Here is a 55634-nt window from a genome sequence, read left to right on the forward strand (position 1 = left end):
GGTCTGGGGGTGCTTGTCAAGGCATCTTTCCCGCCTTGACAAGCACCCCCAGACCGTCAGCACAATCAACCTTCGGGGTGCCCCACGCAACCAACGCCTGCAATGTCGCCGCCAGGCGACGAGCAGTCACCCCAACTCGACAAGCCGATCCAAAAACCCCCGCTGCCCCTTGACCAACTTCTCCCGAGCCACCTCGAGAGAAAACCACTCCACCCGATCCACCTCAGGAAACTCCCGCATCCGCCCAGACCGAGGCGGCCACTCCATCTCAAAAACCCCCGGCACCACCTGAGCCGGATCAAGCTCCCCCTCCACCGCCCAGGCAGTCACGACCTTCCCGGACTGCCGAACCTCCCCCAACTCAACCCAAGCCCCCTCGGGAACCGGAACCCCCAGTTCCTCAGCGAACTCCCGCCGAGCAGCCACCTCGACCGACTCCCCGTCCTCAACCTCCCCCTTAGGCAACGACCAAGCAGCCAGATCCTTCTTAGCCCAGAACGGCCCGCCCATATGCGCGAGCAACACCTCGATCCCCGCCGCGCCCCGCCGAAAAACCAACACCCCAGCACTACGCCTGACAACCATCCCCCCACCCTGCCAGCCCCCACCTGACCAGCCCAAACACCCCCGCAGAAAAAACTTCCCGGCACTGTGTCGATCCAAGCCAACCCAGTTCGACGCAGAGGCAGAAGGCGCCCAACAGCCACCTGGGAAGGACCCCACGATGACCACCACCACCGCCCCGAAGACCACCAAGGCCGCCGAGACCGCCCCCGCCGCCGAAGGCAAGCAGTCCCTGGCAGACCGAGCCCGCCCCACCGTCCTGGCCCTCTTCCGCGCCGTGGTGTCGTTCCTCTTCCTCTGCCACGGCCTGATGGGCTTCGGCCTCTTCGGCGGCATCGACAACGCAGGCGGCGCGCTCCCGTTGGGCCAGTGGCCGGGATGGTGGGCCAGCCTGATCGAGGTAGTCGGCGCGATCCTGGTCTTCGCCGGCCTTTTCACCCGAATCTCCGCAACGGTGCTCTCCGGCGTAATGGCCTACGCCTACTTCACCGTGCACGCCCCGGAAGGCCTTCTCCCCCTGCACAACATGGGCGAACCCGCCGCCCTGTTCGCCTGGATCTTCCTCACCATCGCCGTGGTGGGGCCGGGGGCGGCCACACTGGACAATCTGCGCCGTCGCTGAAACCCGCGACAGAGCGGCAATCCCGGTTCTAACCGGGGTTGCCGCTCACGAGCATTGCCCGCCCCAGCACATGCTCCATCAACACAGTCAGCACCTGCTTGGTCGAGTCCCGCTCCCGCGCGTCGCACAACAACAACGGCACCTGCGGATCAAGATCCAACGCCCCGCGGACTTCCTCAGTCCCATACCGGTAGGCGTCGTCGAAGCAGTTCACCCCGACCACGAACGGCAACCCGCGCTGCTCGAAGAAATCCACTGCGGGAAAGCAGGATTCAAGCCGACGCGTATCCGCCAGCACCACCGCGCCCAACGCACCGTCGGCCAGTTCGTCCCACATGAACCAGAACCGGTCCTGCCCCGGCGTGCCGAACAAGTACAGGATCAGCTCGGGATTGATGGTGATCCGGCCGAAGTCGAGCGCGACCGTCGTGGTGGTCTTGCCCTCGACGCCGGACAGGTCGTCCACGCCCTCGGACGCGGCGGTGATCACCTCTTCGGTGCGCAGCGGCGGCACCTCGCTGACCGAGCCGACCAGGGTCGTCTTGCCGACCCCGAAGCCGCCGGCGACGAGCACCTTCACCGCTTGCGCGGTGAGGGACCGGCGGGGCTCAGAGTTTCCGGATGCCATCGAGAACCGCCTGGAGTACGTGGGGGCTGGGGGCGTCGGTCACCGGCGTCGCGGTGCGGAAGAGCACGAGGTTGCGTTCTATCAAATCGCTCAGCAGCACCTTCACCACGGGCAGCGGCAGGTCGACGCGAGCCGCCACCTCGGCGACCGAAACCGGGCGCTGGCACAGGGAAAGAATGCGCGAGTACTCCGGTTCGAGGCCGGGCGTCTCGTTCGCGGTGCGCAGCGCGACGACGAGCGTGATGAGGTCGAGCCCGCGCGTGTCGGACCGGGTCCGCCCGCCGGTGACGGCGTAGGACCGCACCAGCGGACCGGCCTCGTCCTCATACCAGGACTCGCGGTCCCGCGCCATCATGGCGAGGTCCGCTGGACCGCTCCGGCCCGCGGCGCCGCGGTGAGCACCGCGCCGACCCGCTTGATCATCAGGTTCATCTCGTAGGCGACGAGCCCCATGTCCGCGTCAACCCCGGCCAACAGCGCGAGGCAGGCGCCCCGGCCCGCTGCGGTGACGAACAGGAACGCGTGGTCCATCTCGACCATCGTCTGCCGCACGTTGCCGCCGCCGAAGTGCCGTCCGGTGCCGCGGGCAAGGCTCTGGAACGCCGACGCGACCGCGGACAGGTGCTCCGCGTCCGCCTCGGACAGTGTGCCCGACCGGCCGATCAGCAGCCCGTCCGCGGACAGCACCACCGCGCGGTCCGCGCCGGCGACCCGCTGCACGAGGTCGTCGAGCAGCCAGTCGAGCTCGTTGACTCCGTTGTTCGCCATCAGTCGCGATCTCCGTACCTGTTGTCGTGCCCGGGATCGGCCTCGCGGGCCCGCCGGGTGCCCTGCTGGAACGCGCTGAGCCGGGAGCGGGCCTGCTCCGGCGAATCCTCGCGGACGTCGTCGGATTCCGGGGCCGGCCGGTCACTGCGCAACTGCGGAACCAGGTTCTGCTGCCGCCGCCGCTGCGGAAGCGGCGGACGACCAGGCGGACGCGGCGGCGCGGCGCGGCCGTTTTCGACCGCCGGACGCGGCGCCCGGCCGTTGTCCGCGGGCGGACGCTGCTCGTGCTGCGGGCGGGTTTGCGGCGGACGGACCGGCGGTGCCTCGGCGACCGGACGCATGGCGCGACGCGTAGGCAACTCCGGCCGCTGCTGTTCCGGTGCCACCCGAGGCTCAGGTGCGACCCGAGGTTCCGGCGCGACCCGCGACGGCTGCGGCTGTTCTGCTTGCACTGGTTCCGGGCGAGACGCTTTCCGTTGCGGCAGTTCCGGTCGCTGCGGCTCAGCGCGCTGCGGTTCCAGTGCGGGCCGCGACGGCTCCACCGCGAGCCGGGAAAGCTCCGGCGTCCCATCCTCTTCCGAAGACGCGTCAGCCTCGGTGTCCGAAGGCTCCGTCTCGCTGATCGGCGCGAGCAAATCCTTGCGCACCAACACGATCGCCCGGGTCCCGCCGTACGCGGATTCGCGCAGGTGCACCGAGATCCCGTGCCGCGACGCCAGCCGCGCGACCACGAACAGGCCCAGCCGCGGCTCGTCGGACAGCGCCATGATCCCGAAGTCCGGCGGGTCGGCGAGCATCGCGTTGAACTCGTCGGCCTGGTCCTGCTCGATGCCGAGGCCCTGGTCCTCGACCTCGATCACGACGCCCTTGCCGACGACGTTGCCGCGCAGTTCGACGCGCGATTCCGGCGGCGAGAACGACGTCGCGTTGTCGATCAGCTCGGCGAGCAGGTGCACGAGGTCGCCGACGACCGGTCCGCGCACCGCGACGTCGGGCAGCTTCGCCGTCTTCACCCGCGCGAAGTGCTCGGTCTCCGCCGCCGCGCCGCGGACGAGTTCCACCAGCGACACCGGATTGCGCCACTGCCGTCCGGGCTGGCCGCCGCCGAGGATGATCAGGTTCTCCGCGTTGCGCCGCGCGCGGGTGGAGAGGTGGTCGAGCCGGAACAGCGTGTCCAGCTGGTCCGGGTCCTCCTGCTTGCGCTCGGCGGCGTCCAGCACCTTCAGCTGCCGGTGCACGATGACCTGGCTGCGGTGCGCGATGTTGAGGAACACCGCCTTGGTGCCCTGCCGGGTCTTGGCCTCCTCGACCGCGGCGGCGAGCGCGGACTGCTGCGCCAGGTTGAACGCCTCGGCCACCTCGCCGATCTCGTCCGTGCCGTGGTCGAGCAGATGCCCGCCCTCGTCGAGGTCGACCGGCTCGCCCGCCCGGACGCGGTCGATGAGTTCCGGCAGCCGCACCTCGGCCGCGTCGAGGGTGTCCTCGCGCAGCCGGGCGAGCCGGGAGATGAAGCGGTTCGACAGCCGAAGCGCGATCAGCACCACGACGAGCGCGAAGAGCACCGCCGCCGCGCCCGCGATGATCGAGTTCCGCAGCGTGTCGTCCGCGTCGGTGATCGCCGCGTTGGTCGCGTGCGCGCTCTGCGCGGCGAACATCGTCATCAGCGTGGTGGCGACCTGCTTGGCGTCGGTCCGCCACTGCTCCAGCGGCACCGGAAGCTGTTTCGCGCCGGACAGCAAGGCGTTCTCGGCCTGGGTCACGGTCGTCCACGCGGGACTCGAGACGAGCTTGTCGTAGTTCGCCCGCACCTCGGGCACCATCTGCGGCACCGACTGTTCGAGCTGCGCGTGGTACGCGCCGATCTGGCCGAGGTACGCGCGCTGCTCGTCGCCGGACAACCCGCCCGCGGCGAGCCCGGCCGACGCCAGCGCGTCGCTGCGCTGCATTTCCTCGGCGGCGTTGAAAATCGGGATCGCGGACAGCCGGGCGTACGCGTTGTCCGCGCCGCGCGCGGCCTGCGCGAGTCCGGCGACGCCCTGGGTGAACTGGTCGATGATCTGGTTGTAGAAGGAGAAAACCTCGAGCCGCGGCACCTGGCCGGAGTCGACCTGCTGACGCAGCTGCGGCAGTTTCGCTTCCAGCGCGGCGAACGTGGCGATGTTCTGCTTGACGCTCGCGGGCACGTTCGAGTCGCTCGCGAAGTTGCCCTGCAGCACCGAGGTGATCTGCGCGGCCGACGCGTCCGTCTTCGGCCGGGTGGCCAGCAGCGCGGCGCGCGCGGCGTCCTGTCCGGCCAGCACGCTCATCGACAGCTGGCGTTCCTGTTCCGCGGCGAGCAGGAACGGAATGCCCGGGCCTTCCGAACCGCGAATCTTCTGCGCGTAACTACGCGCCTGCGTCGCGTCGAAAATCAGGTATCCGGCGAGCGCGATACCGACGACCAGCAACGCCACGCTAGGAATCAACGCGATCGCGAGCACGCGAGAGCGAATCGAGGAGCCGCGGCCCTTTCGCCCGGAATTCTGCTTCACCGTGATCCGTTTTCCTTCCGGCACTGCTGTGGTATTCGGGTCCGCGGTGTTTTCGTTGCACCGGTCCGACCAGCCGGATCACAGTTCACCGTGGTCTGCGTTGCCCGCGACGACGGTAAGCAACCCGGACGGGCGAGTCAAGTCCGGACCCGCGTTGCCGTCATCCTCTTGTTACCTGCTAGTAACCCACTGCGGTGCTTGGAAAACTGATCACCACCGGACGTGACCTTGGTCGCACCGGCCACGCCGCTGCCCGCCGGGCGCCCGCGCGTGAGGTCGATCACGGCCCGGCATCCGCGAAAACTAACCGGAAACTTATGCGCATTTCCGCATCAACGGCGGAATCGAACGGAAACCCGAGATCAATTTCCGGAATTCAGCGCCGGACACCATTCGGCGGCCGGTGCGCGGAAAGCCGCGGCCCGGGAGCCGGTTCCGTTTCCGGCGCGACCGGACGGTCGCGCCGGAGCAGATCGTGCAACATCTCCCGGCATGCCCACGCCAGCACCGCCACGGACGCGATCAGCACCGCTACCAGCGTCGATTCGACCGGATAGCGCCCGATGAAGTCGCCGAAACGCGCGAGCACGAAGCCGAGGGCCACGCCGACGAGCAGGGTCACGACGTACGAGAGCGGCACTTCCCGACCGCGGGTCTCGATCATTTCGGCCCCTTCCGCCCCGGATTCGCCCGGCGGCGCCGCTCCCCGATCGGCTCCGGCCCGCGAAAAAACAGGGGCTGAGCATACCCGCCGGGCAGCACGCGGCGCGCCCGTCGATCACCCGAAGGGGCGAGCCGGACACCGATTGTTCACCCAGGACGCGCAAATCCGGCCGGATCCACGCGAATCCGCGCGGATATTGCGCGAATTCTTTTCAGCGCACCTCGCGCAGCACGGTCACCGCCCGCAGCACCTCGGCGTAAGTCGTGTACAGCGGGGCCAGCCCGAACCGCAGCACGTCCGGCGGCCGGAAATCGCCCAGCACGCCGCGTTCGTGGAGTGCGTCCATCGTCTGCTGCCCGCCCGCGTCGCGCACCGAAACCTGGTGTCCCCGAACGTGTTCGCGCGGCGTCGGAATGTCGGCTCCCGGCAGCAGTTCGTCCGCACACCGGAAGAAGAAATCGCCCAGTGCCAAGCCTTTCGCGCGCAGCACGGAAAGGTCGACGCCGTCCCACACGTCCAGTGCCGCGTCGAGCGCCAGCATCGACAGGATGTCCGGCGTGCCGGCGCGGGCGCGCGCGATCCCCGCGCTGCCGCGATATCCCGCTTCCATTCCGAACGGATCCGCGTGCCCGGCCCATCCGGCGAGCGGCTGATCGAATTCCGCCTGATGCCGCTGCGCCACATAGATGAACGCGGGCGAACCCGGTCCGCCGTTGAGGAATTTGTACGTACAGCCCACCGCGAAATCAACCTCGCACGCGTCGAGCCGAACCGGAATCGCGCCGACGCTGTGGCAAAGATCCCACACCGCGAGCGCGCCCGCCGCGTGCACGGCCTCGGTGACCGACGGCATGTCGTGCAGCCGCCCGCTGACGTAATCGACGTGATTCACGAGCACCGCGGCTGTCCGCTCACTCACCGCGCCGGGCAGTTCCGCCACCGGCACGCGCCGCACGGTGTGCCCGGTGAGCCGGGCCGCCTGGTCGGCCACGTAGCCGTCGGTCGGGAAAGTCGCCGCGTCGACCAGCACCTCGTCGCGGCCGGGGTTCGCCCGCACCGCCGCGACGAGCGTCTTGAACAGGTCCACGCTCGTCGAATCCGCCACCACGACCTGTCCGGCGGCGGCCCCGACCAACGGCGCGATCCGCTCGCCGACCCGCTGCGGGGCCTCCCACCAGCCCTCGGTCCACGACCGGATCAGCCGCCGCCCCCACTGGTGCCGGACGACCTCGGTCAACCGCTCCGCGACGTGTTTCGGCGGCGCGCCAAGAGAATTCCCGTCGAAGTACGCGACTTCCGGGTCAAGGTCGAACTCCGCGCGTTTCGCGGCGAGCGGGTCGGCGGCATCGAGCGCGGCCGCCTCGTCGGCAAGGCTCTGGCCGCGCACAGCGGATTCGGTCATCGACGCTCCTCGGGGTCCCGGTTCGCCCTCTTTCTAACAGGAGGCGGGCCCGCCTATCGAGCGCCGAGGCTGGCCGGGATTCTCTATCGGCCGCCGCTTCGACGACCTACAGTGACCTGACCAGGCACCACCGGAGGAGGTCAGCGTTGACCCAGTCGATCGCCGAACAAGCCGAGGGCCGCACCATCCCGTCGCTGCTGCGGCGCAATGCCGTCGAGTACGGGGACCGGCCCGCGCTCACCTCGCTCGATCTCGAAGGCCGTCCGACGCTCACCTGGAGCGAGTTCCGGACCGCGATCGCCGAGGTGTCGCGCGGGCTCGCCGGGCTCGGCCTGGCCGCGGGCGACCGGATGCTGATCATGGCCCCGAGTTCGCCGGACCACCTGGTCGCCGACCTCGCCGCGGTGCACCTGGCGGCCATCCCTTGCACGGCGTACGCGACGCTCAGCCCAGACCAGATCCGCTACGTCGCCCGGCACAGCGCCGCCCCGGTCGTCGTCCTCGCCGGCGCCGACGAGCTGTCCCGCTGGCTGCCGGTCCTCGACGATCTGCCCGCGCTGCGCCGCGTGGTCGTCATCGACGAATCCGCGATCCCGGACGGCGACGACCGGTTCGTCGCGTACTCCGCCGTGCGCGAAGCCGGCCGCGCCGCGCTCGCCGCCGACCCCGAGGCGTTCGAGCAAGCCTGGCAGGCGATCCGCCCGGACGACCCGCTCGCGATGATCTACACCTCCGGCACCACCGGCGACCCCAAGGGCGTCGTGCTGTCGCACCGCAACGCGATCCACGAGGGCATTGCCGTGCACACGCTGCACAAAGCTCCGATGCACCCGACGAACATCGCGTACCTGCCGCTCGCGCACATCGCCGAACGAGAGCTGTCGATTTATCTGCCGATCGTCGCGGCGGGCCACGTGCACACCGTCGGCGATCCGTCCGGCGTGGTCGCGGCGCTCGGCCAGGTGCACCCGCAGAGCTTCTTCGGCGTACCGCGGGTGTGGGAAAAGATGGTGGCGGGCCTGAAGAACATGCTCGCCGGCGTGCCCGAGGACCGGCGCGAGGCGCTCATTTCGGCGAACGAACTCCTGCAAGAGGGCTACAAACTCCGCAGCGCGGGCGAGGAACTGCCCGCCGATCTCGCCGAGCGCATCGCGAAGACCGACGAGACCGTGCTCGCGCCGGTGCGCGGGCTGCTCGGGCTCGACCAGCTGCACATCGCGTCCAGCGGCGCGGCCGCGCTGCCGCTGGAGGTGCTGTACTTCCTCGCCGGGCTGGGTGTCGAGATCCGCGAGGTCTGGGGCCTGTCCGAGACCACCGGCGCGGCGACCGCGAACAGCGCCGACGCGTTCCGCGCGGGCACCGTCGGCCGTCCGATCGACGGTGTCGAGGTGAAGACCGGCGAGGACGGCGAACTGCTCGTCCGCGGCCCGATCGTCTTCCTCGGCTACCTGCAGCCGGACGGCACGATCGAACCGGCCACCGACGCCGACGGCTGGTTCGCCACCGGCGACATCGGCACGATCGACGACGACGGGTACGTCACGATCACCGACCGCAAGAAGGAACTGATCATCACCTCGAGCGGCAAGAACATCGCGCCGACCCGGATCGAGGGCCTGCTGAAGGAGCACCCGCTGATCGGCCAGGCGGTCGCGATCGGCGACGCGCGGCCGTACGTGACCGCGTTGATCGTGCTCGACGACGAGATCGCCCCTGGCTGGGCGGCGGCCAACGGCGTCGAAGCGGCCGGGATCGACGCGCTCGCCGCGCACGAGGCGGTCCAAGCGGAGATCGCGCGGGCCGTCGAATCGGCGAACAGCAGGCTCGCGCGGGCCGAGCAGATCAAGAAGTACCACGTCATCACCACGGCGTGGACGCCCGAAACCGGCGAACTGACCCCGACGCTCAAGCTCAAGCGCCGGGTGATCAACGACCGCTACGGCTCCGACATCGCTTCGCTCTACTCCTCGTGAGTGGCTGTGCCGGTTAGAACAGCCGGCTAGAACCGGCAACGCCACTCACGAGGCCTGCCGGGACCACTTGCGCAGCCGCGGCGGCACGCGCTTTTCCAGCCCGTAGTTCTCCAGATGGGCGGAGAACACCTCGTCGAACGCCTGCTGCACGGTCTCGGTGTCCCAGTCCGGGCGCTCCAGGATCGGCTGCTTCAGATACGGCTGCCCCATCACGTGCAGCTGCGGGCCGTTGCACCGGATCATCTGCCCGGTGATGCCGTGCGAGCCCTCGCCGAGCAGGAACAGCACGAGCGGCGCGATCTTCGCCGGCGTCCGTTCCGGCGGGCACGCGCGCAGCGCCCGCTCGGATTTCCAGACCATCCGGGTGTGCGCCACCGGGCACACCGCGTTCACCCGGATCCCGGAATCGTCGAGGTCCAGCGCCCAGGAATAGGTCAGCGACGCGACCGCGCCCTTGCTCGCCGAGTACACGCCGAGCTTGCGCTGCCCGAGCGACGCGCCGGAGGAGATGTTCACGATCGACCCGCCGCCCGCGCCGACCATCGCGCGGATCGCGGCGAGCCCGGTGTACATCACGCCGAGCACGTTGACCTCGACCAGCTGGCGGGCCTGTTCCGCGTCGTCCTCCCACGGCAGCGCCTCGTAGTTGAGGCCAGCGTTGTTGACCAGCCCGTCGATCCGGCCGAACTCGGCGACGCACTGGTCGACGATCGCCTGCGCCTGCGCCGGATCGGCCACGCTGTGCCCGTTCGCGACCGCGCGGCCGCCGTGGTCGCGGATCGTCGCCGCGGTGCGCTCGGCCAGTTCGGCGTCCACGTCGTTGACCACCACGGCCCCGCCCGCGCGCGCGACATGTACGGCGAACGCCTCCCCGAGCCCGCGCCCGGCCCCGGTCACCACCACGGCCTTGTCCTGCAACAGTCTGTCCACGCTCACTCCCCGCTGGTGCGCCCGACGCGAGGACGTTCGCTCCGCCGGGTCTCTCCCAGTGTTGGGCCGTTCGGCCCAGTCGCACCGGACGATCGCGACGAACGGTGGTCGCGCTGCGCCGAACGAGGAAAGCTGATCAGTTCTACGGGTACCCCGCGGCAGGTCAGTCCGAACGGCTCCGCGTTCCGGCCACCGGATTCTTCCCGACTGTTCACCCTGGTGTGATCGGCGGCATACTGAGGGTGCATGCCCCGGCCGGAGCAGTGACACTCCTGGCCAGGAGCGAAACAGGCGAAGGCAGAATGCGGGGCACTCGCATTCACTCGATCGGGGAGGGGGCAGGGGTCATCTCGTGACGACCGAAGCGACCTCTCGGCTGACGGCACCGCTGCGGAATGTCGAGTATCGCGTGCTCTGGGCAGCGGAGGCCATCTCGAGCGCGGGCGACCAGCTGGCGAAGGTGGCGCTGTCCATCCTCGTCTACCACCGCACCGGTTCCGCGCTGTGGGCCGCGGTCGTCTACGCGCTGACCTTCCTGCCCGCGCTCGCCGGCGGGCTCGGGCTGTCCTTCCTCGCCGACCGTCATCCGCGGCGGGCCGTGCTGAGCGTGAGTGCCGCCGCGCAGGCCGTGCTCGTGGGGTTGATGAGCCTGCCCGGAATGCCGCTGGTCGCTCTGTGCCTGCTGCTCGTCGCGGTGCAGCTCGCCGCGTCGCCCGCGAACGCGGCGCAGAACGCGATCACCCGCGAGGTGTTCACCGACGACCATCTGTACCTGCGCAGCCAAGACCTGCGCGGGATCACCACCAACACGGTGCAGCTGCTCGGCCTGGCCGGCGGCGGTGTGCTGGTGACGGCCGTGGGCACGTCGTGGGCGCTGGCGATCGACGCGGTGAGTTTCGCGGTGGCCGCGGTGATCGTGCGGGTGTGGGTGCACAACCGGCCCGCTGCCGGAGGCGACCACAGCACGTGGTTCTCCGCGACGCGCTGGGTGTTCGGGCAGCGCAAACTGCGGGTGCTGATCGCTTTGTCCTGGCTCGTGGGGCTGGCCGTGGTGCCCGAAGGGCTGGCCGCGCCGCTGGCCCAGCAGCTGAACGCGCCGTCCGCGGCGGTCGGCTGGCTGCTCGCCGCCGACCCGCTCGGCTTCGTCGCCGGGGCCTACCTGCTGTCGAAATTCGCGTCCGCCGAGGTCCGGCAGCGGCTGCTCGGAGTGCTGGCGACGACGTCGCTGGCCTTGCTCGCGCTGTTCCTGCTGCAGCCGAATCTGGTGGTCGCGCTGGTGCTGCTCGCGCTCGCCGGTGCGATGGGCGCCTACATCATCACCGTGACCGCGACGTTCTCCACCTGGGTGCCGAACGAACTGCGCGGCGGGGCCGGCGGGCTGTACCGCACGGGGCTGCGCGTGGCGCAAGGCATCGGGGTGGCTCTCGGCGGGGTGGTCGCACAGGCGACCGGCTCTGCCGTTACCGCCATCGCGCTGGCCGGGCTCGCCGGCGTGGCTCTGGCGATCCCCACCGCGTTCTCGTGGACCCGGGTGCGGCACGCGGTCGCGGCCGGGGCCTGAATCGTGGATCGCTGGACGAATCTGTGGCCGGGGTCGAGGCACCGGCCGAATGGGTCCGGGTACGCCGGACGGGAAGTCGTTTCACGCTTCACGGTCACGCACGGAACACACCTCCGTTCGCATTGTCACGAATCCGTCGTGGATCGGTCACGGAACTCACGCTTCACGGTCACGCACAGCTGCTCACCTCCGCTCGCTGACAATTCACCGGAAAATGACAACAGCTCGATTCACGCTTCGCGGTCGCGCATGGGAAAACACCTCACTCGGGGGGACGGCGGGGACGCTCCTCCGCAATTTACTTCATGGATGCAGCAGTTGTCGCGGAAGGCGTCTCCGGGTTCGGAGACTACGACCGAATACAGCGTTCGAAGTCGGTGAGTGAGATGATACCGGCAACTGATAACGGCGCAGAACCGGGAACCGTCCGGGAACCGCATCCGACACCTGAGGAGGCACGGCCCGATGCCCGGAACCGAACCGGCGCGCGGTGAAGGCCGCGGCCCCGGGGAGGAACCGCCCGCCGCCAACGGCGGCGCGGGAAGGCTGCGCGCATTGATCGCCGGGAACCCCGTTCACTCCTGGGATCTCTGGACGAAACCGCGCCGGATGATCGCTTTCCTGCTCGCCTGGGACGCGATCGCGGTGGCGCTGCTGACCTTCGGCGTCGTCACGTCGCCGAGCCCGGATCTCGTGGACTGGGGCCGGTTCGCGATCCTCGCGGGCTGCGCGACAGTGCACATCCAACTCACCCGCAGGCAAGAGGAACGGCGGCGCAACCGGGTCACCGCCGTCCACATCGACCTGACCGGCATCTGGGTGTTCCCGGCCGCGCTGCTGCTGCCGATCCCGCTGACGCTGCTGCTGATCGCGCTCCTGCGCGTCCAGCGGTGGTTCAACTCCCGGCGGCCGCCGCACAAGTTCGTGTTCACCTCGTTCACGCATGCGGTGTCGGCACTGCTGGCGCACCACCTGTACCAGACTTTCGCGTCCGCCGAACTGGCCCGGCTCTCGCCCGCGAACTCGTTGCAGGTCTTCGGGATCCTGATGCTCGTCGGGTTCAGTTACGCGGCGCTGCAGGCGATCGTGATCGGCGGCCTGCTCGCGCTCGGCGGCACGTCCGCGCCCACGCTGCGCAACGTATTGGGCACCAAGGACGACAACCTGCTGGAGCTGTCGACGATCAGCCTCGGCACCATCGCGACGATCCTGCTCGTGAACATCCCGCCCGCGATCGTGATCCTCGTGCTCATCACAGTGCTGGGCAACCGGCTGGCGGAAATCAACCAACTGCAGTCCGAGGCGCGCACCGATCCGAAAACCGGGATCTTCAACGTGCGCGGGTGGTCGGAGTCCGCGGAGCGCGCGCTGGCGCGGGCCGCGCGCGGCGGGGAAACCCTTGCGCTGCTGATGATCGACCTCGACCATTTCAAGTGGATCAACGACACGTACGGCCATCCGGCGGGCGACGACGTGCTCCGCACGGTGGCGCAAACTCTCGACGAGATAACGCGTCCCAAGGACATCATCGGCCGCTTCGGCGGCGAGGAGTTCCTGATCCTGCTGCCCGATGCGGACACCACGGCGGCGAAGGTGACCGCGGAACGGATCCGTACCGCAATCGCCGATCAGCGCATCGTGACGACCGACAAACGCGGCGGTTCGGCATTGATCACCGGCCGCACCGGGTCGATCGGCGTCGCATTGCTCGGGGTGAACGGAACAACACTGGAACAGTTGCTGCAAGCCGCCGACGCGGCCGTCTACACCGCGAAGGAAGGCGGCCGGAACCAGGTGCGCTTCGCGGATGCGAATCCGCCTTCGGAGTGATCAACAATTCCGATCACCGGCACTGTTTTCGATTAATCGCGAAACCGATTCAGCAACTGTGCGCAACGGCGCGCACCCCGTTCCGCCGCCGGATTGGGCCGCCGGGTTAATTGCCCGCCGGACCGCTAACCGCGACACCCGGTTTTCGGGAAGGAACGAAAGCCGCCGGGGTCGGGCGAACCCGGTTGGCCGAGGACCGAAAATCCCTCGCGGCCGCATCGGACTCAACCGCGCTCCGGCAACCCCCGACTCGCACCCCGCCCAGCCGCTGCTGGCGTCCATCCCGGACCGAACCTCCCGAGCGCACCCCGCGCCCCACGCGCCTCATCCCGGTCGCGGACCGCCCCGATGCGGCATTGGGGTTCTCTCAGCAGTGCAGTGTGCGGCTGCGCACCCGCGACGGTCCGTGAGGGGAACCCTGACGGACTCTGATTCCCCCAGGGTTCCCCTCACGGACCTCGGCACCGCGGGCCTCGTGTGCCGAGCCCGTCGACACGGGGCGAGACCTCCCGCCGCTACTGAGAAAGCGCGTCGCATGCACCCGATGAGGCATTGGGCTTCTCTCAGCAGCCCCGCTGCGGCGCACTGGCTGGGCCGCGTAGCTCCCGCCTCCCCGCGGAGGTCCGTGAAGGACTCCTTGAGGGAATCTGATTCCTTCGAGGAGTCCTTCGAGGAGTCCTTCACGGACCTCCGCGGGAGCCGCGCACCCACCTCACGAAGCTTCTCGCCCGCACCCACCGTGGCATCCGGTGCGCCCAGCGCAATCCGCCGCACCCCGGGGGTTACCCCCCGCGCGGGTGAGGGGGACAGCCGCCTCCCGCGTCGCGGGCCGGGCTGGCACCCTGGAGCGCATGCCAGCCACCGACGACCGTGCCCCGGCCGCCGTTCGCGTTCGCCGACCCTGGTCGACGTCCGGCTGGCTGCTGCTCGTCCTGCTCGTGGTGTTCGGGTTCGGCCTGATCGCCTCGCGGCCCGCGTCCCCGCCCGACCAGGGCCCGCCGACCGGCGGCGTGCTCGCGGCGCGGAACGCGGTCGACGCGCTCGCCCACCCCGACGGCCAGGCCACCGCGCTGGCGCTCCTGCCCAAGGACTTCACCGCGGTCACCGGCGTGAAGCCCGGCCCGCTGCCCGCTCGCGACGGCACCGTCCGCGCCGCGCACCTCGACGGCGGCTGCTCGGCCCCGTGGGGCGACGACAACACCAAGTGGGACTTCTCCGTCCCGTGCAAGGCGCACGACCTCGGCTACGACCTGCTCCGCTACGCCAACGACAAGGGCCACCCGCTCGACCAGTCCGCCCGGGCGTCGCTCGACGACCGGCTGGAGCAGGACATGCACCGCACCTGCGAGCTGAACCCGATGAACTCCGAGCGCACCTGCCAGCTGGTCGCGTCGGTGTTCACCGGCGGGCTGGTGGTCAACTCGTGGCACCAGCGCTGGGGCCCGCCGGTCGGCGACCCGATCGGCCCGATGGTCGCCGGCGTCCTGGTGATCGGCTGCCTGCTCGTGATGCGCCTGCGCGGCTGGCACACCGCCCGCCGCACGACCCCGCGTCCGCGCCTGCCCCGCGGCGTCCCCCGGCCATGGGCGGTGCTCGGAATCGCCGGCGCCGTGCTGCTGATGGTCGGCGAATCGGCGACCGCGCTCGCTGATTGGGCGGGCGCGCCGGAGGCGACCTGGTGGCCGCTGACCTGGCTCGCGCAGCTCACCCCGCTGCTCTTCTTCGCGGGCGGGCTCGCCAACGCGGCGGGCTGGCGGGCCGAGCGCGACCGCGGCTACCGGCATTACCTGGCCGAGCGGTCCAGCCCGCTGCTGCGCCCGGCGTTGATCTTCGCCGTGGTCGCCCTGATCGTGCCGCTGGCGCTGGAACTGCTGGGCATCCCGGCCGGGACCAACGCCACGGTCATGCGGATCGCCCTGCACCCGCTATGGCTCCTCGGTGTCTACCTGCTGACCGTCGTCGGCGCGCCGATGCTGCTCGCGCTCTACCGCCGTACGCGGCTGTGGTCGGTCGCGGCGCTGACCGCTGTCGTCATAGCCGGAGAACTCGCCGCGAGCTGGACGGACGTCTCCTGGCCGCGCTACGCCGCCACGCTCGCCTTAGCGCTCCTCGCGCAACAAGTGGCGTTCGCGTACGCAGAGGGCGTCCGGCTTCGCCGCCCAGTGCTCGGCGTCGCGGCCGTAAGCGGCGTCGCAGCCCTCGCGGTCGCAGTGTTCGCCTTCGACGCTTCGCCGGTGCTGCTCGGCAACCCGGGCGCGCCTGCCGCGTTGTCCGCGAGGCCGTGGACCGTGCTGCTGCTGGGCGTGTCGCAACTCGGCCTCATCGGGCTCCTCGCGACACCGCTGCGGCGCTGGGCCGCACGCGACCGCGTCACCCGCACCGCCGCGCTCATGCTGCGTGCCCCGATGAGCCTGTACCTGGCATTCCTCGCCGCGATGCTGCTGCTCGTCGCCGTGGTCTATCTGCCAGGACCGATCGCGAACGGCCTGAGCTGGCTGCTGCGTCCGCGCATGCTCGCCGCGGTGGCGCTGCTGCTCGTGCCCGCGGCGCTGGTCTTCTGGTGGTTCGAGCGACACCCGGGCAAGCCCAGCACCGAGGCACCGGCCGCGCCACTTCCGTACACCCCGACCGGCCGTCGTCCAGTGCTGCTCACTCGCGCCGCCGCCACGCTGGGCATCGGATACGCGACGCTCGGCGTGTTTGGTCTCGCGCTGGCCCGGTTCGGCGCTGAGGCCGCGGACGCCGACGTGCTCGGCCTGCGTCTCGACCCGGTCCAAAGCCTCGTGCATCTGCTCCTCGGCGTCCTGCTCCTGCACGCGGTCCGGACCGGCGGAGCGGCGACCTCGCCCGCGACCTGGTTCGCCGCCGCACTGACCTGTGTGCCGTCCCTCGTGGCCGCCGCCGGCGGCGAGACGCACGGTTCGGCGGTCGTCGTCCTGCACATCCTCACCGCGGTATTCGCGCTGGTCGGAGCGGGTTCGTGCATGGTTCCGACAAGAAGGACGGCCGCCGCCGCGCCCTGACCCGCGACACGCGTACCGCCGACCGGGCGAAAATGCTTCGGATACCGGACGATGGGTGGTGCGCGCCACACCGTCCGGGGGAGGTGCGAATCCTTCGCAACCCCCGCCGGGCACCATGCGTCTTCAGAAGCGGACGACCAGAACGACGAGAAGGAGCCGACCGCGTGGACTACCCGCCTCGGAACGGGCAAGGCGATCGCCGCCCCGCCCGCTCGTGGCAGGACCAGCCCGGCCGGGAACCGGCGCGGCGGCCCGGGCCACCGCCCCGCTCGCGACGCGACCCGCAGGGTCCGGCTCGTCGTCCCGGACCGCCGCCGCGCCGCAGCACCGGACGGTCCCGCCGCGGCGGGATGCGCGGCGCGAAAATCGCTCTCGCGGTGGTGTCGCTGCTGGTCATGGGGCTCACCGGATACGCGTGGGCGTCGCTGCAGGGCCTGGTCAACGGGCTGAGCTACTCCGACGTGATCGGCGACGGCGCGGGCGGCGACAAGCCAGCCGACGGCGCCCGTGACATCCTCCTGGTCGGCCTCGACAGCCGCACCGACGCGCAGGGCAACCCGCTGCCCGCGGACCTGCTGGCCCAGCTCAACGCGGGCGAGTCGGACGGCGAGCTGAACACCGACACGCTGATCATGGTGCACATCCCGAACGACGGCAGCAAAGCCGTCGCGATGTCGCTGCCGCGCGACTCGTACGTGGACATCCCCGGCTACGGCAAGCACAAGATCAACTCGGCGTACGCGCGGGCGATGCTGCAGGCGCGCAAGGACCTGCAGGCCCAAGGCGTCACCGATCCGAAGGAACTCGACGTCAAGGCCAACCAGGCCGGGGCGAAGCTGCTGATCGCGACGATCCAGCAGCTGACCGGGTCCACGATCGACAACTACGCGGCGATCAACCTGCTCGGCTTCAGCGACATCACGAAGGCCATCGGCGGCGTGGACGTGTGCCTGAAGGACAACGTCGACGACGACTACTCCGGCGCGAAGTTCACCAAGGGCCAGCACACCATCGACGGGGTGCAGGCGCTGGAATTCGTCCGGCAGCGGCACGGCCTGCCGCGCGGCGACCTCGACCGGGTCGTGCGCCAGCAGGTGTTCATGGCGGGCATGGCGCGCAAGATCCTGTCCGCGGGAACGCTGACCGACCCGGGCAAGCTCAACTCGCTGGTCGACGCCATCAAGAAGTCCGTGGTGCTGAACCAGAACTGGGACATCTTCAGCTTCGCCCAGCAGATGAAGGGCCTCACCGGCGGGCAGCTCGAGTTCCGCACCATCCCGGTCGACAACGTCGAGTACCGGACGCCGAACGACGGCGTCGCGGTGAAGGTCGACCCGGCGAAGGTGAAGGCCTTCGTGCAGGGCCTGACCGGCCCGCAGGCCGGAGCCGACGGCGCTCCGGCACAGCAGCCGCAGAAACCGGATCAGTCGCATAAGGACACGACGGTCGACGTGCGCAACGCCTCGGACCGCACCGGTCTCGCGGCGACCGTGTCGAAGCAACTGGTGGACAAGGGCTTCACCGCGGGCGACACGGACAACGCGTCCTCGCGGAAGACGACTGTGATCTGGGTCCCAAGCGGCGGCGAAGCAGCCGGGCAGGCGGTCGCCGACGCACTTGGCACCAAGGCGACGGTGCAGGAAGACAAGAGCGTGCCCAAGGGCCACGTAAAGGTGTTCCTCGGTTCGGACTACCAGCCTTCCGCCGGCGCTTCGAGCGGAACCGGTGCGGCGCAAGCGCCTCCGGCGCAGCAGGCCGCGCCCCCGGCGACGCCCTCGGGTCCGGGCAGCGACGACCAGCCGATCACCGCCGACGGAGTGCCCTGCGTCAACTGACGCGTTGCTCCATTCGGGGAAAGTCGAAAATCTTCCCGAAACCCGCGTAATGAGCGGCCGCTTCGGCACTTTCACCATCGGGACGCAAGCCCGCGTCCGCGAAGTTGGTTGAGGGGCAGGGGCCGTGATCGACGCTGAGCACTACCAGCGGGTGCTGGGAGACGAGCTGCGCAAGCTCAGGCGTGGCCGGGGATGGACGCGCAAAGAGCTGAACGCGCATCTGCAGAGCGAAATCTCGCTGCAGACACTGGCGACGTACGAACTGGGCACCCGGCAGTGTTCCGTGGTGCGCCTGGTCGAACTGTGCGTGGCGATGGACGAGCTTCCGCAGGATTTGCTGGCGAAGGTGCACAGCCGGGTCTTCACCGAGGAACCGGGACGGGTCCGCGTGGACCTGCGCCGGGTCGTCGCGGAGGCCGGTCCGGAGCTGACTCCGCTGCGACGCTGGGCCGAAGGACGGTTGCGGCAGAACGGAGTCGCGATGCCGGGGTCGCCCGCGCGCGCGAACACCGCCTCCCGGCCTCCCGCCGCGGTACCCGGATCCTCAAGCACGCCAACCTCTTCCGCTCCCGCCGCTTCGAGCCAGCCCGCTTCGGCGAGCGCCTCGACCGACGAGGTGTCGTTCGACTTCGCCGCGCTGGAACGCATGGCCGAACTCTGCGGCCTTCCGACGGCTGAGCTGGTTTCGCACCTGCGCAAGCTCGCTCCTGCCTGACCACAGACCACGAGGGGGACCCTTCGCGACTCCTCCCCTGCCGCGAAAGTCCCCCTCGTTCTGCTCAACCTCCGCGCACACTCGTCCGCGCGAATTCTTTCCCGCTCAACGACAACGCCGCCTTGCCCGCGTCCACTGTGGAGCGCCCGCTCCCTGCTCAATGCCGCCCCCAGAACTACGAGGGGAACTTTCGCGACTCCTCCCCTGCCGCGAAGGTTCCCCTCGTACCCCTGCTAGTCCACTGTGGACTGCAGCGGAGACCACGAGGGGGACCCTCGCGACTCCATCCCCCGTCGCGAAAGTCCCCCTCGTGCCACATCACCCGAGCAGTTCGTAGTCCTCCCGCCGCACCGTCCGGGTGTCCAGCCAGTACCGCCAGGTGAATCCCGGCCACAGCGTCCGGTTCACGCCCTTCGCGTCCAGATACCAGCTCTTGCAGCCGCCCTGGGTCCAGATCCCCTTGCCGAGTTTCCGTTGCATCTCGGCGTTGAACCGCTCCTGCACGTCCTCGCGCGGGTCCAGCGCCCGGTCGCCCGCCAGCCGCAACGCCTGCGCGATATAGGAAATCTGCGCCTCGATCATGAAGACCACCGAGTTGTGGCCCAGCCCGGTGTTGGGGCCGAGCAGGAAGAACAGGTTCGGGAAGCCGTTGACGGTGATCCCGAGGTGCGTCCGCATCCCCTCGCTCGCCCACTCCTTCGCGAGGTTCCGCCCGTCGCGGCCGACGATCTCCAGACTGTCGAACGCGTCGGTCACGTGGAACCCGGTGCCGTAGACGATCGCGTCCACCTCGTGCTCGACGCCCGAGTTGTCGACGACGCTGTGCTCGCGCACCTCGGCCACGCCGTCGGTGACCACGTCGACGTTGTCGCGGGCCAGCGCCGGGTAGTAGTCGTTCGAGATGAGCACGCGTTTGCAGCCCATGGTGTAGTCCGGGGTCAGCTTGGCGCGCAGCTCCGGATCCGAGACCGCGCGGTCGATGTTGCTCTTCGCGAGCCGCTGCCCGACCTTCATGATCCACGGCTGGCCGTTGAAGCCGATCGCGCGCGCTTCCAGCGTCCAGTAAAGGAAATTCCGGTACAGCCGCTGCACCGGCGGCACCGCGCGGAACAGCCCGCGCAGCCAGCCCGGCATGTCGCGGTCGGCCTTCGGCATCACCCACGGCGGCGTGCGCTGGAACAGCGTCAGCTCGGCCGCCTCCGGCGCGATCTTCGGCACGAACTGGACCGCGCTCGCCCCGGTGCCGACCACCGCGACGCGTTTGCCCGCGAAGTCGAAGTCGTGCTCCCACTCGGCGGAGTGGAACGCGCGGCCCTGGAACCGCTCGATGCCCGGCAGGTCCGGGATCATCGGCCGGTGCAGCGCGCCGACGCCCGCGACCAGCGCCGGAGCCACGAACTCGTCGCCGCCGCGGGTGCTGACGTGCCAGCGCTTCTCCTCGGCGTCCCAGCGCGCGCCGGTCATCTCCTGGCCGAAGCGGATGAAGCGGCGCAGGTCGTACTTGTCGGCGACGCCGCGCATGTACTCGTAGATCTCCGGCTGCGGCGAGTACGCGCGCGACCAGCCGGGGTTCTGCTCGAAGGAGAAGGAGTACATGTGCGACGGGATGTCGCACGCGCAACCGGGGTAGCTGTTGTCCCGCCAGGTCCCGCCGACGTCCTCGGCCTTCTCGAGAACCACGAAGTCGTCGCGGCCGTCCTTGCGCAGCTGAATCGCCATGCCGAGCCCGGAGAACCCGGTGCCGACCACGATCACGCCGGTCTCGGTGCGGTTGCCCATGCGTCCTCCCGTTAACTGTTACCCGAAGTCCAGCTTACTCGGAGTAGGTTACTGGCGGTAGAGTGTGCGCCATGACCACCGCCAAGCGCAAGCGCATGCCCCGAGCCGAGCGGGAACGGCAGATGATCGAGGTCGCCGAGCAGGTCTTCGGCGAGCGCGGCTACGCGATGGCGTCGATGGACGAGATCGCGGAACTGGTCGGCGTGTCCAAGCCGATGCTGTACGAGTACTTCAACTCGAAAGAGGGCCTGCTGCTGGCCTGCATCCGGCAGTCGCGGGCGGCGCTGCAAGAGGCCACCGAGCAGTCGATCGTCGGCGCGGACTCCGCGCAGGACGCGCTGCGGCGCGGCTTGCTGGCGTTCTTCGTCTTCATCCGGGAGCGCCGCCAGGCCTGGTCGCTGCTGCGCCACGAGATGGCCCTGATCGGCACCCCCGCCGCGGACGAGATCGAAGAAACCCGCCGCCAGCAGACTGACCTGATCACCGCGTTGATGAGCGGCTACTTCGACAGCGCGGACACCCTGCGCGCGGAGGCCTCGGCCGAGTTCGTCGTCGGAGCCTGCGAGCGGCTGGCGATCTGGTGCGAGCGCTTCCCGGAGGTGACCCCGGAGAAGGCCACCGAGTACGCCATGGATCTGCTGTGGGCCGGGTTGTCACAGCGTGCGATTTGATGTGCACGTGAAGATGACCGTGCATTAGGCCATTCGGTCGTCACTCAGCGCACATCTCGTCCCGTTACTTGTGACACAGAGTTTTCTTGCGGTATCGATGACACGGTAGAAAGACACACTGGGTGTCGCGCCAGCGGCCGGCAAGCAGGAATCGCGTCATGAGTTTGCGGTGGCCGGGTCTCGACCTGTGACGCATGCTGATGACGAGAGGGGTGAGGCAGTGGTGGAAACGATCACGGCGACTTACAAGCACGACAACGACGACTGGACGATCACCGTGAGCGGCCGCGGCAAGGAGCTGACCGGCAAGGCGCCGGGCATCATCGCCGCCCGCGACCGGGCCGACCAGCTCGTGGAGAAGCTCGCCCCGAACGAGCGTCCCACGGTCGTGCACCTGCTGAACGGCAACGCACTGGAGTTCACCAGCACGTACATGGCCGCCCGCCTGACCCTGCCGGAGATCGAGCCGCTGGAAATCCCGCCGTCAGGCGGAGCGAAGGCTGCTGCTGCGGATTCCGGCAAGACCGAAGCTCCGGCCTCCACCACAGCCTCGGCTGCTCCTGCTGCGGCCTCGGCTGCTCCTGCCGTTGCCGCCACTGCTGTTGCGAAGCCCGCTGCGGAGAAGGCTCCCGAGCAGCCCGCCAAACCGGCGCTGCCGCCGAGCAAGCAGCTCCCGAAAGAGGTCGAAGACCGCAAGCCCGACGAAGCGAGCCGCCCCGGCGTGACAGCCGGCGCGTCGGCCACTCCGCCGGTCGCGCGCGCCTGACCTGCACTGTTTCGCTCACACGGCTCGCGTTTTTCGCGGGCTTGTTTGACGTGCGCTGACTGGTCCCCTACGAAGCTGGGGTTTTGGGGTCAGCCTCCGTCGGGGTAGGCCGCTTTCGTGCTGGCCGATGCCCGCTTCACGCCTGCCTGCGGGCCGGTGCTCACGGGCTCTACGACGCCCTGAGACGGTCTCGGCATCCCTGCGCGGACCTGACCCGCAAACAGTCGGCTATGCCCAGTACAGCGGGATAAAACCGGCGCGTCACCCAGGCGGGGTAGCCCAATACGGCGAACGTGCTCCGCCAAACCGACCCAGCCGGGCGACCGCCGAATGAGTGACCTCTGGTTCAGTGGCACTTCTCACGAAGTTAACCCGCCGTGACGATCAAGGCTGTCGATCCGCCATCCAGGGATGAAACAGCCCGTATTCGGCAGATCACGCGCCGCCGAGCAGTCCCGCCCGAGAGGCGACGCCGGGTAATCACGGGATCCGCCTTGAGCCGTGTCTCGTACAGGCTTCAGCCACCGGTCGCCCCCTGGAAAGCCAGGGCAAGCCGCTCAGGCCGCTCCGGCGGGTCGCAACCGGATGCCCACAATGCCCGCGCCGATGCTCCGAGCCAGCGAGGGCCCGGAGTCAGCGCGGGAGGCGAACCGTCAGCGGAACAGCTTCCGCACCAGCAGCACGGCCACCAGCACGCCGGCCCCGATCAACGGGTACTTGACCTTCGGATTGTCGAGCTTCGCGCGCACGCCGTCCTTCGCCTGTTCGGCGAGTTTCTGCGGATTGGCCTTCGTGCCCAGCTGGTCGAGGGTCGCCGCCAAAGCGGTCCTCGCCTGCTCGATCTCACGCTCGATGGTCTCGGGGTCGCGAGCCACGTGCCCTCCTCGCCGCAGTCGGACTGTAGGCGGTCCACGGTAGAGGACAACCCCCGCGAGACGGCGACTGGCCACGCCGAGCCGACCCGAACGTGGCGCGCGCTACGATCACACCTGGTTCCTGGGGGCCGTAGCCCAATTGGCAGAGGCACACGGTTTAGGTCCGTGCCAGTGAGAGTTCGAGTCTCTCCGGCCCCACACTCAGGCTGCTGGGCAGCGATACGGCAGAGCGTTCCAGCGGTCCGCGTCGGCCGCGTGCCGCACGGTATGCCACAACCCACCGCCGTTGAGGCCTTCCGCCTCGGCGGTGAGGGGAATGGCGGATCATCCGCTCGTCACGACAATCCGCCGGATCGCGAGTCGGCGGCACGGATCCGCTTCTTCTGGCCCCACCCTGCCCTTCGGCCCCGGCAGCCAGTCCGAACGGCCTGCCGGGGCCGAAGGGTTCAGCTCATCCCCGTCCGGAAACCCACACCGTCAGCAGGGCGACGGCGAGCCGACCCAGAACGCGATGTTGCTCTCCGGCACGAAACCCACATTCTGGTTTTTGCCGGAGACCTTGTCCCACTTTCCTTCGCCCCAGTCAGTCCAGCAGTAGTCCGGGTAGATCGTCCATTCTTCCACGTCGTCGACCCACGGCGAATTCTCCAGCCGCGGCCACTGCCGCACGCTCATGTTGATCTTCGGCTGGAACCCGCACCAGCTGCAGTCATGCAAGCGGGCCACGGCGTTCTGACCAGCAGACCGCGGCTGCGCACTGGCAGACACCGCCATCGGGCCGACCAGCAAACCGCAGGCGACGACCGCCCCGACACCTCGCAATATTCTCATTGCGCCCCCCTTTGTGGTGACAAAACCCGGGCTTCGCGGGAATGCGAAAACCGGTCACGCACCATTCAGACTAGGAACGCCGCAGAGTGCCGGACAAGGAATTAAGCAGCGGCTAAAAACCGCATCAACCGCAAGCAACGTCGCCGCCGCGGGACGCGGTCGCTCGCGAGGACAGTTGCTCCCGGGCCCGGGTCAAGGCGGCGATGCGTTCGTCCAGCACGGCCAGTCTGCGGTCCACCAAAGCGATGGCGCTCGAGGACAGGCGTCGCGAGGGCAGGTCTCCCTGCAGGCACGAGCCCAGCGGGCGGATGTCTTCCATGGCGAGCCCCGAGTCGAGCAGGTAGCGGATGTTCGCCACCCGCTCGATCGCGGACTCGTCGTACTGCCGGTACCCGTTGTGGGAGCGGGCGGCGGTCAGCAAGCCCTGCTCCTCGTAGAACCGCAGTGCTCTGGTGGTGACTCCGGTGGCCTTCGCCAGCTCTCCGATCCGCACCGACCCGAGCGTACGCCGCTAAGCGATCACTGCGCCGCCGTCGACGGGCAGGACCACGCCGGTCAGGTACGCCGCGGCGGGGCTGGCGAGTTGGACGATCCAGTGGGCGACTTCTTCCGGCTGGGCCAGGCGTCGCAAGGGCACCATCGCCTGCAGGGACGCGTGTTGCGCTTGGGCTTGCTCGGCGGTGAGGCCTTCGCGGGCGTAGATCTCGGTGGCGACCGGACCGGGTGCGACCGCGGTGACGCGGATGCCTTGCGGGGCGAGTTGCACTGCCCAGCTTCGGGTCAGCGACTCAAGGGCGGCTTTCGTCGCCGCGTAGAACTCCCGGCCCGCCATCGGCCAGCCGCGTTGGCCGATCGCGGTTGTCACGTTGACGACGACGCCATCGCTCAGGTGCGGCAGCGCGGCTTGCACGAGGTAGACCGGCGCGAGCAGGTTCGTCGCGACTACTTCGTCGAACGCGCCGGGCTTGATTTCGCCCAGCGCGGCCGGGTCGACGATCCCGGCGTTGTTCACCAGCACGTCGAGCCGGCCGAATTCGGCAAGTGCCGCAGCGACAATCTCCTCTGCGGCGCCTGCCTCGGTGATGTCGGCGGCGAACGGGCGGATCCGCGCGAAGCCCTCCGCGGTTTCGGCCAGCCGCACGGCGGTCCGGCCGACGACGAGGACGTTCGCGCCCTGCCTTGCGAACTCGCGTGCGGTGACCTGTCCGATGCCCGTTCCGCCGCCGGTGACGATCACGGCTTTGCCTTCAAACTGTCCTTCACTCATGACAATCGACGCTAAACATTGCCGTATGCGTGAAGGTCAAGCCGCTCAGCGCACGCGCTGGTAAACCAGGGCCACTTCGCCGAGATCGCCGGTCTCCTGGTGCACGACTGTCCACTTAGTACCCGGCAGGCCGTCGTCGAACAGGCGCGGGCCGCCGCCGGCGATTTGCGGGCAGATGGTCAGGTACAGCGTGTCGATGAGGTCCTCGGCCAGCAGCGCCTTGATCACGCTGACGCTGCTGTTGACCAGGATGTCGCCCTCGCCGTCGGCCTTGAGCGAGGCGACGACCTCGGCGGCGGGCGCGTTCACGATGCGCGTGCGCTCCCACGGCGACTCGGTGAGCGTGCTCGACAGGACCACCTTTTCCGTGTCCACCAACCACTTCGCGTAACCGCGGTCGCGCGGGTCGGCGTTTTCGTCGGCGGCGACGGTCGGCCAGAAGCCGAGGAAGCCTTCCGCGTTGCGGCGGCCGAGCAGGGCGGTCGTCGCGTTCTCCCAGATGCGGGTCATCTGGTTGCGGGCGGTCTCGGTGGTCATGTACGGGATGATCGCGCTCATGTCGCCGGGGCCTTCCGGGCCGTGGTAGCGGCCGTCGAGGGTCAGGGCGAGGTTGGCGGTGACACGACGCTCGGTCATGACTGGGTTTCCTTTCGGGTGATGACTTCGGTGAGGTGGTCGAGGACCTGTCCCCAGCCGGTTTCGATTCCGGCGATGGCGGGCACGGCCTCGACGGTCGTTGCGCTGATTCCCAGGCCCAGCCGCAGCTGGGTGCCGCCGTTCGCCGAAGGGGCGAGGGCGAGGTCGTAGTGGCCGCTGAACGCGACGGCTCCGGCCGCGTCCAGCACCGACAGGTCGAACACGAGCTGCTCGGTTTCGCGAGCGGTCCGGACCCGTCCTTCCGAGCGGTAGGTGCCTTCGGCGTCGCGGTAGGCGAGAACGACGCGCCCGCCCGGCTTCGGTTCGAGGACACACTCGGTGACAGTCAGGGACGGCGGGACCCACCACGACGCCAGCAGCCCGGCGTCCGTCCAATACCGCCAGACCGTTTCCGGCGGCACCGGCAGCACGCGCTCGAAGGAGAACGCGCGACCGTCGGCCCAGCGATCCCGGTCCGCGGCGGCGGTGTCGGCTTCGACCGCCGCGCGGTAGCGGTCGAGCATGTCGCGCTCTCCCGTGTGCGCCTCGATCGTCGCGGCCAGCTTCTGGAGCTGGTCCGCGAATTCCCGCAGCGGAGCCGCTTCGGCCGCGTAGACCCGGCGCTGCCCGAGCGGGGCCATGGTGACCAGGCCGGCGCGGGCGAGGGTCTGCAGGTGCTTGGTCGTCTGCGGCTGCCGCAGCCCGGTCAGCTCGGCCAGTTCGCCGACCGACCGGGGCCGTTCAGCGAGCAGTTCGACCAGCTGCCACCTGGTGGTGTCTGCGAGCGCTGCGGCGATCCCGTCCATGCACTGAAGTATTCACTACGTCGAATATTCGTGTCAAGGAATTCTTTTCGCCGATCTCAGCCGGGCAGCAGCCGGGCGGCGAGGTTCCGGGCCGCCAGACCCCGTTTCGTGCGCGGGACCAGCATCGATGCCGCCGTCCGGACCCCGCGCTGCTTGGGCTTCACGCGCGCTCGATGGGCCGTCTCGTAGTGCGCGAACGCCTCGGCGTAGGTGGCGTCAGCGAGCGCGGTGGCCAAGGTGTGCGCCCCGACGATCGCGAGGCTCGAACCGTCGCCGAGCAGCGAGACGCAGGAAGCGGCATCGCCGACCAGCGCGACCCGGCCATGCGACCAGCGAGGCGGATCGACCACGGCGACCGCGTCGAAGAAGACGTCGTCCGTCGCCTCGAAGCGAGCCAGCAACTCCGGGACCCGCCAGCCGAGACCCCGGTAGGCGATGGACAGGATCTCCTTGCCCTGACCGGGATTCGGCGCGCGGAAGATGAACGCGACCCTGGCGTTTCCCCGCCCCGGATGGACCGCGACGAGGCGGCCCGGGGTGTTGAGCATGACGACGTCCCGCGGATAGTCGGACGGTTCGCCGAGCGTCACGGTCCCGACGTACATCCCGGCGTGCCGGACGAATTCCCGCTCCGGGCCGAACGCGAGCCGCCGCACCGCCGAGTGCACCCCGTCCGCGCCGATCACCAGGTCGAACCGGCGCGGGGCAGCGTGCTCGAAGGCGACGTCAACCCCGCCCTCGTCCTGCTCCAGCGCGGTGATGGTGTCGCCGAAGAGGAATTCGGCGTCGTCGCGCGCCGCTTCGTAAAGCACGTCCGCCAGATCGGCTCGCGGGACCTCGATCTCTTTGCTCGCCGCCATCCGCACAGTGGTCACCGAACGCCCGCGCGCGTTGAGCAGCCGCAACCGCTGCGCGTGCGTCGCGACCTCGCGCAACCGCGGCACGACACCCATCGCGTCGGCCACCTCCATCGCGCCGCCGCGGACGTCCACCGGGTTGCCGCTGCTGCGCTGGCCAACTGCCCGTTCTACGACGGTCGGCCGGAAACCGTTGCGCGCCAGCCAGAACGCGAGGGTTGAGCCAGCGATCCCGGCACCGCACACGAGGACGTCACGAGTCACGTCCTCGAAGATAACCGCACTCAGTGCATTTCTGCAATGAGTGCAGATTTGCACCTAGTGTCATAAGCTGCCGGAGTGTCTCTCCGTGATCGCAAGCGCGCCCGCACCCGCCAAGCCCTGATCGACGCGGCGACGGACCTCTTCGAGCGCAACGGCTACGACGAGACGACCATCGCCGACATCGCCGCAGCCGCGGAGATCGGCACGCGCACGTTCTTCAGCTACTTCGCCAGCAAGGAAGAACTGGTGTTCCCGGACGCCGAGAGCCGGGTGCAGGCGTTGCTCGACGCCCTCGCGAACCGCGCCCCGGACGACCGGCCGATCGACCTGCTGGTCCGGGTCCTTTCCGACGGCGGCGAGGTCAGCGACGACATCATCGGCAAGCTGACCCCGTTGCGGATGCGGCTGCTCCAGACCGTGCCCGCGGTCCAGGGCCGTGCCCTGCAAATCCAGTTCAACGCCGAGCGCCGGATCGCCGGAATCCTCGCCGAAGCCTTTCCCGGCGAACTCGACGACGTCACCGCCCGCGCGTTGACCGGCGCGTTCGCCGGCGCGGTGCGCGGAGCGTCGCAAGCCATGCTGGACCGCCCCGGCGACCTCACCGCCGAGCAGCGAACCCAAGCGACCCGCCAGGCCATCGTGAAGACACTCGGGCCCCTGCTTAGCCGCGACTGACGTGCTCCGCGCACAGGCACGCCACCGCGGTGTCGATCCACTCGCGGCCCTCCCACTCCGGATGCCGCTTGATCAGCTCCTCCCGCACCTCCGCGATCACGGTCGCCTCGGCCATCGCCGAATCGCGGCGACGCCAGGTCTCGTCGCGCAGCAGTTCGAGGTAGGCGCGCAGGTCGTCGAGCAGTTCCGGACCGCTGATGTCGCCGTGGCCGGGGACCACGATTTCCGGCCGCTGCGCGGAAAGTTTCCGCATGACCTCGATCCAGCGGATGCCGGACACGTCGGTGTCGTGCGGCGGGAACCACGGGAAGATCGCGAACTGGCCGGTCTCGGCGAGGTCGCCGGTGAACAGGACGCCCGCGTCCGGGACCGTGACGACCTGGTCGCCCTTGCTGTGCGCGCGGCCGGTGGCGCGCAGCTGCACCACGCGACCGCCGAGGTCGAGGTCGTGCGACAAGTCGTAGACGACGTCCGGGGTCGGCAGTTCGACGCCCTCCAGCTGCCGCGCGACCGGCTCTCCCAGGCCGCTGAACATCTGCAGGTAGCCGGGGCCTTTATTGGCGAGGTCAGTCGCCTGCGCGCGGTTGACCAGGTAGGTCGCGGCCCCGGCGAAGGTCTGCGCGCCGAACGCGTGCTCGGGGTGGAAATGCGTGGTGGTGAGGTAAATCCGGCGGCCGCGCGCGTACTCGGTCGCGAACTTCAGCACGGTTTCCGCGTTGCGCGGCCCCATGCCGGTCTCGACGACGAGCACGGAATGCGTCCCGCCGACGACGCCGACGTTCGGCACCAGCTGCACGCCCTGGTTCGGGACCACGACCAGGTCGCGGGCGAGTTCGCGCACCTGCGAGGTCTGCACGACGGGATCGGGATACGGGTAGTCGGCCATCGCCGGATGCTCCTTAAGGAACGCGGGATCAGTGACCGTTCCAGTCCAGCGCCGCGCCCGCGCGGTGTCCAAGACCGATCCGCTTTTCCCGATACCGCACGGGTATTGTCGCTGGTTGTGGATCTCCGTTCGCTCCGGTACTTCGTCGCGGTCGCCGAGGAGCGCCACTTCGGCCGGGCGGCGGCGCGGCTGCACATGACCCAGCCGCCGCTGAGCCGCGCGATCAAACAGCTCGAAACCGACCTCGGCGCGGCCCTGCTGGATCGTTCGCCGTCCGGGGTCGCGCTCACCGCCGCCGGAACCGCGCTCTACGACGAGGCTCGCACCCTGCTCGAGGCAGCGGACCAAGCCCGCGCGAAGGTCGCCGCGGCGGCCGGACCGGGGACGCTCACGCTCGGCACCCTCGCCGACAGCTCGGAACCGGTCGGAATCCGGCTCGCCGGCGAGTTCCGCGAACGGCATCCGGGCGTGCGGATCAGCGTCCGCGAAGCCGATCTCACCGATCCGACCACCGGGCTGCGCGCCGGGCTCGTGGACGTCGCGCTCACCCGGATTCCCTTCGACACCACCGGAATCCGCACGCACGTGCTGCGTTCCGACCCGATGGGCGTCGTCCTGCGCGCGGACGATCCGCTGGCCGGACGCGACGAGGTGCGCCGGGAGGAACTCGCCGACCGGGCGTGGTTCCGGTTCCCGGACGGCACCGACCCGCAGTGGCAGGCGTTCTGGAGCGGCGGCGGCGCGGGCGGGCCGGTCGTGCGGACGGTGCACGAATGCCTGCAAGCCGTGCTGTGGAACGGAACCGTCGGGCTCGCCCCGCTCGCGCACTCGTTTCCCGAAGGCGTCGCGACAGTCCCGTTGGCGGACTATCCGCCGAGCCGGCTCGTGGTCGCGTGGCGCGAGGATTCGACGCCGCCGCTGGTCCGCTCGTTCGTCGAACTCGCCGTGCGCATCGCCGGGCTCGACCGCCGCGAAACGCCCGCGAACCCGTAGGCTGGGCCCGGAGATCGGGGAGGTGTGGGCCGTGCCGGGACGCAATCCGCTGCGGGTCCTGCGCAAATGCGCGGACTGGTTCGAAAACCGCGGCGTGTACATCCCCGGCGAGGAAAGCCGCGCGGTCGACCCGGTGCGCGACTTCGGCTGGCTCATGGTCGCCTGGGGCGCCGGCGTCGCGGTGTTCATCCTGTTGTTCGCGTTCGCGGTCTGAATCCCGACTCGCGGCTGTTGACATCGGGGTGATGACTGTCACCCGGAGTGCTCTTTCGATCACGGATCGGCCACGGCTGTACACCAGGTCCGCGTCTTCCGCACCGTGACGGCATTAGTGCCGCCAGAGTGGAGCGGGTCCGCTCGGCAACTACGCCGAACGGCACACCGCCCCACCCCGACTGGAGTACCCCCGCGATGGCGCCCCCGCGCACCCCGAAACTGCTGTTGACCGCCTGCCTGCTGTTTTCCGTGGCAGCCTGCGGCGGCGTCAACGCTCGGGAAGGCTCCGCCGCGATGGGCGTCGGCAACCCGGCGGCGCAGCCCGCGGCCGCGCAAGCCTCCGGCGACCTGCAGTTCGGCGCCAACCACCGGTTCGCCAGCGGGATCACGGTCTCGCTGTCGGCCCCGCAGTCGTTCCAGCCGAGCCCGGCAGCGTATCCGCGCAGTGCCCGTGCGGCGGCGTTCTACATCCAGGTCACGAACAACGGCACGGACCCGTATCGGGTGTCCGCGCTTTCGGTCACCGCGACTGTCGCAGGGAAGCCCGCGAAGCAGGTTGTGGACGCCACGCAGGGTCTCGGCGGCGTTTCCGACGCGGGCAAGGATTTGCTGCCGGGCCGGTCTACGCAGGTCACGCTTGCTTTCGCGGTGCCCTCCGAGAGCGCGCGGATGGCGGTGCAGGTGCGGCCCAGCACGGGCGAGCCCGCCGTCGTCACATATTGCGGAGACGCCTGAATTACCCTCGTCTCCATGACCGACCAGCGACTTGCCGAGGGCGACGAAGCGCCCGGATTCACCCTGCCGGACAGCACCGGCAAGAACGTCTCGCTCAGCGACTTCCGCGGCCAGGCCGTGGTGGTGTACTTCTACCCGGCGGCGGGGACGCCGGGGTGCACCAAACAGGCTTGCGATTTCCGGGACAATCTCGCGGAGTTGAACGACGCGGGATATCAGGTGCTGGGGATTTCGCCGGACAAGCCGGAAAAGCTGGCCAAGTTCGTGGAAGCGGAGGGGCTGACGTTCCCGCTGCTGTCCGATGTGGACAAGGAAGTGCTGTCCGCGTGGGGCGCGTTTGGGGAGAAGAAGAATTACGGGAGGGTTTACCAGGGGGTCATCCGGTCTACGTTTATCGTGGACGCGGAGGGGAAGCTTGCCAAGGCCGCTTATAACGTGCGGGCTACTGGACATGTGGCCAAGTTGATCCGGGACTTGGGGATTGCTTCCTGAATTGTTTCCCGGAGCGCGGGGAGGCCGGCCAAGCCTCTCCGCGCTTGGTCAGCGACGCACCTGATAGCGCAGGTGAAGCACCCGGTCGCCTTGAACCACGTCGGGGTTCTCCAGCAGGTGCTGTGCGTTGACTGAGCCGAAGCAGCGTTTGCCGGAGCCGAAGACGGCCGGGACTACGTCCATGCGTACCTCGTCCACCAAGCCTGCCGCGAGGACCTGACCGCCTACGTCGCCAGCGGCGACTTCGACTACGCGGTCGCCTGCTAGCTCTTGTGCTTTGGTTACCGCCGCCTTGACGCCGTCGACGAAGTGGAACGGGGCCTCGGGGTTCCAGCCTTCGGGGGCTGGGCGGTGCGTCACGACGACTACGTGGTCGATTCCACTTGGCGGCTTTCCGTCCCAGCCGTCCGTCAGGTCGAAGACGTGACGGCCGACGATTGTCACCCCGATCTGGTCCCAGTACTGGCGCGTGTAGTCGTAGGACTGCTGCGACACTTTTAGCGCGCCGCTGTCGTCCAGCGGGACGTCGCCGCTGGTCAACCAGTCGAACAGCGGGCCGGGCTGGTCGTTTTCGTCGGCGATGAAGCCGTCGGCCGACACCGAGCTGTACATGACGACCTTGCCCACGGGGTCTCCTTCGCATTGGGGTGGCCCCAAATTAGCGGGTTGCGAGCGGTCGCTCTTGTAAGAAATCAATCGGTCGGCAGCGGCCAGTTGTTCAGCGTGTGGCCGGGGTGTTCGCGGAGAAACCGCCGCCGGACTTCGACGTACTGGGTCGGGGTGAGGCCGGTGAAGGCGCGGAACTCGTGGCCGAAGTGGGCCTGGTCGAAGTAGCCCGCGCGACCGGCCAGGTCGCTCCAGTCGATCGGGCCGGTGGGGTCTAGCGCGAACACGGTGGCGGTGAAGCGGTGGGTGCGGGCCAGTCGCTTCGGGGTGACGCCGATGAGTGCCTTGAACCGTTGTGCCAGGTGGGTGCTGCTGACTCCGGCTGCCGTGCTCAGGTCGCAGATCGGCATCGTCCCGCGAGTTGCCGCGATGATGTTGCTCGTGTGGCGGACCAGGCCTAGACCGGCGGTCTCGGATAGCCGACGCATCAGCTCGTCTTCCAGCAGTGTCAGCATCTGGTGCGGGTTGTTTGCCGTGGCCAGGCGGTCTCGCAGTTCGGTGCTGGCGGGTCGGCCCCAGACCTGTTCTATCGTCACCGGGCGGTCGCACAGGTCCGTCGCGGGCATCGGCAGGAACGGGGCCAGGCCCCACGGTTTGAAGTGCACGCCGACGGATCGGGTCCGGGGCGGGTAGCCGAACTCGTACGCACGGGTCGGCATGGTGATCACGCAACCGTCGGCGTACTCGGCCGTCTCGATCTCGGTGCCAGCGCGGATGCGGAACGGCGCGCCCAGGTTGACGATGAACAGCGCGGCGGGTGCCGGTGGCAGCGTCAGGCGGGCATACGGCGGCGCGCCCTCCAGGTAGTAGAGGTCGTCGATCAGCCCGTCCAGCGGCGGTCTCGGCATTCTGGACACGTACTCCACGCCCACAGCATTGCCGACGCCTGCAGGCAAGCGCTACCCGCGGAAATTTGCCGGGAAGCGCAAAGTGAAAGTCGTGCCTTCGCCGGGAGTGCTGGTGGCGGTGACTTCGCCGCCGTGGGCTTCGGTCAATTTGCGGACGATTGCCAGGCCTAAGCCGCTGCCTCCGGAGATTCGGCTTCGCGAAGGGTCTGCACGCCAGAAACGGTCGAAAACGCGGGGCAGATCTTCTGGAGAGATTCCCGTACCAGTGTCGGTTACTTCGAAAATCGCGTCATTGTCGCGTTGGCTTGCGGTGACAGTTACCGAGCCGCCGGACGGGGTGTGGCGGATTGCGTTCGAGACCAGATTGTCGAGGGCTTGGCGCAGGCGTACTGGGTCCGCAGTGATGGCCGGGTTTTCCATGGGCGGGACGGACAGGTGGACGCCCGCGGTTTCGGCGCGCGGGGCGTGGGCGGCGGCGAGGTGGGCCAGGACGGTGTTCGCGTCGATGGGTTCCGGGTGGACGCGCAGCGCTCCGGCGTCGGCCAGGGCCAGGTCTTGCAGGTCGTCCACGATGTGCTGCAGATGAACTGCCTCTTCCAGCAGGGAGACGACCAGTTCGTCGTCCAGTTGGCTGATGCCGTCCTGGGTTGCCTCCAGCCAGCCTCTGATGGTGGCCAGCGGGGTGCGGAGCTCGTGCGCGACGTCGCTGACCATCGCTTTGCGGGCGTTCTCCAGCTCTTCCCGCGCCCGCGCCATGTCGTTGAACGCGGTGGCCAGGCGGGCGATCTCGTCCTTGCCTTTGACGCGGACCCTGGCGCCCGTCTCGCCGGCTTTCAGGCGTTGGGCCGCGCCGGTCAGCGCGCGGAGGGGGCGGATCAGGCGGATCGACGCCAGTGCGGTGACGATGACCGTCAGCAGGAGGATCGCGGCGGTGACGGCGATGAGCTTCGTGCGGTTTTCCGGCGAGAGGGTGAAGCCGGTCGGGGGCTGGTCGGTGCCTTTTTCGGTGATGTAGAGCCAGGCCGCGGGAGCGACGTAGGGGGTCAGCTGCTCTTTGCGGGCCGAGGTCACGCAGTTGGTGATGGTCTGGTCGGTGGCTTGGACGACCGGGCCGTCGAAGGTCCACAACAAGCCCAGTTTGGCCACCGGGATCGTGCTGTCGTTCCGGCCGAGACAGGCGTCGATCAGGCCGGACAGTTTGCTCAGGGCGGCTCGCTCGGTCTCGGTGGGGCGTTCCAGCAGAGCGGTGCCGCATTGGGCGGTGCCGGCCGGGGCGATCACCCTCGGGTGGCCGCTCGGCGAGATTTCCAGGCTGCCTAGGCCGGTTCGGCGCTGGGTGCAGGACAGGACTTTTTCGGCGACCTCCTGGAGATCGTCGCGTTCGTCCGCGGGGAGTTTGTAGGGGCCGACCGCGTCGGGGTCGATCCGGTCGGGAGTGGATTTGATGCCGAGGCGGGTGTCGACGGCCAAGGGGTCGATGACCGCGGACGGCTGGGGCGGGAGTGTGCCCGGGTTCTGTTCCGAGCTGGCGATGAGCTTGCCCTGCGGGGTGGTCAGGACGATTTTGCGACCGGTTTTGTCCGCGTAGTCGTTGATGGTTTTGGTCGCGCCGGACCACGTGGGATGGGTTGCCGCGTACGAAAGCAGGGCCTGGTAGATGGTGCCGTCGTCGGCGAAGAGCTGGCCTTGTTCTCGTTCGATGGCACCGGAAGTGGTCCGGGAAGCCAGCCAGGCGGTGGACGCGATCGCGCACACCGCGATGGCCGCGGTGACCGCGAAGAGGCGGAAGAGGAGGCTACGGGGCATCGGACTTGGCGGTCAGTTTGTAGCCCACGCCGTAGACCGTGAGGAGTTTCGCCGGTTTTCTCGGGTTGGGTTCGATTTTCTTTCTGAGGTTCATGATGTGCACGTCAATAGCGCGCTGGGTGATGTAGCGGTCGAAACCGTGCAGATGTTCCAGGAGTTGCGCCCTGGTGAAAACCTGGTCCGGGCGGGCGGCCATGACCTCCAGGATCCGGAATTCCCCCAGAGTGGTTTCGATCGGGTTTCCGCTTACCGCGACCTCGTGTTTGTCTTTGTCGACGGTCAGCGTGCCCACTTTGATGGGACCGTCTTTCGCCGCGTTCGTTCGCCGGAGAAGGGTGCGGACCCTCGCCATGAGTTCGCGCGGGCTGTAGGGCTTGGTGACGTAGTCGTCCGCGCCCAGGTCAAGGCCCTGGAGCAGGTCGTCCTCGGTCGAGCGGGCCGTGAGCATGAGGATCGGCAGGTCGGAGGACGCCCGGATGGTCCGGCAGACGGTCAGGCCGTTCATGCCGGGGAGCATGACGTCCAGGATCAGGAGATCGGGTTCCGCCGTGCGGATTTCCGCCAGTGCGGCTTCGCCGGTGGGCGCGACGGTGACGGTGTGCTGCTCGTGTTCCAGATAGCGGCGGACCAGTTCCGCTTGTTTGGGATCGTCTTCGGCAAGGACGATATTGGCGCACATGCTTGCCGAGACTAGCCCGAGCCCCGCCCCGGAGCCACCAGCGCGGCTCCCGGGCGGACCCGGCGGTTATGCGTCGGCCAGTTTTCGCAAAGCCGGCAGAAGTGCGCGCAGGGCTTTGCCCCGGTGGGAAGCGGCGTCTTTTTCCGCCGGGGACAGTTCCGCGCTGGTTTTCGTTTCGTTTTCCGGCACGAAGATCGGGTCGTAGCCGAAACCGTTGGTTCCGTGCTTTTCCCTCGTCAGCGTGCCTCGCCATTCGGCACGGACCGTCGTGGCCTCGCCGGACGGAAGGGCCAGCACCGCCGCGCAGACGAAGGCCGCGCCCCGGCGCTCGTCCGGGGTGTCCGTCAGCTGCGCCAGAACCAGGTTCAGGTTCGCTTCGTCGTCACCGTGTTTGCCGGACCAGCGCGCGGAGAGGACTCCGGGCATGCCGTTGAGGGCGTCGACGGTCAGGCCCGAGTCGTCCGCGACGGCGGGCAAACCGGTGGCGGCTACCGCGTCCCGCGCTTTGGCCGCCGCGTTGCCTTCGAAGTCGGGTGCGGTTTCCGGGGCTTCCGGGAACTCCTCGACGTCGTTCAGGCCGAGCACCTCGACGCCCTGGATGCCTTCCGCTTCCAGGATCCGGCGCAGTTCGCCCAGCTTCTTCGCGTTCCGGGTGGCCAGCAGCAGCTTGGTCACTTCTGGCCCTTCTTCTTGTCCGGCCGCGGTTCCGGCAGCTCGCCCGGGTACGGCAGCGCCAGCGCTTCGTTCTGCAGGCGCGCCAGTTCCTCGCAGCCGGCCAGCGCCAGGTCCAGCATGGTGTCCAAAGTGGACCTCGCGAAGGTGGCTCCCTCGCCGGTCCCCTGCACCTCGATGAGGGTTCCGGCGTCGGTGGCGACCACGTTCATGTCGACCTCGGCGCGCGAGTCCTCCTCGTACGGCAGGTCGAGCCGCACCCGGCCGTCCACGACGCCGACGCTCACCGCGGCCACCGAGGACGACAGCGGCTGCGGGTCGTTGAGCCGGTTCGCCGCGCCCAGCCAGGTGATCGCGTCCGCCAAGGCCACGTAGCCGCCGGTGACCGCCGCGGTGCGGGTGCCGCCGTCGGCCTGGATCACGTCGCAGTCGATGACGATGGTGTTCTCGCCGAGCGCGGCCAGGTCGATGCAGGCACGCAGGGAGCGGCCGATCAACCGGGAGATCTCGTGCGTCCGGCCGCCGATCCGGCCCTTCACGGCTTCGCGGTCGCTGCGGGTGTTGGTCGCGGACGGAAGCATCGCGTACTCGGCGGTGACCCAGCCGAGACCGGACCCGGCGCGCCAGCGCGGCACGCCCTCGGTCACGCTCGCCGCGCACAGCACCCTGGTGTTGCCGAACTCGACGAGCACCGACCCGGCAGGCCACTTCTGGAACCCGCGGGTGAGCTTCACTTCGCGGAGCTGGTCGTCGTTCCTGCCATCTTTTCTAGCCACGGGGAGCACTCTAGGACGTACCCCTGACAGTTTCGCGTCAGAGGTCGTAGACCGCGCCCTGCGTCACCAACTCGGCATCCGGGAACACGGCTTTGGCCTCGGCCAGGACGGCATTCCGGTCGGTCCACGGGGCGACGTGGGTCAGCAGCAGACGGCCGACACCGGCTTCCTTGGCCAATTCACCGGCTTCTTTTCCGGAGAGGTGCACGCCTTGCGGACGGTCGGCGGCATCGGTCCAGGACGCTTCGGAGAGCAGGACATCAACACCGTCGGCCAGTTCGCCGAGGCCGCGACACAGTCCGGTATCGCCGGTGTACGCGAGGATGGTGCCGCCGTACGCGATGCGCAGGCCGAAAGCGGGCGTCGGGTGGTACACGGCAACAGCGGTCACGTCGAAGGGACCGATCTCGATCCGCTCTTCGCGCAACTCGTGGAACTCGTACACGTCCGACAGATCCGCAGCAGCGCGCTCAGCTGCGTCGGCCGCGTACGCGTGCGCGAGGCGCGAAGGCGCGTCCGCTGGCGCGTACAGCGGCAACCGTCGCGGCCGCGCTGGGTACGGCGGCGCGGGGTGATAGCGGCGAAGCACTGTCAGAGAGTTGACGTCGGCGCAGTGGTCGGCGTGCAGGTGCGAAAGGACGAGCGCGTCCAGGTCGAACGGGTCGAGCACGGTCTGCAATTGGGCGAACGTGCCGGTGCCCAGCTCGAGACCGAGCCGGTAGCCCTCCGCCTCCAGGAGGTACCCGGAAGCGGCGGCGTCCGGCCCGGGGATACTGCCCGAACACCCGAGGATCGTCAGTCGCACCTCGTCACCCTAACTCCGCCCAGCGGCGTCGCAGCGTCACGCGCTGACCGGGTCCAGCGCACCCGGCGCAAAGCCCATGAACCGCTGCGCCAAGCGGGCGAACGGCTCCGGCGAACCGGTGGCGAGGAACTCGTGCTTCGGCGACTCGTCGCGTTCAGCGAGCAGGTCGAGTTCGGTCAGCACGCGGTAGAGGTCTTTGGCGGTTTCGTCGGCACTGGAGACGAGCGTGACGTCCTGTCCCATCACGATCTGCAGCACGCCGGACAGCAGCGGATAGTGCGTGCAGCCGAGGATCAGCGTGTCCACCTCGGCTTCGAGCAACGGCTGCAGATAACCCTGTGCCAGCCCGAGAATCTGTCGGCCAGTAGTGATGCCGCGCTCCACGAAGTCCACGAAGCGCGGACAGGCGACACTAGTGAGACGTACGTCCGGCGCAGCGGCGAAGGCGTCGTCGTACGCCCTCGAACGCACAGTGCCCTCGGTGCCGATAAGACCGACGCGTCCGCTGTGTGTGGCGACCGCGGCCCGGCGCGCGGCGGGAAGGACCACTTCGATAACTGGTACGTCGTAGCGTTCGCGCGCGTCGCGAAGGCAGGCCGCGGACGCTGTGTTGCACGCGATCACCAACGCCTTCACGCCGCTCTCGACCATGTCGTCGAGAGCGGCCAACGCGTACTCGCGAGCAGTGGCGATGGGCAGCGGGCCGTACGGGTTGCGCGCGGTATCGCCGACGTAGCGAAGCTGTTCGGCAGGCAGCAGTTCGAGAATCGAGCGTGCGACGGTGAGCCCGCCGACGCCGGAGTCGAAAACACCGATGGGCGCGCCGGGAGAACTCACCCCCCGAGGTTACCCGGCGTCGTCGGCTCGATCTTCGGGGATTTGACGCGTTCGCCGCGTGAAGTCAGCCACGCGGCGAGGATGCCGGCCAGCGCGCCGAAGAGGTGGCCCTGCCAGGAGATGCCGGGATTGCCGGGCAGCAGGCCCCAGAGCATCCCGCTCCAGACGCCGAGCAGCACGACCGCGACCGCGATCTGCGCGAGCGACCGGTGGAACAGGCCGCGCACCAGCAGGTACGCGAGCCAGCCGAAGGCCAGCCCGGACGCGCCGACGGTGTAGGCGTCCGAGGGCCCGACGAGCCACACCCCGATCCCGGACACCGCCCAGATGATCGCCGTGACCACGGCGAACCGGCCGATGCCCGCCGCCATCGCGAGGAAGGAGAAGACCAGCACCGGCACCGTGTTGGAGAACAGGTGCGACCAGTTGGCGTGCAGCAGCGGCGCCCAGAGAATGCCGTCGAGGCTGGACGCGTGCCGCGCCAGGATCCCGCCGTCGGTGAACTTGCCCGGCAGGATCACGTCGAGCAGTTCCACGAGGTACAGCACCCCGACGAACCCCAGCGCGACGAACGCCGCGGCCTTGGGATTGGGCGGCAGGATGCGCTTCGCGACGTCGACCGGCTTGCCGCCGCCTGGTGCGGGCGGCGGTGACGTCGGCGGGAGGGGAGGCAGTGTGCTCACGCCCTCAGGCTACGTCGGGGACGGGCGGACGGCCTCGGGAGAAATCCCTGAACTTGGCCCCTGGGTGACCTGCGGTGAAGGACTCCTTGAGGGAATCAGATTCCGGCAAGGGGCCCTTCACGGACCGCCCGGCCGCGCGGGGTCGCGCGGGTCGTGAGGGGAACCCTGAGGGACTCAGAGTCCGTGAAGGTGGCCCTCACGGACCGCGCGTCACACCATTGCTGGCTTCCGGAGCAAGTTTCCATAGGCGGCAGCGAACAAGGCGGAAAGCAGCGCGGCCACCGCCGCCACCGCGAAGCTCCATCCCGGACCGCCAGCCGACAGCACCACCGCGCCGACCGCTCCGGCGAGGCTGCTGCCCACCACCCGAACCAGCGCGTTGATCCCACCGGCGGCGGCCGTTTTCGCGGGCTCGACGTGCTCGACCGCCATCGTCCCCAACGCGGCGTAACCGAGCCCGATCCCCAGCCCCAGCACCGCCGCGACGGCATAAAGCCCAAGCCCGTCCCCCGGCAACGTGGTCAGCCACAACGCGGCCACCAGCACCACCGCCGAGCCGCCAGCGACCAGCGCGGGCGCGCTGAACCGCCGCATCAACGAACCGGCCAGCACGGAAACCACCAGCATCAAGATCGTCGTCGGCAACAGATAAAGCCCCACCTGCAACACCGACGCCCGGAGCACGCCTTGCGCGTAGGCCGAAAGCGTCATGATCGTGGCGAACAAGGCGAAGCCGAGCAGGAATGACGCCACCGTCGCGCCCACCGTTTTTCGGTGCAGCAGCATGGGAATCTCGATCAACGGCGTCTTCGTGCGCCGCGCCGTCACCACCCACACCGACGCCAGCACCACGGCCGCGACCAGCAGCCCGACGGTCCCCCAGCCCCATTCGGAACCTTTGCTGATCGCCAGCAGCAGGCAGATCAGCCACCCCGACACCAGCACCGCGCCCAGCAGGTCCGGCGAACCGCTCCGTACCGCGGCCGTCCGGTCCTCCTTAACCGCGGCGACCAGCGCGAACGCCACCACGCCGAGCGCCGCCAGCACCCAGAACACCAGCTGGTGATCGCCACCGGCGAGCCCGGCGAGGATCATCCCGCCGCCACTGCCCGCGCCGATGGTCGCGCTCAGAACGCCGATCGCGGTCGGCAGCGATCGGGCGGGCAAAACGGTCCTGACCTGGCCGATCGCCAGCGGAAGCAACGGCGCGGCCGCCCCCTGCAGGATCCGGCCGACGACCAGCAGCGGCAGCGAGCCCGCCACCGCGCCCAGCACCGATCCCCCGACCAGCAACGCGAGCACGACCAACGACATCGTGCGCCTGCCGTACAGGTCACCAAGCTGCGCGACCAGCGGAATCGCGACCGCGCCCGCCAGCAGCCCGGCGGTCAGCGCCCACGACACCGAACTCAGCGGCACCCCCAGCTTGAGCTGCAGCCGCGGCAGCAACGGCACCACGACGGTCATCTGCAAAGTCCCGACCGCCACCGCCACCGCGAACGCCAGCGCGGCGACCGTCCCCCAGTACTTTTTATACATGTATAAAAAGTAGCATGGCGGCATGCCAGCGCGCACCGGCCGACCGCCGAAGATCTCCAAGGCCGACATCGTGGCCGCCGCTCACCGGGTCATCGAGGAGGACGGCGTCGACGCGTTGACCATGCGGCGCGTCGCCCGCGAGGTCGGCAGCACGGCAATGGCGCTGTACCACCACGTGCGCGACAAAGAGGGCCTGCTTCTCCTGCTGCTGGACGACTACGCGCACGGCAAGATGCCTCGGCCGGAGAACCTCCCGGAGGAACCGGCGGAGCGGATCGTGGCGGTCGCGAAGGCGATGCGGGACGGGCTGGCGAGTTGCCCGTGGATCGTGGACGTCCTGCGCTCCGACGACCTGCTGTCAGTCGGAGGGCTGTGGTACCCGGAGAAAATCGTTGCGGCGGCGGTAAAAGCGGGCCTGCCGACTGATGCGGCGGTGGAGGTCTACCGAGCGGTGTGGCACTACACGCTGGGCGAGATCAGCTCCCGCGCGGCCGCCGCGCGACGACGGGACCGGGGCGGCGACACCTACCGCGAGCGCGTCTTCGCGGAATTGGACGCGACGGAATTCCCGACGCTCGCCGAGATCGGGCCGCGCTGGGAAACCCTTACCGCACAAGACAGTTACGAACGAGGCGTACGCGCACTCGTCGTGGGATTACTGCCGTGAGGGGAACCCCGCGGGAAATCAGGGTTCCCCTCACGGACGGTCAGGCCCAGAGCTGACCGTCAAGCCGTTCTGCCGCTTCGTCCAGCGACCCGGAATACGCGCCGGTCGACAGGTACTTCCAGCCGGCGTCCGCGACCACGAAGGCCACGTCCGCCTTCTCGCCGCGAGCGGCGGCCTTCTCCGCGACCCCGAGCGCCGCGTGCAGCACCGCGCCCGTGGAGATCCCGGCGAAAATGCCCTCGTGCTCCAGCAACTCCCGCGTTCGCCGGAGAGCGTCGTACGCCCCCACCGAATAGCGTCCGTTGAGCACACTCTCGTCGTAGAGCTCCGGCACGAACCCCTCGTCGAGGTTGCGCAGGCCGTACACCAGCTCGCCGTACCGCGGTTCGGCCGCGATGACCTGGACGTCCGGCTTGTGCTCGTGCAGGTACCGCCCGACCCCCACCAGCGTCCCGGTCGTGCCGAGCCCGCCGACGAAATGGGTCAGCGTCGGCAGGTCCTTCAGCAGCTCCGGCCCGGTCCCGCGATAGTGCGCGTCCGCGTTGGCCGGGTTGCCGTACTGGTACAGCATCACCCAGTCCGGGTTCTGCTTCGCCAGCTCCTTGGCCCGCCGCACCGCCTCGTTCGAACCGCCCGCGGCCGGGGAGAACACGATCCGCGCGCCGTACGCCTGCAGCAGCTGCTTGCGTTCGGTGGACGTGTTCTCCGGCATCACGCACACCAGGCCGTAGCCCTTGAGCTTCGCGGCCATGGCCAGCGAAATCCCGGTGTTGCCCGAGGTCGGTTCGAGGATCGTGGACCCGCGCCGCAGGATGCCGTCCCGCTCCGCCGCCTCGATCATGGCCAGCGCGGGCCGGTCCTTGATCGAGCCGGTCGGGTTGCGGTCCTCGAGCTTCGCCCACAGCCGCACCTCGTCGGTCGGCGAAAGCCGGGGCAGGCCGACCAGCGGGGTGCCGCCCAGCGCGTCGAGGAGGGACTCGTAGCGAGTCATCGACTCAGCGCGCGCCGCCCGCGACGGCGGGCAGGATGGTGAGGGTGTCGCCGTCCTTGACCTCGGCGGCGAGCCCGCCGGAGAAGCGCACGTCCTCGTCGTTGACGTAGACGTTGATGAAGCGGTGCAGCTTCTCCTCCTTGACCAGGCGCGCCTTCAGCCCGGCGTGCCGCGACTCGACGTCGTCGATGATCTCGAGGACGGTCTTGCCCGCCGCCTCGACGGACTTCTCGCCGCCGGTGTGGGTGCGCAGGATGGTCGGGATGGACACGGTGACGGCCATGGTTCTTACCTCCGGTGGGTTCCTACACGCTGACGCATCGGACGCCGCGCTTTATTCCGCGAGTTCAGTCGAGGATCTCGACCGGCTCCTCGGTGATCTCGGCGTCCACGATCCGGTACGAGCGGAACTCGTGCGAATCGGGCTCTCTTGTCGAGACGAGCACGTAGTGCGCGTCGGGTTCGGCGGCGATGTTCGCGTCGGTGCGCGACGGATAGGCCTCGGTCGCCGTGTGCGAGTGGTAGATGACCACCGGGACCTCGTCGTTCGCGTCCATCTCGCGGTAGAGCTTGAGCAGGTCGCCCGAGTCGAACTCGTAGAACGTCGGCGAGCGCGCCGCGTTCAGCATCGGGATGAACCGCTCGGGGCGGTCCGAGCCCACAGGACCGGCCACCACCCCGCACGCTTCGTCGGGGTGGTCACGGCGGGCGTGGGCGACGATCTCGTCGACGAGTTCACGGCGGATCCGGAGCACACGGACATCTTAGTTCGTGGACCGAACGAGTCCACACTGTGAGAGCTACCGCTCATCCGCAGGTCAGGGCACAATAACGGGATGCCGGTGTCCTCGAAGGTCCGCCAACGCTGCCGTGGCCTGCTGGCCGAAGGGGACGTCGTCCAGTACGTGTTCCCCGCCACATCGCTGATGGTGTCGATGATGGCCGCGCACCGGAACTTCGTCATCGTGGTCACCGATCGGCACGTGACAGTGCTCGCTTGCAGCACTTTCCGCCGGTGGAAGCCGGTTTCCGTGTGGGAACAGCTGCCGCGCTCGACCGAGCTGGGCCCGGTGGACGTGCATCCCTCGCTCGGGCCGACCGTGTCGTTCGGCGGCCTGGTGCTGGAGATCGACGAGGAGTACGTGGCCACCGTGCGCGCCGCCGACCTCGAACGTGACGAGGACGCCCTCCCGCGGGACCCGTTCTGACCTCAGCCCAGCGCTTCCGGCCACACGTCCCGATACGCCGGGATCCCGGCCGCGGAGGTCGCCGACAGCAGCCCGTGCACCATCGCCCGCGCGAACACCCGTGCCGACGCCGCGCACAACGCGTCCAACGCGCCCGCTCGCGCGGCCGCCGCGAACGACCCGGGCTCCCCCGGCAGCTCCCGCGCGCCGGTCGCCAGCGCGAAAACGGTGTCGCCGTCGAACATCGAATGCGCCGGACGCACCGCGCGCGCCAGCCCGTCCTGCGCGGCGACCGTCAACCGGCGTGCCTCGGCTTTCGTCAACGCCGCATCGCAAGCCACCACACCGATCGTGGTGTTCAGATCCGTCCGCTGACCCGGCGCCTCGCCCGGCCGATCCGGCCAGCGGACGCCGAACTCGCCGTCCACCTCGTGATCCCCGGCGAAGGCCCGCCCAGTCGCGAAATCCACTGCCTGGCCCGCCGCGTTCACCGCGACGATCGCGCCGACAGTCACCTCGCCGACGACCTCGCTCGCCGTCCCGATGCCGCCCTTGAGCGAGCCGACCACCGCACCGGAGCCCGCGCCCGCGGTGCCCATCGCGACGGCTTCCCCGGCGGCTTCGCAAGCGGCGTAACCGAAATCGGCGTCCGGCCGATTGCCCCACTCGCTGCGCGGCAGGTCGAACAGCACCGCCGCGGGCACGATCGGCACCACCTCATACGGCTGCGCGCCAACGGGAAACCCGTGGTTCCGCTCGGACAGCCACCGCATCACGCCGTCCGCCGCCGCGAGGCCGTACGCGCTTCCGCCGGAGAGACAGACCGCGTTCACCTGCTGCACCAGGTTTTCCGGCTCCAGCAGGTTGGTTTCGCGGGTTCCGGGAGCGCCGCCGCGCTGATCGACCGCGCCGGTCGCGCCGTCCGGCACGAGCACGACAGTGGTTCCGGTGGCCCAGCCGTCGCCGAGCCTCTCGTGCTGGCCTACGAGCACGCCCGGAACATCGGTGATTTTCCCGCCGGTCAGCCGGTCAGCGCCTGGATCAGCGTCTCCTGCACCCATGTCAGCCAATGGTAGACGCCGAGATGGGGTGCGCGGGGGTCGTCGTCGGGCAGCTCGTCCGGCATGTCCTCGGTGACGTCGAGCGCCGTGCCCAGCGCCAGCCGGACGTCGTTCAGCGCGCCGAGCCAGGCGTCGGCCTGCTCGAAGGTCAGCTTCACCGAACCGCCGTCGCGCGGGAGCGTGTCGAGCACGATCTTCGCGACGCCGACCTTCTTCTCCAGCAGCTCCGGCTCGTGCAGCGACCGCATCGCCGCCGCCGAATCGAGGTCCTCGCGGCTCGGGTTGTCCGGGTCGAGCCGGTGGAAGTCCGGCAGCAGCCGCGACAGCACCGGGTCGTCCGGCGATTCGGCGGGGCCGGTGCGGATCCCGGTCAGCTCGGCGAGTTCGTCCTGCGGGGCCTCCTCGGCCCGGGCGGTGAGCATGTCCTCGAGCTGCCCGACGAGCCCGCGCAGCACGGCGGCTTCCTGCTGTTCGAACCCGGCGAGGATGGCGTCCCCCTTGCGCCGCCAGGCCTTCACGAGGGCTGTTCCATGGTCGCCCACAGGCCCGCCGCGTGCAGCTTCGCCACGTCGGTCTCCACCTTCTCCTTCGAACCGGACGACACGATCGCCCTGCCCTTGTTGTGCACGTCGAGCATCAGCTTCGTGGCGTGGTCCCGGCTGTAGCCGAACAGCTTCTGCAGGACGTACGTCACGTACGACATCAGGTTCACCGGGTCGTTCCAGACGATCGTCCGCCAGGGCTGGTCGGATTCGGCCAGCTCGGCCCCGAGTGGATCGACCTGCGTCTGTTCGGATGCGACAGGCGTGGACATGCACACCATGGTGTCACGGGGCCATCCCGGTACGCCGCGCCAGGTCCGTCCATGTGAGTGAATAGGCTGCTCCCATGGGTTCCCCCGAGCCGGTCACCAGCGCCAGCACGGCGCTGCTCACCGACCACTACGAGCTGACCATGCTGGCGAGCGCGCTCGCGGACGGGACGGCCGACCGGCCGTGCGTGTTCGAAGTCTTCGCGCGGCGGCTTCCCGACGGGCGCCGCTACGGCGTCGTCGCGGGCACCGCGCGCGTGCTCGACGCGATCGCCGACTTCCGCTTCACCGACGCCGAACTGACCATGCTGGAGCAGACCGCGGTCGTCGACCCGGAAACGCTGGCATGGCTGGCGGACTACGAGTTCCGCGGCGACATCGACGGCTACCGCGAAGGCGATCTGTACTTCCCCGGTTCGCCGATCCTCACCGTGACCGGCAGTTTCGCCGAGGCCGTGGTGCTGGAGACGGTGGTGCTGTCGATCCTCAACCACGACAGCGCGATCGCGTCCGCGGCGGCGCGGATGTCCGGCGCGGCGCACGGCAGGCCGATCATCGAGATGGGCGGACGGCGCACGCACGAGTACGCCGCCGTCGCCGCCGCGCGCGCCTCCTACCTGGCCGGATTCGCCACCACGTCGAACCTCGAAGCGGGCCGCCGCTACGGGATTCCGACGCGCGGCACCGTCGCGCACGCCTTCATGCTGCTGCACGACAGCGAGGAAGCGGCGTTCCGCGCACAGGTCAGCAAGATGGGCGCGGACACCACACTTCTGGTGGACACCTACGACATCACCGCAGGCATCGAAGCGGCCGTGCGCGTCGCCGGTGCGGAGCTGGGCGCGATCCGGATCGATTCCGGCGACGTCGGCCCGCTTGCCCGCAAGGCCCGCGACCAGCTCGACTCGCTCGGTGCGAAAGACACCCGGATCGTGGTGTCCGGAGACCTCGACGAGCACGCGATCGCGGCACTGCGCGCGGAACCGGTCGACGCGTACGGCGTGGGCACCTCGGTGGTCACCGGATCCGGCGCGCCGACCGCCGGGATGGTGTACAAGCTGGTCGAGGTCGACGGCCGCCCGGTCGCGAAACGCAGTGCGCACAAGGAATCCCGGGGCGGGCGGAAGCACGCGCTGCGCCGGCACCGCAGCACCGGGACGGCGGTCGAGGAAGTGGTCTGGACCGCCGCCAGCGGACGCCCGGAGCCCGGCGAGAACGATCTCGACCTGCAGATACCCCTGGTGCGAGAGGGCGCGCCGGTGGATGATCTGCCCACGCTGGACGACGCGCGTGCCCGCCTGCGGCGCGCGCAGGTGAGCCTGCCGTGGGAGGGCCTCAAGCTCTCGCACGGCGAGCCCGCGATACCGACGACTTTTCTGTAGGGAGCCGACCATGGGAACCGCACTGATCGTGGTGGATGTGCAGAACGACTTCTGCGAGGGAGGCTCGCTCGGCCTGCCGGGCGGGGCGGCCGCCGCGGCGGCCATCTCGCGGCGGATGGCCGATGGCGGCTACACCCACATCGTCGCCACTCGCGACCACCACATCGATCCGGGCGACCACTTCAGCGACACGCCCGACTTCAACACCAGCTGGCCGCGGCACTGCGTCGCGGGCACGGCGGGCGCGTCGTTCCACTCGGCGCTGGACGTGGTGCCGGTCGAAGCGGTGTTCTCGAAGGGCGAGTACACCGCCGCGTACTCCGGTTTCGAGGGCAAGTCCGGCGACGGCAAGACGCTCGAGGAATGGCTGCGCGCGCACGAGGTGACCGACGTCGAGGTCGTCGGCATCGCGACCGACTTCTGCGTGCGCGCCACCGCGCTCGACGCCGCTCAGGCCGGGTTCAACGTGCAGGTGCTGCTGGACCTGACCGTCGGCGGTTCGCAGCCGACGGTGGACGCGACGCTGAAGGACTTCGACGAGGCAGGCGTGCGCTACACCGGCACGCCCGCTTTGCCGCCAGCCTGACCGGTTACGGCTTGGGCGCGTCGCCCTTGCCGTACGGATTGCCCGCCGCGGTGCCACGGCCTGCCCGGGCCGTGACGGTGGCGAAAGCGGAGTTTGCGGTCCGTGAGGGGAACCCTGAGGGACTCTGAGTCCCTCAGGGTTCCCCTCACGGACGCGAAATATGGTCAGGCGGGGGGCGGGGATTCGGCATTGCCGCTCACGAGGCTGGTGCGCCGCCCTTGCCGTACGGATTGCACGCCGCGGTGCCGAGGTAGATGTCCCCGCTCGCCGGACCGCCCTGCGGGAACAGCTTCACGTGCACCGCGTGCGTGACCAGGCTGCCGTCGGCGGGCGTCGGCGTCACGGTCTCGTTCAGCGTGATCGTGGCCAGCGCCGTGCCCGCCGCGCCGCCGGGGATCGTGATCCGGTAGTTCGCCGGGATCGACGACGGAATGGTGAACCCGGAGACCTCGCCGATCGACATCGACCCGGTGCTGCCCGAATCCGTCGTGGTGGCGCAGCCGACCGAGTACGTGCGGACTTTCAGCTCGGGCCCGCCGTACCGGGTCAGCAGGCCGGACTCGAACCGCTGCCCGCCAGCCTTCACCTGTGCGACCGAGCCCTTCCGCTCGCAGCTGGTGCCGCCGAACCCGAACACCGCGACCTCGCCCGCCGCGCCGCCGGGAGTGCGCGCGGACGCCGGCCCGTCGGCGTCGCAGCGCGCTAATTCTCCGGTGACCACGTGCTCGTGGTCCACCAGCACGTCGAGGCTGCCCGCGGAACCCCAGCCGGTGGACGTGACCGGCGGATCGGCGTGTGCCACCGCCGGCGCCGCAGCCAGCAGAACCCCGGTGACCAGCAGGATCCGTCCGCGCATTCGACCTGTCTCCCTTCGCCCGTGCTTCGACATCGGCAGCGCGGCAGGGGTCCCAAACGTCGACCGGGGCAGCTCACCCGTACGTGTGGCGGAAGACAGGGGTGGTGAGGAACGCAACTTGTCTCGTTCCGTCCGGTCACTCGACGATAACCTGCCCGGACGTCCGTTTTCCGTGGTTGGAGGTCCCGTGTCGTCACTGTCTCTCCCGGCCCGCCGTCAGGTGCTGGCCGACCTCGTGCCCGGCACCCTGGTGCGCGACCTGGCACTGGTCGCCGGCGGAGCCGTGCTCACCGGAGCCGCCGCGCAGCTGGTCATCCCGCTCCCGGGCACGCCGGTGCCGATGACCGGCCAGACCTTCGCCGCGCTGCTCGTCGGCGCGACGCTCGGCATGCGCCGCGGCGCGGCCTCGATGCTGCTGTACTTGCTCGTCGGCGCGGCCGGTGTGCCGTGGTTCCAGGGCGGGACCTCCGGGCTGTCCGGAGCCTCGGCCGGGTACATCGTCGGCTTCGTGTTCGCCGGTGCGCTCGTGGGCGCGCTCGCCCGCCGCGGCGGCGACCGCACTCCGCTGCGCACGGCGGGGACCATGGTGCTCGGCAACGTCGTGATCTACGCGTTCGGCGTGCCGTGGCTGATGGCCGCCACCGGATTCGATCTCGCCACCGCTTTCGACAAGGGCGTCACGCCGTTTCTCGTGGGCGACGTGCTGAAGACCGTGGTCGCGGCGGGTGTGCTGCCGCTCGCGTGGGCCGCGGTTTCGCGGTTCCGCAAGGAAGACTGAGCCGTAATCCCGGGAGCTTCGGTCCGGCGCGAGGGGTCCGTTCGCGCCGGATCGAAGATCCTGTCGGACCTGGCGGCTATCGTGTCTCGCTGTGCCCGCCCGAACCGATTTCCCCGGCGTCCTCGAACTCCTCACCCACGCGGTGGAGTCTGTCGGCGGCGCTGAACGCCCCGGCCAGGTGAAGATGGCCGATGCCGTCGGCCACGCCATCCGCACCGGCGAACACCTCGCCGTGCAAGCGGGAACGGGCACCGGCAAATCGCTGGCGTACCTGGTGCCCGCGATCCGGCACGCGGTGGAGAAAGACACCACCGTCGTCGTCTCCACGGCCACCATCGCGTTGCAGCGCCAGCTGGTCGACCGTGATCTCCCGCGTCTCGCCAAGGCGCTCAAGAAGCCGCTCGGGCGCGAACCGACCTTCGCGATCCTCAAGGGCCGCCGCAACTATCTGTGCCTGCACCGGCTCGACACCGGTCCGTCCGACGAGCCCGAGGACGCGCAGCTGTTCGACCCGTTCGCGGTGTCCCGGCTCGGCAAAGAAGTCACCCGGCTGCACGAGTGGACGTCAGACACCGAAACCGGCGACCGCGACGAGCTGGTGCCCGGCGTGTCCGACCAGGCGTGGCGGCAGGTTTCCGTCACCGCGAGGGAATGCCTCGGCGCCGCGAAGTGCCCGGTCGGCACCGATTGCTTCGCCGAACGCGCGCGAGCCGAGGCGGGCCGCGCCGATGTCGTGGTCACCAACCACGCGCTGCTAGCCATCGACGCGCTGCAGGGCTACCAGGTCCTGCCGGACCACGACCTGGTGATCATCGACGAGGCGCACGACCTGGTCGACCGGGTCACGTCGGTCGCGACCGGCGAACTCACCAGCGCCATGGTCTCGGCCGCCGCGCGCCGCTGCGGAAAGCTGATGGACGCGGGAATCGCGGACCGGCTGCTGGAGTCGTCGGACGGGCTCGCGCTGATCCTCGACGACATCCCGTCCGGAAGGCTCGACGCGCTGCCGAAGCCGTTGCAGGGCGCGATCCCGGCGGTGCGCGACGCGGCGAAGGAATGCCTCACCGCGCTGGGTTCGGATCGCAAGGAAGACGTCGGCGAGGCCACCGCGCGCAAGCTGGCCCGGTCGCTGCTCGAAGAAGTGCACGACACAGCAGTGCGGCTGCTCGACGCGTACGACGAGGATCTGGCGCACCAACGGGACGTCGTCTGGCTGACCGGCGACAAGTACTCCGCGAATCCGCGCCCCCCGGCGTTGAAGGTCGCGCCGCTCGGCGTCGCAGGCTTGTTGCGGGAGCGCGTGTTCAACCAGCACACCACCGTGCTGACCTCGGCGACGCTCACCCTCGGCGGCGAATTCGACACCATGGCACGGCAATGGGGTCTTCCGCCGAGCGGCGCGCGCGTAGTGAAGTCGCCGGGCACGGCCACCGACAAGGAGGCGCCGTCCGACGAGGACAACGGCCCGAAGTGGACCGGGCTGGACGTCGGATCGCCGTTCGACCACCGCCGCAACGGCATCCTCTACCTCGCCAAGCACCTGCCGCCGCCGGGCCGCGACGGGCTCGCCGAGTCCACAATGGACGAACTGGCCGCACTGGTCGAAGCCGCGGGCGGCCGTACGCTGGGCCTGTTCTCCTCGATGCGCGCGGCGAAACAGGCCGCGGAGGCGATGCGGGAACGGCTCGACCACCCGATCCTCTGCCAGGGCGACGACGCCACGCCGTTGCTGGTGCGGCAGTTTTCCGAAGACGCGCGAACCTGCCTGTTCGGCACGCTGACACTGTGGCAGGGCGTGGACGTGCCGGGGCCGTCGCTGCAGCTCGTGGTGGTGGACCGGATCCCGTTCCCCCGCCCGGACGATCCGGTGTCGTCCGCACGCCAACGCGCGGTGGAAGCCCGGGGCGGCAACGGATTCCTCACCGTCGCCGCCACGCACGCCGCGCTGCTGCTGGCGCAGGGCACCGGACGGCTGCACCGCTCGGTCACCGACCGCGGCGTGGTGGCAGTGCTGGACTCCCGGCTGGCCACCGCGCGCTACGGCGGTTTCCTGCGCGCGTCGCTGCCGCCGTTCTGGCCGACAACAGATCCGCAGGTCGCACGGGACGCACTGAAGCGACTCGACGCGGCCGCGCCCGCCTGACCGAGCGCACGGGCCAGGCGGGTACGGTGAGTGGAACGAACACGACAGGGAGCACCGTTGACCCAGGATTCGTCCAGCGCACAATCCCGGACCGTCAGTGTTGACGACACCGGGGTGCGGCGCCGGCTCGCCGATGGCAGCGAAGAAGCTGTGACGTGGTCAGAACTGAGCTCCGTCATGGTGAGAGTCATCCCGGACGGCCCCTGGAACGAAGACGTCTTCTTCATGCTGGTCGGCAACGACGGCAAAGGCACGGCGGTCCCGAGCGGCGACCCGGCCGCGGACGCCCTCATCGAACGCCTGCAGACCTTGCCCGGCTTCGACAACGAGAAGTTCATCGAGGCGATGACCACGGACGCCGACCAGGCGTACGTGGTGTGGCAAAGCTGATTCGGGCTCGCTGAAGCCCGCTCCGGGCTACTGCGGCTTCCGCTGACCTCGGCTCGACCGGAAACGCTTGCCGGGTAAGGGGTTGACGAGCTGCGGCTTCGAGGGGCTTAGCCACAGCAGTTCGACGAGCCGTATTGCGACTGCCGCCGCGGTGACCACACTGCGCGAACTGCCCGCCATCCGACTCGGCGACCGTTGCGACAACTGTCCGCCACGACGGGTCGACGCTCCACACCGCGAGAACCCGGCCGTCACTGCGACTCAGCGACCACACCGCACGACCGGTGCCGCCATCGCAGCTCGACGACCGCCCCGGCTGGGCACGATCGGCACCAGCAAACCGACCGGCCTGCTCAACGGAGTCTGACGACCGCGCGAACCGCCCACCGCGTCAGCTCAGCAACCCCCGCCCGCCGCTCCGGCTCACCAACCCACCGCAAGTACCGCTGCAGCTCAAGCGGTCGGAAAAGTCTCCGTCACCGGAATGGCCTTCTTGAGCGTCCGGCTCACCGTGCACAGCCGCTCGATCGCCCGGTCCACCGCGCCCGCCAGCGCTTCCCGCTGGGCTTCGTCCAGGCCCGACACGTCGACGTCGAACGCGACGTGCACCGCGTCCAGTTCCGACGCTCCCTCTCGCCGATCGGCCGTCACCGCGACGCTGAACTTCGAGTCCTCGCCCACGCGCCGCGTGATCAGCTGCTCCGCCGTCACCGCGGAGCAGCCCGCCGCGGCGATCTGCAGCAGTTCCGCCGGGGAGAAGGCACCCTCCGCGCCAGCCCGGCCCAACCGCACCTCCGCGCCGCGCTCGTTGCGGCCGACGAAGCTGTGCGTGCCTTCGCGCTGTACTTCCAAGGTCATCGGAGACGCCTTTCCACCCGTCGAATCACTGCATTGGCGCAACCGAGCGGGTCACGCCGATGTTCCGGGATGCTGCGCCAGCACGGTAATCGTGCCGGGGTCGACCTCGGTGAATCCCGCATCCCGGACAGCGATCACGCGGTTGTCGCGCCAGCCCGCCTCCGGGTCCTCGACCGGGCACAGCTCTTTCCACCGCGCCGGGCTGGGCGTCCGGACCGCGACTCGGTAGTCCTTCGCCGCCCACGCCGCCAACTCGTCGTCCGGCAGCAGCGACGCGAGGATCATCGTGGCGTGCCCGACCTGCGCGGACGCCTTGCCGACGGTCATCGGGACGTCCGGGTTCAGCATCAGCAGCGGGACGTCGGCCGGGGCCGGACCGGGCATGTCGGCGGGCAGTTCGCTGCCGGAGATCTGCAGCCGCGAGACCTCTTTCGGGGCCTCCTTCACGAGCCCGGGCACGAGCGCCCGCGCCTCCGCGCCGTCGACCTCGATGGTGATTCCCGGCTGGTCCAGCACCGCTTGCCAGTGCGCGCCGCGAGCCCGGCGCGCGACCTTGCGGATCCGGTTGTCGAGCCACGCCTGCACCGGCTCGGCCCACTCGCCGCCGGGTTCGACGCGTTCGTCCAGGCACACCGCCAGCGCCGCCGCGGCCGCCGCTTCGAGCAGAGCCGTCCGGCCGGACGGTTCGGCGCGTTCGATCCGCAGGATGATCGGCATCGCGCGGACCTCGTCCGGGTCCTCGTAGGAGGTGTCCGCGGTGTCCTCGGCGGGGAGGCCGAGCCACGAGGCGTAGCGGCTGCGCAGCGGTTCGAGCAGAGGGTTCACGGGCGGGCCAATTCGAGTCCGTCGGCCGCGTCCGCCGCCTCGACCTCGGCGCGCGTGACGCCGAGGACGAACAGCACCGCGTCGAGGTACGGGTGCGAGAGCGCGGTGTCGGCGACCTCGCGCAGCGCGGGCTTGGCGTTGAACGCGACGCCCATGCCGGCCGCGGCGAGCATGTCGATGTCGTTGGCCCCGTCGCCGACCGCGACACAGGCACCGAGCGGAATCCCGTACTCACCGGCGAACCGGCGCAGCGCGGTCGCCTTGCCGGCGCGGTCCACGATGTCGCCGACCACGCGGCCGGTGAGCTTGCCGTCGACGACCTCCAGCTCGTTGGCCGCCGCGAAGTCGAGGCCGAGGTCGTCCACGAGATGGTCGATGACCTGGGTAAATCCGCCGGACACGACGCCGCAGCGAAAGCCCATCCGCTTCAAGGTGCGGACGGTCGTGCGGGCCCCCGGGGTCAGCTCGAGCTTCGCCGCGACCTCGTCCATCACGCTGGCGGGCAGCCCGGCCAGCAGCGAGACGCGCCGTTCCAGCGACTCCGCGAAGTTCAGCTCGCCGCGCATCGCGGCCTCGGTGATCTCGCGGACCTGCTCCTCGACCCCGGCGTACGCGCCGAGCATCTCGATGACCTCGCCCTGCACGAGCGTGGAATCGACGTCGAAGACCACCAGCCGCTTCGCCCGGCGTGTGATGCCCGCGCGCTCGACGGCGACGTCAACGTTGGCCTCGGACGCCGCGTCGGCCAGCATGGACCGGAGCTCGGCGTCGGCCTCTTCGTTGTCCTCGCGCACCGAGACGTACAGCTCGAGCCCGGTGACCGGATAGTCGGCGACGCTGCGAATCGAGTCGATGTTCGTCCCGATGCCCGCCAGCCGCCGCGCGATCTCGGAGAACGCCCGCGCGGTCACCGGACGCCCGAGCAAGACGAGCACGTGCGACGAATCGCGCCGCCCGAGCGCGAACGGATCCGCGCCGATCGCGTCGCCGATCCGGACCTCGACCTCCATGCCGACGGTCGCCATCGCCTGCTCGACGGACTCCTGGAGCCCCTCCGGGTCGCGGTAGACGCCGGCGAGCACGCCGAGCACGAGCTGCCCGCGGATGACCACCTGCTCGATGTCGAGCACGTCCACGTCGTGCCGCGTGAGCACGGCGAACAGCACGGACGAGACCCCGGGCTTGTCCGGACCGGTCGTGGTGATGAGGACGGGAGTCTGGCTCACTGGTTCGGTATCCCTCGTTCGTCTCGGCACCGACGCTTAGGCCACGGCGAGTCGGCACGCACAGTCTGGCCTCCAGCGGCGGCGGGCAGAACGCCCCCGTGCCGCGCTTCACACCGCGGGCGCCACTAACGGGCGACGAGAGGGGCGGTGGACCAGGTTAAGGCGTGCGCTGCCGTGCGGGTCGGAGCCGAGGACCGATGCACCGCGGCTGCGGATGGCGGTCTTGGCGAACGCCGCGGAGCGGGCGGGCCGTCCCAGGGTGAGGCCCAGCGGCACGGGGTGGGGCGGGCGGCGCAGCGCGAGGTGGCGGGGCGGCGCAGCGAACAGCGAGGCGCGTATGGGCGACGCGTCGGCCACGCACGGGCCGCATGCACTCACGACGCCCCAGCAGAGGGCAGGTCCGCAGCGGTCACGTCGCCCCGGGTAGGTGTCGTGGCTAAGCCGGTTCTAACCGGCACGAACACTCACGAGGCCCCAGCCCGCACGCCTCGGCAGCCCCTCTCCGGCACGAAAAACGGCGCGTGCCCGGCCGAGAGAATCCTCGACCGGGCACGCGCCGTGCAGCTGTTCCGAGCGCCGTTACTGCTCGCTCGCGTTGTCCTTGCTGTGGTCGCCCGGCATGGTGGCGTCCACGAGCTTCTGCGACGGGGCCGCGACGTGCTTGGCCTTGCCGAAGAAGCCGATCTCGCCTTCCGCGTGCAGGCGTTCGACCATGTGCGGGTAGTGCAGCTCGAACGCGGGCCGCTCGGAGCGGATCCGGGGCAGTT

General features: G+C 69.5%; 59 protein-coding genes and 1 tRNA gene (1 of these 60 running past the window's edge). 22 read left to right on the plus strand and 38 right to left on the minus strand.

Going from position 1 to position 55634, the window contains the following annotated elements; all coding sequences use genetic code 11:
- Window positions 1–126: 126 nt before the first annotated feature.
- Window positions 127–585, minus strand: a complete 459-nt coding sequence (locus tag ABZX37_RS35710; protein ID WP_354747173.1) for an NUDIX domain-containing protein — start codon at window positions 583–585, stop codon at window positions 127–129.
- Window positions 586–724: 139 nt separating this feature from the next.
- On the opposite strand from ABZX37_RS35710, the gene ABZX37_RS35715 reads away from it, so the two are divergent.
- Window positions 725–1186: a DoxX family protein gene (locus tag ABZX37_RS35715; RefSeq protein ID WP_354747175.1), complete on the plus strand. Its 462-nt coding sequence runs from the start codon at window positions 725–727 to the stop codon at window positions 1184–1186.
- A gap of 28 nt (window positions 1187–1214) precedes the next feature.
- On the opposite strand, the gene ABZX37_RS35720 is transcribed toward ABZX37_RS35715, so the two are convergent.
- The 6 genes from ABZX37_RS35720 to kynU all read right to left on the minus strand — a co-directional run bounded on the left by ABZX37_RS35720 (window position 1215) and on the right by kynU (window position 7179).
- Window positions 1215–1814 (minus strand): ATP/GTP-binding protein, encoded by a 600-nt coding sequence (locus tag ABZX37_RS35720; RefSeq protein WP_354747177.1) that lies wholly within the window; start codon window positions 1812–1814, stop codon window positions 1215–1217.
- Entirely contained in the window at window positions 1795–2166 is a 372-nt protein-coding gene (locus ABZX37_RS35725; protein WP_354747309.1) for a DUF742 domain-containing protein, read from the minus strand. The genes ABZX37_RS35720 and ABZX37_RS35725 overlap by 20 nt, the downstream gene beginning before the upstream one ends.
- Complete coding sequence (locus tag ABZX37_RS35730) at window positions 2166–2582, minus strand: roadblock/LC7 domain-containing protein (protein ID WP_354747179.1); 417 nt, start codon at window positions 2580–2582, stop codon at window positions 2166–2168. Before ABZX37_RS35730 ends, ABZX37_RS35725 begins: the two co-directional genes overlap by 1 nt.
- The gene (locus ABZX37_RS35735) at window positions 2582–5113 is read right to left on the minus strand and encodes a nitrate- and nitrite sensing domain-containing protein (protein ID WP_354747181.1); all 2532 of its coding nucleotides are present in this window, start codon (window positions 5111–5113) and stop codon (window positions 2582–2584) included. Before ABZX37_RS35735 ends, ABZX37_RS35730 begins: the two co-directional genes overlap by 1 nt.
- 376 nt (window positions 5114–5489) lie before the next feature.
- Complete coding sequence (locus ABZX37_RS35740) at window positions 5490–5777, minus strand: hypothetical protein (protein WP_354747183.1); 288 nt, start codon at window positions 5775–5777, stop codon at window positions 5490–5492.
- A 211-nt stretch (window positions 5778–5988) separates the two neighbouring features.
- On the minus strand, window positions 5989–7179 hold the full coding sequence (gene kynU, locus ABZX37_RS35745; RefSeq protein WP_354747185.1) for a kynureninase: 1191 nt from the start codon (window positions 7177–7179) through the stop codon (window positions 5989–5991).
- 146 nt (window positions 7180–7325) lie between these two features.
- Between kynU and ABZX37_RS35750 the strand changes: the two genes are divergently transcribed.
- Window positions 7326–9152 carry an AMP-dependent synthetase/ligase gene (locus tag ABZX37_RS35750; RefSeq protein WP_354747187.1) on the plus strand — a complete coding sequence of 609 codons (1827 nt, stop codon included), beginning with the start codon at window positions 7326–7328 and terminating at the stop codon, window positions 9150–9152.
- Between the two features lie 45 nt (window positions 9153–9197).
- Here ABZX37_RS35750 and ABZX37_RS35755 read toward each other — a convergent pair whose 3' ends face one another.
- The gene (locus ABZX37_RS35755; protein WP_354747189.1) at window positions 9198–10082 is read right to left on the minus strand and encodes an SDR family oxidoreductase; all 885 of its coding nucleotides are present in this window, start codon (window positions 10080–10082) and stop codon (window positions 9198–9200) included.
- A 376-nt stretch (window positions 10083–10458) separates the two neighbouring features.
- Between ABZX37_RS35755 and ABZX37_RS35760 the strand changes: the two genes are divergently transcribed.
- The 5 genes from ABZX37_RS35760 (at window position 10459) to ABZX37_RS35780 (ending at window position 19046) form a co-directional block, all read left to right on the plus strand.
- Entirely contained in the window at window positions 10459–11643 is a 1185-nt protein-coding gene (locus ABZX37_RS35760; RefSeq protein WP_354747311.1) for an MFS transporter, read from the plus strand.
- Window positions 11644–12108: 465 nt separating this feature from the next.
- On the plus strand, window positions 12109–13473 hold the full coding sequence (locus tag ABZX37_RS35765) for a GGDEF domain-containing protein (RefSeq protein ID WP_354747191.1): 1365 nt from the start codon (window positions 12109–12111) through the stop codon (window positions 13471–13473).
- Window positions 13474–14324: 851 nt separating this feature from the next.
- Window positions 14325–16496, plus strand: a complete 2172-nt coding sequence (locus ABZX37_RS35770) for a phospholipase A2 (RefSeq protein ID WP_354747193.1) — start codon at window positions 14325–14327, stop codon at window positions 16494–16496.
- 395 nt (window positions 16497–16891) lie between these two features.
- Window positions 16892–18331: an LCP family protein gene (locus ABZX37_RS35775; RefSeq protein WP_354747313.1), complete on the plus strand. Its 1440-nt coding sequence runs from the start codon at window positions 16892–16894 to the stop codon at window positions 18329–18331.
- A gap of 124 nt (window positions 18332–18455) precedes the next feature.
- Entirely contained in the window at window positions 18456–19046 is a 591-nt protein-coding gene (locus tag ABZX37_RS35780; protein WP_354747195.1) for a helix-turn-helix domain-containing protein, read from the plus strand.
- A gap of 318 nt (window positions 19047–19364) precedes the next feature.
- Here the strand turns inward: ABZX37_RS35780 and ABZX37_RS35785 are convergent, their stop codons facing one another.
- On the minus strand, window positions 19365–20825 hold the full coding sequence (locus ABZX37_RS35785; protein ID WP_354747197.1) for an NAD(P)/FAD-dependent oxidoreductase: 1461 nt from the start codon (window positions 20823–20825) through the stop codon (window positions 19365–19367).
- Between the two features lie 71 nt (window positions 20826–20896).
- Here ABZX37_RS35785 and ABZX37_RS35790 point away from each other — a divergent pair, with 71 nt between their 5' ends.
- Both ABZX37_RS35790 and ABZX37_RS35795 read left to right on the plus strand, forming a co-directional pair.
- Window positions 20897–21496 (plus strand): helix-turn-helix domain-containing protein, encoded by a 600-nt coding sequence (locus ABZX37_RS35790; protein WP_354747199.1) that lies wholly within the window; start codon window positions 20897–20899, stop codon window positions 21494–21496.
- Between the two features lie 220 nt (window positions 21497–21716).
- Window positions 21717–22262: a hypothetical protein gene (locus tag ABZX37_RS35795; RefSeq protein ID WP_354747201.1), complete on the plus strand. Its 546-nt coding sequence runs from the start codon at window positions 21717–21719 to the stop codon at window positions 22260–22262.
- Window positions 22263–22915: 653 nt separating this feature from the next.
- Here the strand turns inward: ABZX37_RS35795 and ABZX37_RS35800 are convergent.
- Window positions 22916–23137 carry a DUF3618 domain-containing protein gene (locus tag ABZX37_RS35800; protein WP_037358573.1) on the minus strand — a complete coding sequence of 74 codons (222 nt, stop codon included), beginning with the start codon at window positions 23135–23137 and terminating at the stop codon, window positions 22916–22918.
- A 124-nt stretch (window positions 23138–23261) separates the two neighbouring features.
- Here ABZX37_RS35800 and ABZX37_RS35805 point away from each other — a divergent pair.
- Window positions 23262–23335 (plus strand) — tRNA-Leu (locus ABZX37_RS35805).
- Between the two features lie 279 nt (window positions 23336–23614).
- Here ABZX37_RS35805 and ABZX37_RS35810 read toward each other — a convergent pair.
- The 6 genes from ABZX37_RS35810 to ABZX37_RS35835 form a co-directional block, all read right to left on the minus strand.
- Window positions 23615–23968 (minus strand): hypothetical protein, encoded by a 354-nt coding sequence (locus ABZX37_RS35810; RefSeq protein WP_354747203.1) that lies wholly within the window; start codon window positions 23966–23968, stop codon window positions 23615–23617.
- A 124-nt stretch (window positions 23969–24092) separates the two neighbouring features.
- The gene (locus ABZX37_RS35815) at window positions 24093–24461 is read right to left on the minus strand and encodes a MerR family transcriptional regulator (RefSeq protein WP_354747205.1); all 369 of its coding nucleotides are present in this window, start codon (window positions 24459–24461) and stop codon (window positions 24093–24095) included.
- A gap of 18 nt (window positions 24462–24479) precedes the next feature.
- Complete coding sequence (locus ABZX37_RS35820) at window positions 24480–25235, minus strand: SDR family oxidoreductase (RefSeq protein ID WP_354747207.1); 756 nt, start codon at window positions 25233–25235, stop codon at window positions 24480–24482.
- A gap of 45 nt (window positions 25236–25280) precedes the next feature.
- A complete protein-coding gene (locus tag ABZX37_RS35825; protein WP_354747209.1) occupies window positions 25281–25871 on the minus strand; it encodes a dihydrofolate reductase family protein in 591 nt (196 codons plus the stop codon).
- Window positions 25868–26677, minus strand: coding sequence for a metalloregulator ArsR/SmtB family transcription factor (locus ABZX37_RS35830; protein ID WP_354747211.1), 810 nt, complete (start codon window positions 26675–26677; stop codon window positions 25868–25870). The genes ABZX37_RS35825 and ABZX37_RS35830 overlap by 4 nt, the downstream gene beginning before the upstream one ends.
- A 56-nt stretch (window positions 26678–26733) precedes the next feature.
- Window positions 26734–27798 (minus strand): FAD-dependent oxidoreductase, encoded by a 1065-nt coding sequence (locus tag ABZX37_RS35835; RefSeq protein WP_354747213.1) that lies wholly within the window; start codon window positions 27796–27798, stop codon window positions 26734–26736.
- A 75-nt stretch (window positions 27799–27873) separates the two neighbouring features.
- On the opposite strand from ABZX37_RS35835, the gene ABZX37_RS35840 reads away from it, so the two are divergent.
- Entirely contained in the window at window positions 27874–28473 is a 600-nt protein-coding gene (locus tag ABZX37_RS35840) for a TetR/AcrR family transcriptional regulator (protein ID WP_354747214.1), read from the plus strand.
- Here the strand turns inward: ABZX37_RS35840 and ABZX37_RS35845 are convergent.
- Window positions 28460–29359: an MBL fold metallo-hydrolase gene (locus tag ABZX37_RS35845; RefSeq protein WP_354747215.1), complete on the minus strand. Its 900-nt coding sequence runs from the start codon at window positions 29357–29359 to the stop codon at window positions 28460–28462. The two genes, ABZX37_RS35840 and ABZX37_RS35845, sit on opposite strands and share 14 nt — an antisense overlap.
- A gap of 117 nt (window positions 29360–29476) precedes the next feature.
- Between ABZX37_RS35845 and ABZX37_RS35850 the strand changes: the two genes are divergently transcribed.
- The 4 genes from ABZX37_RS35850 (at window position 29477) to bcp (ending at window position 31795) form a co-directional block, all read left to right on the plus strand.
- A complete protein-coding gene (locus ABZX37_RS35850) occupies window positions 29477–30352 on the plus strand; it encodes a LysR family transcriptional regulator (RefSeq protein WP_354747217.1) in 876 nt (291 codons plus the stop codon).
- Between the two features lie 31 nt (window positions 30353–30383).
- Window positions 30384–30566: a hypothetical protein gene (locus tag ABZX37_RS35855; protein ID WP_116205006.1), complete on the plus strand. Its 183-nt coding sequence runs from the start codon at window positions 30384–30386 to the stop codon at window positions 30564–30566.
- A gap of 197 nt (window positions 30567–30763) precedes the next feature.
- On the plus strand, window positions 30764–31303 hold the full coding sequence (locus ABZX37_RS35860; protein ID WP_354747218.1) for a hypothetical protein: 540 nt from the start codon (window positions 30764–30766) through the stop codon (window positions 31301–31303).
- 15 nt (window positions 31304–31318) lie between these two features.
- Window positions 31319–31795, plus strand: a complete 477-nt coding sequence (gene bcp / locus ABZX37_RS35865) for a thioredoxin-dependent thiol peroxidase (RefSeq protein ID WP_354747220.1) — start codon at window positions 31319–31321, stop codon at window positions 31793–31795.
- A gap of 48 nt (window positions 31796–31843) precedes the next feature.
- Here bcp and ABZX37_RS35870 read toward each other — a convergent pair whose 3' ends face one another.
- The 10 genes from ABZX37_RS35870 to ABZX37_RS35915 form a co-directional block, all read right to left on the minus strand.
- Entirely contained in the window at window positions 31844–32422 is a 579-nt protein-coding gene (locus ABZX37_RS35870; RefSeq protein WP_354747222.1) for a dihydrofolate reductase family protein, read from the minus strand.
- 65 nt (window positions 32423–32487) lie between these two features.
- Window positions 32488–33309, minus strand: coding sequence for a helix-turn-helix domain-containing protein (locus tag ABZX37_RS35875; RefSeq protein ID WP_354747223.1), 822 nt, complete (start codon window positions 33307–33309; stop codon window positions 32488–32490).
- Window positions 33310–33360: 51 nt separating this feature from the next.
- Window positions 33361–35115, minus strand: coding sequence for a HAMP domain-containing sensor histidine kinase (locus ABZX37_RS35880; protein WP_354747225.1), 1755 nt, complete (start codon window positions 35113–35115; stop codon window positions 33361–33363).
- Window positions 35105–35794, minus strand: coding sequence for a response regulator transcription factor (locus ABZX37_RS35885; protein WP_354747227.1), 690 nt, complete (start codon window positions 35792–35794; stop codon window positions 35105–35107). Before ABZX37_RS35885 ends, ABZX37_RS35880 begins: the two co-directional genes overlap by 11 nt.
- Window positions 35795–35860: 66 nt before the next feature.
- The gene (gene rdgB, locus ABZX37_RS35890; RefSeq protein ID WP_354747228.1) at window positions 35861–36469 is read right to left on the minus strand and encodes an RdgB/HAM1 family non-canonical purine NTP pyrophosphatase; all 609 of its coding nucleotides are present in this window, start codon (window positions 36467–36469) and stop codon (window positions 35861–35863) included.
- Window positions 36466–37242, minus strand: coding sequence for a ribonuclease PH (rph, locus tag ABZX37_RS35895; protein WP_354747230.1), 777 nt, complete (start codon window positions 37240–37242; stop codon window positions 36466–36468). The genes rdgB and rph overlap by 4 nt, the downstream gene beginning before the upstream one ends.
- Before the next feature lie 37 nt (window positions 37243–37279).
- Window positions 37280–38047, minus strand: a complete 768-nt coding sequence (locus tag ABZX37_RS35900) for an MBL fold metallo-hydrolase (protein ID WP_354747232.1) — start codon at window positions 38045–38047, stop codon at window positions 37280–37282.
- 36 nt (window positions 38048–38083) lie between these two features.
- Window positions 38084–38884 carry a glutamate racemase gene (gene murI, locus ABZX37_RS35905; protein WP_354747234.1) on the minus strand — a complete coding sequence of 267 codons (801 nt, stop codon included), beginning with the start codon at window positions 38882–38884 and terminating at the stop codon, window positions 38084–38086.
- The gene (locus ABZX37_RS35910) at window positions 38881–39558 is read right to left on the minus strand and encodes a rhomboid family intramembrane serine protease (protein ID WP_354747315.1); all 678 of its coding nucleotides are present in this window, start codon (window positions 39556–39558) and stop codon (window positions 38881–38883) included. Before ABZX37_RS35910 ends, murI begins: the two co-directional genes overlap by 4 nt.
- 219 nt (window positions 39559–39777) lie before the next feature.
- Window positions 39778–41106 (minus strand): MFS transporter, encoded by a 1329-nt coding sequence (locus tag ABZX37_RS35915; protein ID WP_354747236.1) that lies wholly within the window; start codon window positions 41104–41106, stop codon window positions 39778–39780.
- A gap of 22 nt (window positions 41107–41128) precedes the next feature.
- Here ABZX37_RS35915 and ABZX37_RS35920 point away from each other — a divergent pair, with 22 nt between their 5' ends.
- Complete coding sequence (locus tag ABZX37_RS35920; protein WP_354747238.1) at window positions 41129–41773, plus strand: helix-turn-helix domain-containing protein; 645 nt, start codon at window positions 41129–41131, stop codon at window positions 41771–41773.
- 40 nt (window positions 41774–41813) lie between these two features.
- On the opposite strand, the gene ABZX37_RS35925 is transcribed toward ABZX37_RS35920, so the two are convergent.
- The 3 genes from ABZX37_RS35925 to ABZX37_RS35935 all read right to left on the minus strand — a co-directional run bounded on the left by ABZX37_RS35925 (window position 41814) and on the right by ABZX37_RS35935 (window position 43519).
- A complete protein-coding gene (locus tag ABZX37_RS35925; RefSeq protein WP_344271617.1) occupies window positions 41814–42764 on the minus strand; it encodes a cysteine synthase in 951 nt (316 codons plus the stop codon).
- Window positions 42765–42768: 4 nt separating this feature from the next.
- Window positions 42769–43047: a MoaD/ThiS family protein gene (locus tag ABZX37_RS35930; protein ID WP_344271615.1), complete on the minus strand. Its 279-nt coding sequence runs from the start codon at window positions 43045–43047 to the stop codon at window positions 42769–42771.
- A gap of 64 nt (window positions 43048–43111) precedes the next feature.
- Complete coding sequence (locus tag ABZX37_RS35935) at window positions 43112–43519, minus strand: M67 family metallopeptidase (RefSeq protein WP_067593663.1); 408 nt, start codon at window positions 43517–43519, stop codon at window positions 43112–43114.
- An 81-nt stretch (window positions 43520–43600) separates the two neighbouring features.
- Here ABZX37_RS35935 and ABZX37_RS35940 point away from each other — a divergent pair, with 81 nt between their 5' ends.
- Complete coding sequence (locus tag ABZX37_RS35940) at window positions 43601–43972, plus strand: hypothetical protein (RefSeq protein WP_354747240.1); 372 nt, start codon at window positions 43601–43603, stop codon at window positions 43970–43972.
- Window positions 43973–43974: 2 nt separating this feature from the next.
- Here the strand turns inward: ABZX37_RS35940 and ABZX37_RS35945 are convergent, their stop codons facing one another.
- From ABZX37_RS35945 to clpS, 3 genes are read right to left on the minus strand one after another with little or no spacing between them, the layout of a single operon-like run.
- Window positions 43975–45012, minus strand: a complete 1038-nt coding sequence (locus ABZX37_RS35945; RefSeq protein ID WP_354747242.1) for a P1 family peptidase — start codon at window positions 45010–45012, stop codon at window positions 43975–43977.
- Window positions 44973–45530 (minus strand): DUF2017 domain-containing protein, encoded by a 558-nt coding sequence (locus ABZX37_RS35950; RefSeq protein WP_067593672.1) that lies wholly within the window; start codon window positions 45528–45530, stop codon window positions 44973–44975. The genes ABZX37_RS35945 and ABZX37_RS35950 overlap by 40 nt, the downstream gene beginning before the upstream one ends.
- Window positions 45527–45826 (minus strand): ATP-dependent Clp protease adapter ClpS, encoded by a 300-nt coding sequence (gene clpS / locus ABZX37_RS35955; RefSeq protein WP_067593947.1) that lies wholly within the window; start codon window positions 45824–45826, stop codon window positions 45527–45529. Before clpS ends, ABZX37_RS35950 begins: the two co-directional genes overlap by 4 nt.
- Before the next feature lie 74 nt (window positions 45827–45900).
- Here clpS and ABZX37_RS35960 point away from each other — a divergent pair, with 74 nt between their 5' ends.
- Together ABZX37_RS35960 and ABZX37_RS35965 are read left to right on the plus strand one after the other, a co-directional pair.
- Window positions 45901–47205, plus strand: a complete 1305-nt coding sequence (locus ABZX37_RS35960) for a nicotinate phosphoribosyltransferase (protein ID WP_354747244.1) — start codon at window positions 45901–45903, stop codon at window positions 47203–47205.
- A 10-nt stretch (window positions 47206–47215) separates the two neighbouring features.
- Complete coding sequence (locus tag ABZX37_RS35965; RefSeq protein ID WP_354747246.1) at window positions 47216–47791, plus strand: isochorismatase family protein; 576 nt, start codon at window positions 47216–47218, stop codon at window positions 47789–47791.
- A gap of 196 nt (window positions 47792–47987) precedes the next feature.
- Here ABZX37_RS35965 and ABZX37_RS35970 read toward each other — a convergent pair whose 3' ends face one another.
- The gene (locus ABZX37_RS35970) at window positions 47988–48647 is read right to left on the minus strand and encodes a choice-of-anchor P family protein (RefSeq protein WP_354747247.1); all 660 of its coding nucleotides are present in this window, start codon (window positions 48645–48647) and stop codon (window positions 47988–47990) included.
- A 187-nt stretch (window positions 48648–48834) separates the two neighbouring features.
- On the opposite strand from ABZX37_RS35970, the gene ABZX37_RS35975 reads away from it, so the two are divergent.
- The 3 genes from ABZX37_RS35975 to ABZX37_RS35985 all read left to right on the plus strand — a co-directional run bounded on the left by ABZX37_RS35975 (window position 48835) and on the right by ABZX37_RS35985 (window position 51958).
- A complete protein-coding gene (locus ABZX37_RS35975) occupies window positions 48835–49425 on the plus strand; it encodes a biotin transporter BioY (protein ID WP_354747249.1) in 591 nt (196 codons plus the stop codon).
- A 91-nt stretch (window positions 49426–49516) separates the two neighbouring features.
- Window positions 49517–51568: an ATP-dependent DNA helicase gene (locus tag ABZX37_RS35980; RefSeq protein ID WP_354747251.1), complete on the plus strand. Its 2052-nt coding sequence runs from the start codon at window positions 49517–49519 to the stop codon at window positions 51566–51568.
- 57 nt (window positions 51569–51625) lie between these two features.
- On the plus strand, window positions 51626–51958 hold the full coding sequence (locus tag ABZX37_RS35985) for a hypothetical protein (protein WP_067593690.1): 333 nt from the start codon (window positions 51626–51628) through the stop codon (window positions 51956–51958).
- A gap of 453 nt (window positions 51959–52411) precedes the next feature.
- Here ABZX37_RS35985 and ABZX37_RS35990 read toward each other — a convergent pair whose 3' ends face one another.
- The 4 genes from ABZX37_RS35990 to ctaD form a co-directional block, all read right to left on the minus strand.
- Window positions 52412–52816, minus strand: coding sequence for an OsmC family protein (locus ABZX37_RS35990; RefSeq protein WP_354747253.1), 405 nt, complete (start codon window positions 52814–52816; stop codon window positions 52412–52414).
- 51 nt (window positions 52817–52867) lie between these two features.
- Entirely contained in the window at window positions 52868–53641 is a 774-nt protein-coding gene (locus tag ABZX37_RS35995; protein ID WP_354747255.1) for a peptidyl-tRNA hydrolase, read from the minus strand.
- Window positions 53638–54867: a phosphoserine phosphatase SerB gene (gene serB / locus ABZX37_RS36000; protein ID WP_354747257.1), complete on the minus strand. Its 1230-nt coding sequence runs from the start codon at window positions 54865–54867 to the stop codon at window positions 53638–53640. The genes ABZX37_RS35995 and serB overlap by 4 nt, the downstream gene beginning before the upstream one ends.
- 579 nt (window positions 54868–55446) lie before the next feature.
- Window positions 55447–55634: the final stretch of a cytochrome c oxidase subunit I gene (ctaD, locus tag ABZX37_RS36005; RefSeq protein ID WP_354747259.1), read on the minus strand. The gene runs 1585 nt beyond the window's last position; the window shows 188 of its 1773 coding nt (coding positions 1586–1773); its start codon lies off the right edge, out of view; it ends in the stop codon at window positions 55447–55449.

Origin of the sequence: Amycolatopsis sp. NPDC004079 (assembly GCF_040610415.1) — a bacterium.
Lineage (GTDB): Bacteria > Actinomycetota > Actinomycetes > Mycobacteriales > Pseudonocardiaceae > Amycolatopsis > Amycolatopsis halotolerans.

Excerpts from the sequence above, each read along its gene's own strand:
- ABZX37_RS35710 (WP_354747173.1), bottom strand. The coding sequence starts at position 585 with ATGGTTGTCAGGCGTAGTGCTGGGGTGTTGGTTTTTCGGCGGGGCGCG.
- ABZX37_RS35715 (WP_354747175.1), top strand. The coding sequence starts at position 725 with ATGACCACCACCACCGCCCCGAAGACCACCAAGGCCGCCGAGACCGCC.
- ABZX37_RS35720 (WP_354747177.1), bottom strand. The coding sequence starts at position 1,814 with ATGGCATCCGGAAACTCTGAGCCCCGCCGGTCCCTCACCGCGCAAGCG.
- ABZX37_RS35725 (WP_354747309.1), bottom strand. The coding sequence starts at position 2,166 with ATGGCGCGGGACCGCGAGTCCTGGTATGAGGACGAGGCCGGTCCGCTG.
- ABZX37_RS35730 (WP_354747179.1), bottom strand. The coding sequence starts at position 2,582 with ATGGCGAACAACGGAGTCAACGAGCTCGACTGGCTGCTCGACGACCTC.
- ABZX37_RS35740 (WP_354747183.1), bottom strand. The coding sequence starts at position 5,777 with ATGATCGAGACCCGCGGTCGGGAAGTGCCGCTCTCGTACGTCGTGACC.
- kynU (WP_354747185.1), bottom strand. The coding sequence starts at position 7,179 with ATGACCGAATCCGCTGTGCGCGGCCAGAGCCTTGCCGACGAGGCGGCC.
- ABZX37_RS35765 (WP_354747191.1), top strand. The coding sequence starts at position 12,109 with ATGCCCGGAACCGAACCGGCGCGCGGTGAAGGCCGCGGCCCCGGGGAG.
- ABZX37_RS35770 (WP_354747193.1), top strand. The coding sequence starts at position 14,325 with ATGCCAGCCACCGACGACCGTGCCCCGGCCGCCGTTCGCGTTCGCCGA.
- ABZX37_RS35775 (WP_354747313.1), top strand. The coding sequence starts at position 16,892 with ATGGGGCTCACCGGATACGCGTGGGCGTCGCTGCAGGGCCTGGTCAAC.
- ABZX37_RS35785 (WP_354747197.1), bottom strand. The coding sequence starts at position 20,825 with ATGGGCAACCGCACCGAGACCGGCGTGATCGTGGTCGGCACCGGGTTC.
- ABZX37_RS35790 (WP_354747199.1), top strand. The coding sequence starts at position 20,897 with ATGACCACCGCCAAGCGCAAGCGCATGCCCCGAGCCGAGCGGGAACGG.
- ABZX37_RS35810 (WP_354747203.1), bottom strand. The coding sequence starts at position 23,968 with ATGAGAATATTGCGAGGTGTCGGGGCGGTCGTCGCCTGCGGTTTGCTG.
- ABZX37_RS35820 (WP_354747207.1), bottom strand. The coding sequence starts at position 25,235 with ATGAGTGAAGGACAGTTTGAAGGCAAAGCCGTGATCGTCACCGGCGGC.
- ABZX37_RS35825 (WP_354747209.1), bottom strand. The coding sequence starts at position 25,871 with ATGACCGAGCGTCGTGTCACCGCCAACCTCGCCCTGACCCTCGACGGC.
- ABZX37_RS35830 (WP_354747211.1), bottom strand. The coding sequence starts at position 26,677 with ATGGACGGGATCGCCGCAGCGCTCGCAGACACCACCAGGTGGCAGCTG.
- ABZX37_RS35845 (WP_354747215.1), bottom strand. The coding sequence starts at position 29,359 with ATGGCCGACTACCCGTATCCCGATCCCGTCGTGCAGACCTCGCAGGTG.
- ABZX37_RS35860 (WP_354747218.1), top strand. The coding sequence starts at position 30,764 with ATGGCGCCCCCGCGCACCCCGAAACTGCTGTTGACCGCCTGCCTGCTG.
- bcp (WP_354747220.1), top strand. The coding sequence starts at position 31,319 with ATGACCGACCAGCGACTTGCCGAGGGCGACGAAGCGCCCGGATTCACC.
- ABZX37_RS35875 (WP_354747223.1), bottom strand. The coding sequence starts at position 33,309 with ATGCCGAGACCGCCGCTGGACGGGCTGATCGACGACCTCTACTACCTG.
- ABZX37_RS35880 (WP_354747225.1), bottom strand. The coding sequence starts at position 35,115 with ATGCCCCGTAGCCTCCTCTTCCGCCTCTTCGCGGTCACCGCGGCCATC.
- ABZX37_RS35885 (WP_354747227.1), bottom strand. The coding sequence starts at position 35,794 with ATGTGCGCCAATATCGTCCTTGCCGAAGACGATCCCAAACAAGCGGAA.
- ABZX37_RS35915 (WP_354747236.1), bottom strand. The coding sequence starts at position 41,106 with ATGTATAAAAAGTACTGGGGGACGGTCGCCGCGCTGGCGTTCGCGGTG.
- ABZX37_RS35920 (WP_354747238.1), top strand. The coding sequence starts at position 41,129 with ATGCCAGCGCGCACCGGCCGACCGCCGAAGATCTCCAAGGCCGACATC.
- ABZX37_RS35925 (WP_344271617.1), bottom strand. The coding sequence starts at position 42,764 with ATGACTCGCTACGAGTCCCTCCTCGACGCGCTGGGCGGCACCCCGCTG.
- ABZX37_RS35930 (WP_344271615.1), bottom strand. The coding sequence starts at position 43,047 with ATGGCCGTCACCGTGTCCATCCCGACCATCCTGCGCACCCACACCGGC.
- ABZX37_RS35940 (WP_354747240.1), top strand. The coding sequence starts at position 43,601 with ATGCCGGTGTCCTCGAAGGTCCGCCAACGCTGCCGTGGCCTGCTGGCC.
- ABZX37_RS35945 (WP_354747242.1), bottom strand. The coding sequence starts at position 45,012 with ATGGGTGCAGGAGACGCTGATCCAGGCGCTGACCGGCTGACCGGCGGG.
- clpS (WP_067593947.1), bottom strand. The coding sequence starts at position 45,826 with ATGTCCACGCCTGTCGCATCCGAACAGACGCAGGTCGATCCACTCGGG.
- ABZX37_RS35960 (WP_354747244.1), top strand. The coding sequence starts at position 45,901 with ATGGGTTCCCCCGAGCCGGTCACCAGCGCCAGCACGGCGCTGCTCACC.
- ABZX37_RS35965 (WP_354747246.1), top strand. The coding sequence starts at position 47,216 with ATGGGAACCGCACTGATCGTGGTGGATGTGCAGAACGACTTCTGCGAG.
- ABZX37_RS35970 (WP_354747247.1), bottom strand. The coding sequence starts at position 48,647 with ATGCGCGGACGGATCCTGCTGGTCACCGGGGTTCTGCTGGCTGCGGCG.
- ABZX37_RS35990 (WP_354747253.1), bottom strand. The coding sequence starts at position 52,816 with ATGACCTTGGAAGTACAGCGCGAAGGCACGCACAGCTTCGTCGGCCGC.